At 62.4% G+C, this 49831-nt stretch carries 42 protein-coding genes, 1 tRNA gene and 1 pseudogene; 10 read left to right on the top strand and 34 right to left on the bottom strand.

Annotated features, from left to right (window positions below; all coding sequences use genetic code 11):
• The 3 genes and pseudogenes from VJ698_RS01150 to waaA form a co-directional block, all read left to right on the top strand.
• A pseudogene (locus VJ698_RS01150) lies at positions 1–571 on the top strand (phosphomannomutase/phosphoglucomutase); the annotation flags it as partial.
• A 19-nt stretch (positions 572–590) separates the two neighbouring features.
• Complete coding sequence (gene waaC / locus VJ698_RS01145; RefSeq protein ID WP_324100803.1) at positions 591–1610, top strand: lipopolysaccharide heptosyltransferase I; 1020 nt, start codon at positions 591–593, stop codon at positions 1608–1610.
• 33 nt (positions 1611–1643) lie between these two features.
• Positions 1644–2909 (top strand): lipid IV(A) 3-deoxy-D-manno-octulosonic acid transferase, encoded by a 1266-nt coding sequence (gene waaA / locus VJ698_RS01140; RefSeq protein WP_324100802.1) that lies wholly within the window; start codon positions 1644–1646, stop codon positions 2907–2909.
• Between the two features lie 260 nt (positions 2910–3169).
• On the opposite strand, the gene adeC is transcribed toward waaA, so the two are convergent.
• The 3 genes from adeC to VJ698_RS01125 are packed head-to-tail and all read right to left on the bottom strand — an operon-like array spanning position 3170 to position 8948.
• The gene (adeC, locus tag VJ698_RS01135) at positions 3170–4594 is read right to left on the bottom strand and encodes an AdeC/AdeK/OprM family multidrug efflux complex outer membrane factor (protein WP_324100801.1); all 1425 of its coding nucleotides are present in this window, start codon (positions 4592–4594) and stop codon (positions 3170–3172) included.
• On the bottom strand, positions 4587–7733 hold the full coding sequence (locus tag VJ698_RS01130; RefSeq protein ID WP_324100800.1) for an efflux RND transporter permease subunit: 3147 nt from the start codon (positions 7731–7733) through the stop codon (positions 4587–4589). Before VJ698_RS01130 ends, adeC begins: the two co-directional genes overlap by 8 nt.
• A gap of 15 nt (positions 7734–7748) precedes the next feature.
• Positions 7749–8948 carry an efflux RND transporter periplasmic adaptor subunit gene (locus VJ698_RS01125; protein ID WP_324100799.1) on the bottom strand — a complete coding sequence of 400 codons (1200 nt, stop codon included), beginning with the start codon at positions 8946–8948 and terminating at the stop codon, positions 7749–7751.
• A 367-nt stretch (positions 8949–9315) separates the two neighbouring features.
• On the opposite strand from VJ698_RS01125, the gene VJ698_RS01120 reads away from it, so the two are divergent.
• From VJ698_RS01120 to VJ698_RS01110, 3 genes are read left to right on the top strand one after another with little or no spacing between them, the layout of a single operon-like run.
• On the top strand, positions 9316–11340 hold the full coding sequence (locus VJ698_RS01120) for a TonB-dependent receptor (RefSeq protein WP_324100798.1): 2025 nt from the start codon (positions 9316–9318) through the stop codon (positions 11338–11340).
• Positions 11330–11908, top strand: a complete 579-nt coding sequence (locus tag VJ698_RS01115) for a YfiR family protein (RefSeq protein WP_324100797.1) — start codon at positions 11330–11332, stop codon at positions 11906–11908. The genes VJ698_RS01120 and VJ698_RS01115 overlap by 11 nt, the downstream gene beginning before the upstream one ends.
• Entirely contained in the window at positions 11905–13809 is a 1905-nt protein-coding gene (locus tag VJ698_RS01110; protein WP_324100796.1) for a putative bifunctional diguanylate cyclase/phosphodiesterase, read from the top strand. The genes VJ698_RS01115 and VJ698_RS01110 overlap by 4 nt, the downstream gene beginning before the upstream one ends.
• A 9-nt stretch (positions 13810–13818) precedes the next feature.
• On the opposite strand, the gene VJ698_RS01105 is transcribed toward VJ698_RS01110, so the two are convergent.
• From VJ698_RS01105 to VJ698_RS01075, 7 genes are all read right to left on the bottom strand, one after another.
• Positions 13819–15135, bottom strand: coding sequence for a TolC family outer membrane protein (locus VJ698_RS01105; protein ID WP_324100807.1), 1317 nt, complete (start codon positions 15133–15135; stop codon positions 13819–13821).
• A gap of 87 nt (positions 15136–15222) precedes the next feature.
• A complete protein-coding gene (locus VJ698_RS01100; RefSeq protein ID WP_324100795.1) occupies positions 15223–15366 on the bottom strand; it encodes a hypothetical protein in 144 nt (47 codons plus the stop codon).
• A 139-nt stretch (positions 15367–15505) separates the two neighbouring features.
• Complete coding sequence (locus VJ698_RS01095; protein ID WP_324100794.1) at positions 15506–15829, bottom strand: rhodanese-like domain-containing protein; 324 nt, start codon at positions 15827–15829, stop codon at positions 15506–15508.
• Positions 15830–15838: 9 nt separating this feature from the next.
• Positions 15839–16501 carry a protein-L-isoaspartate O-methyltransferase gene (locus VJ698_RS01090; protein WP_324100793.1) on the bottom strand — a complete coding sequence of 221 codons (663 nt, stop codon included), beginning with the start codon at positions 16499–16501 and terminating at the stop codon, positions 15839–15841.
• A 143-nt stretch (positions 16502–16644) separates the two neighbouring features.
• Positions 16645–19860 carry an efflux RND transporter permease subunit gene (locus VJ698_RS01085; RefSeq protein ID WP_324100792.1) on the bottom strand — a complete coding sequence of 1072 codons (3216 nt, stop codon included), beginning with the start codon at positions 19858–19860 and terminating at the stop codon, positions 16645–16647.
• Positions 19861–19903: 43 nt separating this feature from the next.
• Positions 19904–21070, bottom strand: coding sequence for an efflux RND transporter periplasmic adaptor subunit (locus VJ698_RS01080; protein WP_324100791.1), 1167 nt, complete (start codon positions 21068–21070; stop codon positions 19904–19906).
• 11 nt (positions 21071–21081) lie between these two features.
• Positions 21082–21729 (bottom strand): TetR/AcrR family transcriptional regulator, encoded by a 648-nt coding sequence (locus VJ698_RS01075; protein WP_324100790.1) that lies wholly within the window; start codon positions 21727–21729, stop codon positions 21082–21084.
• A 200-nt stretch (positions 21730–21929) separates the two neighbouring features.
• Here VJ698_RS01075 and VJ698_RS01070 point away from each other — a divergent pair, with 200 nt between their 5' ends.
• The 4 genes from VJ698_RS01070 (at position 21930) to recQ (ending at position 25609) form a co-directional block, all read left to right on the top strand.
• Complete coding sequence (locus VJ698_RS01070; RefSeq protein ID WP_324100789.1) at positions 21930–22196, top strand: YkgJ family cysteine cluster protein; 267 nt, start codon at positions 21930–21932, stop codon at positions 22194–22196.
• Between the two features lie 61 nt (positions 22197–22257).
• Complete coding sequence (locus tag VJ698_RS01065) at positions 22258–22806, top strand: DUF1439 domain-containing protein (RefSeq protein WP_324100788.1); 549 nt, start codon at positions 22258–22260, stop codon at positions 22804–22806.
• A gap of 139 nt (positions 22807–22945) precedes the next feature.
• On the top strand, positions 22946–23779 hold the full coding sequence (locus tag VJ698_RS01060; RefSeq protein ID WP_324100787.1) for an undecaprenyl-diphosphate phosphatase: 834 nt from the start codon (positions 22946–22948) through the stop codon (positions 23777–23779).
• Positions 23780–23788: 9 nt separating this feature from the next.
• Positions 23789–25609: a DNA helicase RecQ gene (gene recQ / locus VJ698_RS01055; protein WP_324100786.1), complete on the top strand. Its 1821-nt coding sequence runs from the start codon at positions 23789–23791 to the stop codon at positions 25607–25609.
• Between the two features lie 28 nt (positions 25610–25637).
• Here the strand turns inward: recQ and VJ698_RS01050 are convergent, their stop codons facing one another.
• From VJ698_RS01050 to leuS, 24 genes are all read right to left on the bottom strand, one after another.
• Complete coding sequence (locus VJ698_RS01050; protein ID WP_324100785.1) at positions 25638–26867, bottom strand: LytR C-terminal domain-containing protein; 1230 nt, start codon at positions 26865–26867, stop codon at positions 25638–25640.
• A 27-nt stretch (positions 26868–26894) separates the two neighbouring features.
• Positions 26895–27836, bottom strand: coding sequence for a type II secretion system F family protein (locus tag VJ698_RS01045; RefSeq protein ID WP_324100784.1), 942 nt, complete (start codon positions 27834–27836; stop codon positions 26895–26897).
• Between the two features lie 23 nt (positions 27837–27859).
• A complete protein-coding gene (locus VJ698_RS01040) occupies positions 27860–28834 on the bottom strand; it encodes a type II secretion system F family protein (RefSeq protein WP_324100783.1) in 975 nt (324 codons plus the stop codon).
• Between the two features lie 12 nt (positions 28835–28846).
• Positions 28847–30214: a CpaF family protein gene (locus tag VJ698_RS01035; protein ID WP_324100782.1), complete on the bottom strand. Its 1368-nt coding sequence runs from the start codon at positions 30212–30214 to the stop codon at positions 28847–28849.
• Positions 30215–30259: 45 nt separating this feature from the next.
• Positions 30260–31465: an AAA family ATPase gene (locus tag VJ698_RS01030; protein ID WP_324100781.1), complete on the bottom strand. Its 1206-nt coding sequence runs from the start codon at positions 31463–31465 to the stop codon at positions 30260–30262.
• A 36-nt stretch (positions 31466–31501) separates the two neighbouring features.
• Complete coding sequence (locus VJ698_RS01025; RefSeq protein WP_324100780.1) at positions 31502–32053, bottom strand: TadE family protein; 552 nt, start codon at positions 32051–32053, stop codon at positions 31502–31504.
• A 22-nt stretch (positions 32054–32075) separates the two neighbouring features.
• Positions 32076–32558: a TadE/TadG family type IV pilus assembly protein gene (locus VJ698_RS01020; protein ID WP_324100779.1), complete on the bottom strand. Its 483-nt coding sequence runs from the start codon at positions 32556–32558 to the stop codon at positions 32076–32078.
• A 6-nt stretch (positions 32559–32564) separates the two neighbouring features.
• Positions 32565–34082, bottom strand: coding sequence for a Tad domain-containing protein (locus tag VJ698_RS01015; protein ID WP_324100778.1), 1518 nt, complete (start codon positions 34080–34082; stop codon positions 32565–32567).
• Positions 34083–34127: 45 nt separating this feature from the next.
• Positions 34128–34430, bottom strand: a complete 303-nt coding sequence (locus tag VJ698_RS01010) for a hypothetical protein (protein ID WP_324100777.1) — start codon at positions 34428–34430, stop codon at positions 34128–34130.
• Positions 34431–34439: 9 nt separating this feature from the next.
• Complete coding sequence (locus VJ698_RS01005; RefSeq protein WP_324100776.1) at positions 34440–36053, bottom strand: type II and III secretion system protein family protein; 1614 nt, start codon at positions 36051–36053, stop codon at positions 34440–34442.
• A 10-nt stretch (positions 36054–36063) separates the two neighbouring features.
• Positions 36064–36948 (bottom strand): Flp pilus assembly protein CpaB, encoded by an 885-nt coding sequence (cpaB, locus tag VJ698_RS01000; RefSeq protein ID WP_324100775.1) that lies wholly within the window; start codon positions 36946–36948, stop codon positions 36064–36066.
• 140 nt (positions 36949–37088) lie between these two features.
• Positions 37089–37703: an A24 family peptidase gene (locus VJ698_RS00995; RefSeq protein WP_324100774.1), complete on the bottom strand. Its 615-nt coding sequence runs from the start codon at positions 37701–37703 to the stop codon at positions 37089–37091.
• 236 nt (positions 37704–37939) lie between these two features.
• On the bottom strand, positions 37940–38128 hold the full coding sequence (locus tag VJ698_RS00990) for a Flp family type IVb pilin (RefSeq protein WP_324100773.1): 189 nt from the start codon (positions 38126–38128) through the stop codon (positions 37940–37942).
• 430 nt (positions 38129–38558) lie between these two features.
• Entirely contained in the window at positions 38559–39275 is a 717-nt protein-coding gene (gene trmB / locus VJ698_RS00985; protein ID WP_324100772.1) for a tRNA (guanosine(46)-N7)-methyltransferase TrmB, read from the bottom strand.
• Between the two features lie 66 nt (positions 39276–39341).
• Positions 39342–39415 (bottom strand) — tRNA-Gly (locus VJ698_RS00980).
• A gap of 142 nt (positions 39416–39557) precedes the next feature.
• The gene (locus VJ698_RS00975) at positions 39558–39719 is read right to left on the bottom strand and encodes a hypothetical protein (RefSeq protein WP_324100771.1); all 162 of its coding nucleotides are present in this window, start codon (positions 39717–39719) and stop codon (positions 39558–39560) included.
• 25 nt (positions 39720–39744) lie between these two features.
• Positions 39745–41223 carry an NAD-dependent succinate-semialdehyde dehydrogenase gene (locus VJ698_RS00970; RefSeq protein WP_324100770.1) on the bottom strand — a complete coding sequence of 493 codons (1479 nt, stop codon included), beginning with the start codon at positions 41221–41223 and terminating at the stop codon, positions 39745–39747.
• Between the two features lie 123 nt (positions 41224–41346).
• Entirely contained in the window at positions 41347–42552 is a 1206-nt protein-coding gene (locus tag VJ698_RS00965) for a class I SAM-dependent RNA methyltransferase (RefSeq protein WP_324100769.1), read from the bottom strand.
• 173 nt (positions 42553–42725) lie between these two features.
• A complete protein-coding gene (locus tag VJ698_RS00960) occupies positions 42726–43334 on the bottom strand; it encodes a 2-hydroxychromene-2-carboxylate isomerase (RefSeq protein ID WP_324100768.1) in 609 nt (202 codons plus the stop codon).
• Positions 43335–43352: 18 nt separating this feature from the next.
• Entirely contained in the window at positions 43353–43778 is a 426-nt protein-coding gene (locus VJ698_RS00955; protein ID WP_324100767.1) for a CopD family protein, read from the bottom strand.
• A 24-nt stretch (positions 43779–43802) separates the two neighbouring features.
• Positions 43803–45068 carry a glutamate-5-semialdehyde dehydrogenase gene (locus tag VJ698_RS00950; RefSeq protein ID WP_324100766.1) on the bottom strand — a complete coding sequence of 422 codons (1266 nt, stop codon included), beginning with the start codon at positions 45066–45068 and terminating at the stop codon, positions 43803–43805.
• A gap of 511 nt (positions 45069–45579) precedes the next feature.
• Positions 45580–46596, bottom strand: a complete 1017-nt coding sequence (gene holA, locus VJ698_RS00945; RefSeq protein ID WP_324100765.1) for a DNA polymerase III subunit delta — start codon at positions 46594–46596, stop codon at positions 45580–45582.
• Between the two features lie 8 nt (positions 46597–46604).
• A complete protein-coding gene (gene lptE, locus VJ698_RS00940; protein ID WP_324100764.1) occupies positions 46605–47099 on the bottom strand; it encodes an LPS assembly lipoprotein LptE in 495 nt (164 codons plus the stop codon).
• 16 nt (positions 47100–47115) lie between these two features.
• The gene (gene leuS, locus VJ698_RS00935; RefSeq protein WP_324100763.1) at positions 47116–49764 is read right to left on the bottom strand and encodes a leucine--tRNA ligase; all 2649 of its coding nucleotides are present in this window, start codon (positions 49762–49764) and stop codon (positions 47116–47118) included.
• Positions 49765–49831 lie beyond the last annotated feature (67 nt).

Raw genomic sequence — 49831 nt, 5'->3', positions numbered from 1 at the left:
CCATCCAAGCGAGAACATTCTGTACGACGTGAAATGCACGCGGCACATCGCATCATGGGTCGAAAAGCATGGCGGCCGGCCGCTGATGTGGAAGACCGGGCATTCGCTGGTCAAGGCGAAGATGCGCGAGACGGGTGCGCCCCTGGGTGGCGAGATGAGCGGGCACATTTTCTTCAAGGACCGCTGGTACGGTTTCGACGATGGGCTGTACGCGGGGGCGCGGCTGCTGGAGCTGCTGAGCCGCGAGAAGGATCCGTCGGCGGTGCTCAATGCGCTGCCGCAGTCGACCAGCACGCCGGAGCTGCACCTGCAGATGCAGGAGGGGGAGAACGCCGCGCTGATCGGGCGGCTGCAGCAGGAGGCGAAGTTTCCCGGCGCGGAGCAGATCGTGACGATCGACGGCGTGCGGGTCGAGTATGCGGACGGTTTCGGGCTGGCGCGCTCGTCGAACACGACGCCCGTGGTGGTGCTGCGCTTCGAGGGTGAATCGCAACAGGCGCTGCAGCGCATCCAGGGCGAGTTCCGGCGCGCCATCCTCGCCGTCAAGCCGGATGCGGCATTGCCGTTCTGATGTTGGTGATCGATCGGCCGTGAATATCCTCCTCGTACGCGTCTCTTCACTCGGCGATGTGGTCCACAACATGCCGATGGTGGCGGACATCCTGCGCCACTTTCCGGATGCGCACATCGATTGGGTGGTCGAGGAATCCTACGTCAACCTGGTGAAGCTGAACAGCGGCGTGCGCGAGGTGATTCCGTTCGCATTGCGGCGCTGGCGCAAGAGCCTTCTGTCGGCGCCGACACGCGCCGAGATGCGCGCGTTTGTCCGGCGCCTGCGCGCGCAGGCCTACAACTACGTGTTCGATACCCAGGGCCTGCTCAAGACCGGCATCGTGATGCAGCTGGCGCGCCTTGCGCCTGGCGGCAAGCGCGTCGGCCTCGCCAACGGCACCGAAGGATCCGGTTATGAAGGTGCGTCGCGCATCTTTCACTCGATGAGCGTCCCGGTCGATCTGCGCACCCACGGGGTGCTGCGCGGACGGCTGGTCGCGGCAGCGGCGCTGGGTTATCCGGTCAATACGCCCGCTGACTTCATGCTGCGCGAGCCAGATTTTCCGCAAGCCCCGGCATGGCTGCCGGATGTGCCATATGCAGCGTTTTTCCACGCGACGGCGCGCGCCGCCAAGCAATGGGCGCCCGCCAACTGGATCGAGACGGCACGTCTGCTGCATGCGCGCGGCATGCCGGTCCTGCTGGCCTGGGGCAGCGATGCGGAACGGCAGGCGGCGCAGCAGCTCGCGGAGCAGATGCCAAATGCGCGTGTGCTGCCGAAGCTGTCGATGATGGAAGCAGTGCTGTTCGCCCGGCGAGCAGCGCTCGCGATCGGTGTGGATACCGGACTGACGCATATCGCCGCCGCTTACAACCGGCCGACGATCGAACTCTATTGCGACTCGCCGCGCTGGAAAACCGAGGGCGACTGGTCGCCGAACATCATCAACCTGGGCGACCAGGGATCGCCGCCGGACGTGGCGCAAGTGGAAGCAGCCATCATGACATTGCTCGGCGCGCCGGAGAATGCGCGCGCCACGCGGGCCGGTCCGGCATGATGCGCGCCATCCAGGCAGAAGAAGACTGAACCGATGCGTTTCCTCTATTCCCTCGCATGGTGGCTGGCCTTGCCGCTAGTCGTGGCAAGGCTGTGGTGGCGCGGCCGCAAGGAACTGGGCTATCGTCAGCATTGGGCTGAGCGCTTTGGTTTCTATCAAGGCAGCGCGCCCCGGCACAGGATGATCTGGGTGCATGCGGTTTCCGTGGGTGAAACGCGTGCAGCTGAACCGCTGGTGACAGCATTGCTGCAAGCCTATCCGGAGCGCGACATCCTGCTGACCCACATGACGCCTACCGGACGCGCGACCGGTCAGGCCCTGTTCGCGAAATACGGCGTGCGCGTGCGGCAATCCTATCTGCCCTACGATACCGGCTGGATGGTCGCGCGCTTCCTGCGCCACTTCACGCCGTGTGCTTGCGTTCTGATGGAAACCGAGGTCTGGCCGAATGTGATGGCACAATGCGCGCGTCACAAGGTGCCGGTGGCGCTGGTCAATGCGCGCCTGTCGGAGCGTTCGCTGGCCAAGGCGCAGCGGCTGTCGGCGCTGATGAAGGAAGCGGCGCAGGCATTCTCCTGTGTCGCCGCGCAGACCGATGCCGATGCGCGCCGCCTGCGAGACTTTGGTGCACCGCACGTGCATGTCACCGGAAGCATCAAGTTCGATGTCACGCCGGACGAAGCCATGCTTGCCAGGGGCGAGCGGCTCCGCGCGCAGATCGGCGCGCGGCCCGTCCTGCTCTGCGCCAGCACGCGTGAAGGCGAGGAGGCCTTGATCCTCGATGCCTTGCCGGCGGTCGATCTGACGGGGGCGCTTGTTGTGATCGTGCCGCGGCATCCGCAGCGTTTCGATGAAGTGGCGCGCATGATTGAATCGCACGACCTTTCCCTGTGCCGCAGATCGACCCTGGGCGATGCGCCCGTCCCGGCCGGTACTCGCGTGCTGCTGGGCGATTCCATGGGTGAAATGTTCGCGTATTACGCGGCATGCGACCTGGCGTTCATTGGCGGCAGCTTGCTTCCTCTTGGTGGACAGAACCTGATCGAGGCGTGCGCGCTCGGCAAGCCGGTACTTGTCGGGCCGCATACCTTCAATTTCGCCAGCGTGAGCGAAGACGCCATCGCCGCCAGTGCCGCTTTGCGCGTGGCGGATGCCGAGTCGATGCTGCGTGAAGCAGCACGCCTGCTGCTAGCCGAGCACGAACGCCTCGTCATGGGCGTCAATGCGGAAGCATTCGCGCGCCTGCATCGCGGCGCGACCCAGCGCACGTTAAGATTGCTGGAGCCTTTGCTGGATTAGCGCGGACAGTAAGAAACGTGCGCAGCGCCGATATGCCTGTTCCCGGAAATCCACAAAAAATTTTCGTGCTTTTCGTGGGGCACGCCGAGTGTTTTCCGTGGGCACTCAAAAATGCTTCGAGCACCGAAGTAGCGCGTCAAGACAAGGCCGATCAGTTCACCCTTGCCCAGAAAACCATGTCCACGAAAAACACTCGGCGTGCCCCACGAAAAGCACAAAGATTTTTGTGAATTTTTCGTGGACAGGTGTAAGGCTGCGTCCTACCTCGAGGCTTGAGGGCCGGCGTCGCTGATGCCGCCCCCGAGCGCGCGATACAAGTCGATCGCATTCGTCAGGCGCAGCAGCCGTGCCTGGACCAGCGATTGCTCGGCGGAGAACAGTTCGCGCTGGGCGTCGAGCACGTCGAGCGAACTTGCGATGCCGTTCTGGTAGCGCTGTTCGGCCAGCTTCAGGCGGTCCGCATCGGCATCCAGCACCGCGCGTTGCGCTGCGACCTGGTCTTCCAGCGTGGCGCGCGCGGCCAGGGTGTCGGCCACTTCGCGGAAGGCGGTCTGGATCGATTTCTCGTAATCCGCCACGGCCATGTTGTTGCGCACTTCCGCCAGCGACAGGCCGGCGCTGTTGCGGCCGGCGTCGAAGATCGGCAGCAATAACTGCGGTGCGAAGGACCAGGTGCGCGAACCGGCATCAAACAATCCGTCAAGCGCATTGCTGGCGGTACCGATGCCTGCGGTCAGCGAGATGCGTGGAAAGAACGCGGCACGTGCCGCACCGATGTTGGCATTGCTTGCCTTCAGGCGCTGCTCGGCGGCGCGGATATCCGGGCGGCGCGCGAGCAGGTCGGAAGGCAGGCCAGCGGGAATGTCGGTGACGATATTCTGCGCATCGAGCGATTGCTCCGGCGGCAGGCCGCCAGCCAAGGGCTTGCCGACCAGCAGAGTGAGCGCATTTGTTGCCTGCGCGCGCTGCCTGGTCAGCGTGGCGAGCGATGCGCGCGCTGTCTGCACCAGGACTTCGTTCTGGCGCAGGTCGAGCGCGGAGGATGCGCCGACGTCGAAACGCTGCTTCGCGAGCTTGTATGCCGTGTCGCGGCTCTCGAGCGTCTTGCGCGCAAGCTCGTATTGCTCGGCGAAGGCACGCTCCGCCAGGTAGGCTTTCGCCACTTCCGCAATCAGCGAGATTCTTGCGGCCTGCGCCGCTTCCTCAGAGGCCAGGTATTGCGCCAGCGCGGCATCGTTCAGGCTGCGCACGCGGCCGAAGAAATCCAGCTCGAACGATGTGATGCCCAGTCCGACCTGGTAGCTGCTGCCGACGGTCGCCCTACCGGTTGGTGACAGGTTGGCAGGCGTGCGTGCGCGCGAGCCGCCAGCGGTGGCGTTGAGCGTCGGAAGCAGGTCTGCGGACTGGATGTTGTACTGCGCGCGCGCTTCCTCGATGCGCAGTGCGGCAATCCGCAGGTCGCGGTTGTTGGCGAGCGCGGTCTCGATCAGTGCCTGCAGACGCTTGTCCGGGAAGAATTCGCGCCAGCCGATGGATGCGGCATTGGCGGCGTTGGCGGCACTCTCCGCGGTCGGAGTCGGGTAGGCATTGGCGACCGGCGCTTCCGGGCGGTGGTAGGTCGGTGCGAGCGAACACCCGGCCAGCAGGCCTGCTGCGGCCAGCGAAAGTGTCAGTCGCTTACTCATTGCTTTCCTCCTGTTGCATGTGCGCGGCATACATCTGGCGCTGCCGTTCGCTGCCCTTGAAAATGCGCCGCACCACGACGAAGAAGACCGGCACCATGATCACCGCGAGTACCGTTGCCGTGATCATGCCGCCCATCACGCCGGTACCGATGGCGCGCTGGCTGGCGGAACCGGCGCCGCTGGCAATTACAAGCGGCAGCACGCCAAGGATAAAGGCGAGCGAGGTCATGATGATCGGACGGAAACGCAGGTGCACGGCTTCCAGCGTGGCGTCGATCAGGCTGCGGCCCTGGGCCTGCAGGTCTTTCGCGAACTCGATGATCAGGATCGCGTTCTTCGACGACAGGCCGATGATCGCGATCAGGCCGACCTTGAAATACACGTCGTTCGGCATGCCGCGCAGTGTCGCGCCAAGCAGCGCGCCGAGCACGCCCAGCGGCACCACCAGCAATACCGACAGCGGGATCGAGGTGCTTTCATACAGCGCAGCCAGCACCAGGAACACCGCGATCAGCGACAGCGCGAACAGCGCCGGCGCCTGCGAGCCGGAAGTCTTTTCCTCGCGCGACCCGCCGGTCCATTCGTAGCCGAAACCGGCCGGCAATTGAGCCGCCAGCTTCTCCATTTCGTCCATCGCTTCGCCCGTACTGCGACCGGGCGCGGCATCGCCGGAAATCTTCATCGCCGGATAGCCGTTGTAGCGGACGAGTTGCACCGGGCCGGTGGCCCAGCGCGTGCTGGAGAACGACGAGAAGGGCACCATCGTGCCTTGCCCATTGCGCACATACAGGTTCAGCAGGTCCTGCGGCTGCATCCGCTCGGGCGCATCGGCCTGCAGGATCACGCGCTGCTGGCGGCCCGCGTTGGGGAAGTCGTTCAGGTAGGCGGAGCCGAAGGCATTCGACAAGGCGCTGTTGATGTCGGCAAAAGCGACGCCGAGCGCGTTGGCCTTGTCGCGATCGATGCGCAGTTCGAGCTGCGGCGTGTCTTCCAGTCCTTCCGGACGCACACCTTGCAGCACGGGGCTCTTTGCCGCCATGCCGAGCAGCTGGTTGCGCGCGGCGAGCAGCGCGTCATGGCCGCGGCCGCCGCGGTCCTGCAGGCGGAAGGTGAAGCCGGTGGCATTGCCCAGTTCGCGGATCGGCGGCGGGTTGACCGGGAAGATGATCGCATCGCGGATCTGCGACAGCGCGCCGAATGCGCGTCCGGCAATCTCGGTGGCCGACTCTCCCTTGCCGCGCTCTTTCCAGTCCTTCAATGGCGTAAACACCAGGCCGGCGTTCTGGCCGCTGCCCGAGAAGCTGAAGCCGAGCACGCCGACGGTATGCTGCACTGACGGCTGCTTCAGGTAATAGTCCTCGACCTGCTTTACCACGTCCAGCGTGCGGTTGACGCTGGCACCCGGCGGCAGCTGCACGTTGGTGATGAGGTAACCCTGGTCTTCGATCGGCAGGAAGGACGACGGCAACCTTGCATACAGGAAGGCGACGCAGGCGATGATGACGCCGTAGATCACCATGTAACGTCCGGTCCTGGTCAGGATGCGCCCGATGAAGCTCTGGTAGCCGGTTGCCGTGCGGTGGAAGAAGCGGTTGAACCAGCCGAAGAAACCTTTCTTTTCGTGATGGTGACCCGCTTCGACCGGCTTGAGCAGTGTCGCGCAAAGCGCCGGTGTCAGCGACAGCGCCATCAGCGCCGAGAACAGCATGGAGGACACCATCGACAGCGAGAACTGGCGGTAGATCGCGCCGACCGCGCCGCCGAAGAATGCCATCGGGATGAACACCGCGACCAGCACCAGGACGATACCGATGATCGCGCCGGTGATCTGTCCCATCGCCTTGCGCGTGGCCTGACGCGGCGGCAAACCTTCCTCGCTCATGATGCGCTCGACGTTCTCCACGACCACGATGGCATCGTCGACCAGGATGCCGACGGCCAGCACCAGGCCGAACATGGTCAACACGTTGATCGAGAAACCGAACGCCGACATGACACCAAAGGTTCCCATCAGCGCGACCGGCACCACGATGGTCGGGATCAGCGTGTAGCGGATGTTCTGCAGGAACAGCAGCATCACGAGGAACACGAGCACCACCGCTTCGAGCAGGGTCTTGACGACTTCTTCGATGGAAATCTGCACGAACAGGGACGTGTCGTACGGGATCTCGTATTTCACGCCGGCAGGGAAGTAGCGCGACAGTTCCTTCATCTTCGCATGCACTGCCTTGGCGGTTTCCAGCGCATTGGCGGTCGGCGACAGGAGCACGCCGATGGCCGAGCTGGGCTTGCCATCGAGTCGCGCTGCCGTTGCATAGGTCTGGCCGCCGAGCTCGATGCGCGCGACGTCACGCAGGCGTACGGTTGCGCCGTTCGGGGTGGCGCGCAGCACGATGTTGCCGAACTGCTCCGGAGAGGTCAGCTGGCCGGCGACGATCACCTGCGCCGTGATCTGCTGCGTATCCTGATTCGGCGTCTCACCCAGCGTGCCGGATGCCACTTGCGCGTTCTGGGCCCGGATCGCGGCTGCCACATCCGCGGCCGTCAGCTTGAAACCGACCAGCTTGGCCGGATCGATCCAGATCCGCATGGCGCGCTCAGTACCGAAGAGCGTGGCATCGCCGACGCCGGGAATGCGCTTGAGCTCGTTCAGCACGTTGCGCGACAGGTAGTCGCCCAGCGCCACCGGATCAAGGCTGTTGTCGGTGGAAGACAGCGTGGTGAACAGGAGGAAATTGCTGCGCGCTTTCGTCACCTGCACACCCTGTTGCGTCACCGCCTGCGGCAGGCGAGGCTCGACGCGCTTGAGGCGGTTCTGCACATCGACTGCGGCAAGGTCGGGATTCGTGCCTGGCGTGAAGGTAACGGTGATCTGCGCCTGGCCGTTCGCCTGGCTCTGCGACTCGATGTACTGCAAACCCTCCGCGCCGTTCATTTCCTGTTCGATCAGGCTGGTGACGCTTTCATCCAGCGTGCTGGCCGATGCGCCGGGATAGGTGGCGGTAATGACGACCGAGGGTGGTGCGATGGTCGGATACTGCGCGATCGGCAAGCGCGTGATCGAGATCGATCCTGCCAGCAGGATGAACAGCGCGATCACCCATGCGAATACCGGGCGGTCAATGAAAAACTTTGCCATCTGGCGATTCCTTGCTTAAGGTTTCTGGGCGGCTTGCGGGGCGGCATTCGGTGTTGCGCTCGCGGCAGGATTCTTCCACGGCACGGCTTTCACGGGCGCGCCCGGTTGGGCCTTCTGCAGGCCTTCAACGATGACGCGGTCGCCTGCTTTCAATCCATCCAGAATGATCCATTTGTCATCCTGCGCCGAACCGGTCTTGACCGTTTGCGCCTTGACCTTGCCGTCGGCGCCGACCAGCATCACGGAAGCAGTGTCCTGGTTGCGCACGACCGCCTGCTGCGGCACCGTGATGGCCTTTTCATCGACTGCCTGTTCCAGCCGAGCCCGCGCGTACATGCCGGGCAGCAGGAAACGGTCGGGATTGGGGAACTTGGCGCGCAGCGTGACGGCGCCGGTGTTTTCGTCGACGCTCACATCCGAGAACAGCAGCTTGCCGGCATGGGGATAGGCGGTGCCGTCTTCCATGACGAGCGTCACCTTTGCCTGGTCGCGGCCGACGCGCTTGAGCTTGCCGCTCTCCATCGCGCGTTTCAATTGCAGGAGTTCGGATGCGGATTGCGTCATGTTGACGTAGATCGGATCGAGCTGCTGGATCATCGCCAGCGGTGTCGCCTCGCCCTGGCCGACGAGAGCGCCCTCGGTCACGAGTGCGCGGCCGATGCGGCCGGAGATGGGGGCATTGACGGTGGCATAGCCGAGGTTGAGCTTCGCTGTTTCCACCGCCGCTTTTGCCGCTGCCACGTCGGCAGCAGTCTGTTTCTGCGCCGTGAGCGCATCGTCATATTCCTGCTTGCTGATCGCGTTGGTCTCGACCAGCGGCTTGTAGCGTTGTACCTTCAGGTTGGCCTGGGCCTGGTTGGCCTCCGCGCGCGCCAGCGTTGCCTGCGCGCTGTTGTAGGTGGCCTGGAAAGGCGCCGCATCGATGCGGAAAAGTACTTCTCCGGCCTTGACGTCGCTGCCTTCCTCGAAAGTGCGTTTGAGCACGATGCCCGGCACACGTGCGCGCACTTGCGCGACACGCGTGGCCTCCAGCCTGCCGGGCAACTCGGTCGTCATGACGATGCGCTCCGGCTGGACGGTCACGACTGCCACCTCGGGCGGCGGCATGCCGCCGCCGGGTGTCTGGGCGGCGGCATTCTTTTCCCCGCATCCAGCCAGGCTGAATAACATCGATGCAATTACGGCAATTACTGTAAGGCGGCAAACTGAAGTCATAAATAACTCGCAGAACAAAAAGAAGGCCTCTGTCGACAGGACAGGCGGATGGCAAGACCAGGGAAAATTCCGGAGGGGAGGGCAGTCGGCCGGAAGACTCCGCACATTTCAAATAAACAAACGCTTATTTTATCGATATCCTTGATTTCCTGTTCATACCTTTGAGAGTGGACAAAATGCCATCGGGCCGCATCTCGCAAGCGCGCGAGCATGAAAAAACCTATGCGGTCTGGGTAAACCTGAGCAGGGTAGTCGGGTAAAATATTGATAAACGGCATCTTTTGCAAGCCCTGTCGCGTTGCAGGAGCGGCCGGACAGCGAAGTCCCTTGCCGGGCGCTTTCGCCAATACAAGCAAGGGTGTTGAAGATGCCGATTCAGTTTGCCTGTTTCCCCTCGTCGCCTCCTCTGCGACGCATCGGGCTGTGTTGCGCGTGTGCCGTGACGATGGCGGGCACCACGACAGCAAGGGCAGCATCGAGCGAGTTCGATCTCGCCGCATTGCCGATCGAACAACTCCTCACCCTCGAAGTCTACAGCGCGTCCAAGTTCGTGCAAAAGCTCAGCGACGCACCCTCGGCGGTGGAGGTCGTCACCGCGGCGGACATCAAGACATTCGGCTGGCGCACCCTGGCCGACATCCTGCGCAGCATGCGCGGCCTGTATGTCACCAATGACCGCAATTACAGCTATCTCGGCGCGCGCGGCTTCCTGCGGCCGGGCGACTACAACACGCGCTTCCTGCTGCTGGTCGATGGCGTGCGCAACAATGACGCCGTATATGACCAGGCATCGATCGGCAGCGAATTCATGCTGGATGTCGATCTGATCGAACGCGTGGAATTCGTGCCTGGCCCGGGATCGTCGATCTACGGCGCCAATGCCTTCTTCGGCGTGATCAACATCATCACCAAGCGCGGCCGCGACCTGGACGGTGCACAGGCAGCGGTGCAGGGCGGCACCCACGGCGCCGGCAAGCTGCGAGCCAGCTACGGCAAGCGCAGCGAGAACGGTGCGGAATGGCTGCTCTCCGCCAGCACATTCAATGACCCCGGCGCCGACCTGTATTTCCGGGAATTCGATACGCCGGCCACCCATAACGGCATCGCGCATCGCCTCGACTACGATCGCGGCAATAGCGTCTTCGTGAAAGGCACGATGGGACCGTTCAGTCTATCGGCCTCGCATGCGGAGCGCACCAAGGGTGTTCCGACCGCCTCCTTCAGCCAGGTGTTCAACGATCCGCGCTCGCATACCGTCGATGCGCAGAGTGTCGCCGACATAGGCTACCGCGCGACGCTTGCGGATGCCACGGAAGTGTCGTCGCGCGTGTACGCCGGTCGATACGATTACACCGGCGACTACATTTACGACTATCCGCCGCTGACCGTGAACCGCGATGGCGGGCGCGCGCGCTGGTGGGGCGCCGAAGCGAAGATGATGGTCACCCGTTACACCGGCCACAAGCTGGTGGCCGGCGCCGAGTATCAGCGCGACTACCGGCGCGACCAGTTCAACACTAACGTCGATCCTTACGCGATGTATCTGGATGACCACCGCCACGGCACGCGGTCGGGCATCTACCTGCAGGACGAGGTCACGCTGCGCGAGAACCTGCTGCTGAATGCGGGCTTGCGCTACGATCGCATGTCCAGCACCGGCGGCACCGTGAATCCCCGGCTTGCGCTGATTTTCAGGCCGTTGCCGGCCACCACCTTCAAGGCCCTGTACGGCACCGCGTTCCGCGCGCCGAATGCCTATGAAATGTATTACCAGGTGCTGAACACCGGCGGGCAGAAACCGAATCCCGACCTGAAGGCGGAACACATCCGCACCTATGAGCTGGTCGCCGAGCAACAGCTCGCCGCCGACGCCCGCGTGACGGCATCGGTATTCCGCAACATCGTTTCCAACCTGATCACGCAGACCATGGATCCTGCCGACGGCCTGCTGGTGTTCCGCAACCTGTCGCGCGCCACGGCGCGCGGCATCGAGTTCGGCGTGGAGAAAGCGTGGAGCGGCGGGATGCGGCTGCGCAGCAGCTACAGCTGGCAGCAGACCCGCGACGACCTGACCGGCGCACCGCTGGTCAATTCGCCTCACCATCTCGCGAAGCTCAACCTGTCCGCGCCTGTGTTCTCTTCCGGCTGGCGCGCCGGGGTCGAAGGCCAGTATGTCGGCCGGCGCAAGACCTTGCAGAGCGAAACCGGCGGCTACTGGCTGGCGAACCTTACTCTGTCCTCCGTGCGGCTTGCGCCGGGGTTGGAAATGTCAGCCAGCATCTACAACCTGTTCGACCGTGCCTATGCCGATCCCGGCGCGGAGGAACATGTACAGGATGTACTGCGCCAGGACGGACGCAGCTTCCGCCTGAAAATGACCTATGCTTTCTGACATGCGACACGGCGCGAGAAACAGTCCGACAAGGCGTGCTGCGCAGGCGCTTCCGGTGTGGCTCGCGTTGTTTGCATGGCTCTCGCTGCTGTCGCCGAGGCTGTCTGCCGAACCGGTGCCGGAGTATGATCTGAAGGCCGCGTTCGTCTACAACTTCGCCCTGTTCACCGAATGGCCGGCGAACGTCGTTTTTGAAGGTGGAAACTTGAACATCTGCGTCAATCCGGGCAATCCGCTGCACCAGTCGCTGAGCGCTCTGGGCGAGAAACGGATCAAGGGCAAGCGCATCGTCGTGCGTCAGACGGTTGCACCGGACAACCTGGCCGGCTGCCACGTGCTTCTTCTCGACAGCAACGACCGCGAACGCTGGATGCAGATCAGGAAGGCGCTGGATGGCACCAGCGTGCTCACGATTGCCGATGACGACGACATCGGACATGACGGCAGCATCATCACGCTGGTGCCGGACAATCATCGCATGGTGTTCGACATCGACCTGCGGGCGGCGCGGCAGGCGCGCCTGGTGCTGAGTTCAAAATTGCTGCGCCTTGCGCGTACTGTCCAATGAACAGTCAGCCTGACATCGGTTCTCCGCGCATCGGCCACTGGATGACGCTGGCCAACCTGGCGACCGCTGCCGCCGCGCTGCTGGTGGCGAGCGTCCTGCTGATCCTGTTCCAGTATCTGTCGCTGCGCAGCGCCTTGATCGAAGACGTTGGCGTCCAGGCGCGCATCATCAGCGAGAACAGCACGGCGGCGCTCATGTTCGGCGACAGCCGCGCCAGCAATGAAACGCTGGCCGTGCTCGATGCCGCGCCGGCGATCCAGGCAGCCGGAATCTTCACCGCGCAGGGGCAGCTGCTGGCTTCGTACCGCCGCCGCAATGCAGCAGAGGTGGTCATGCCGCCGGCATCGCTGATCGAGTCGGGTTACGCATTCAGCCTCGATCATCTGGACATGACGAGGCGCGTCAACATCGATGGCCGCCATATCGGTATCGTGGTGCTGCGCGCCAGCCTCGGCCAGCTCTATACGCGCCTTGCAAGCTACGCCGGCCTGACGCTGATGATTGCACTGGGCTCGCTGGCCGTCGGTTTCCTGCTCGTGGCGCGCATGCGCCGGGTGGTCAGGAGCGCCGAGGCGCACCTGCACTACCTCGCCCACATGGATTCGGTCACCGGTCTGCCAAACCGCCATGCCTTCAACGAGAGGCTGTCATTGGCCATATCAAAGGTGAACCAGTTCGGCGGCAGCGTCGGATTGTTGCTGATCGACCTCGACAACTTCAAGATCGTCAACGATACACTCGGCCATCATAGTGGCGACCTGCTGCTGAAACTGGTGGCACAGCGCCTGCTTGAATGCATGCGCAGCGGGGACGTCATCTGCCGTATTGGTGGCGACGAGTTCGCCATCATTCTCGAGTCCGATTCGGGGCGCAACGGTGGCTGGGTCGCGGAAAAGATACTCGCGACGCTGGCTTCGCCCTTTGACGTGGACGTGCACGAAATCTACGTCACGGCCAGCATCGGCATCAGCGTATTGCCGGACGATGCGGTCGACCTTGAAACCCTCACGCGCAATGCCGACACGGCGATGTACCAGGCCAAGGGGAAGGGCAAGAATGCATTCGAGATGTTCCATCCGGAACTCGACCAGCGCGTGCAGAAGAGGCTGTCCCTGGAAACCAAGCTGCGCAAGGCGCTGGAGCGCGGTGAACTCATGCTGCATTACCAGCCGCAGGTCAGGCTGCGCGACGGCAAGCTGGTCGGTCTGGAGGCCTTGCTGAGGTGGAATCATCCGGAACTCGGCACGATCAGCCCGAGCGAGTTCATACCCGTCGCCGAGGACAGCGGCCTGATCGTGCCGATCGGGCGCTGGACGCTGCGAGCGGCATGCCGCCAGGTCGCCGAATGGAAGCAGGCCGGGCTGGGCGATATCCATGTATCGGTCAACCTCTCCGCGCGCCAGACCAAGGACCCGCTCCTGGTGCATGACATCATCGGCGCGCTGCGCGAGTTCGGGGTGTCGCCGGGGCAGCTCGAACTGGAAATCACCGAAACCGTGCTGATGGAGAACGTGCATGCCAACGTGGACCTGCTTAATCGCTTGCAGACCGAAGGCATCCGCTTTTCCATCGACGACTTCGGCACCGGCTATTCATCCATGGCCTACCTGAAGCGCTTTCCTATCGATCAGGTCAAGATCGACCGCACCTTCGTGCGTGACATCCCCGGCGACCGCGACGACGAGGCGATTACCACGGCGATCATCGCCATGGCGCATCGGCTGGGCCTGTCGGTCGTGGCGGAAGGCGTCGAAAACGAGCGGCAGCTCGAATTCCTGCGCTCGGCCGGTTGCGACATCATGCAGGGCTTTCATTTCTCCGAGCCGCTGCCACCGGAGAAGGTCCTCGATCTGGCGAGGAAGCACTCCGTCCTGCTGGAGCAGGCCACGTTCTCGCCCTGAGACGAGGGCTTACGGATTCAGCAGCGCGTTGACCTGCACGAGGTCATCTTCCTTCAGCGTGCCGGCCGCCGACTTCAGGCGCAGACCATTGACGATGGTGTCATAGCGCGCCTTGGCAAGATCGCGTTGAGTGGAATACAGTTGCTGCTGCGCGTTCAGCACGTCGATGTTGATGCGCACGCCGACCTGGTAACCGAGGCGGTTGGATTCGAGCGCGGACTTGCTGGAGACTTCCGCGGCTTCGAGTGCCTTGACTTGTGCAAGGCCGGAGTTCACGCCGAGAAAGGCCTGGCGCGCGCCCTGTGCGGCGACGCGGCGCGCGTTTTCAAGGTCGGAACGAGCCTTGTCTTCCAGCGCGATCGATTCGCGCACCTTGCTGTCGACGGCGAAACCGGCGAACAGGGGAATTGCCCATTGCACGCCGACGGTATTCGTATCGGCGATGCTGCCCACCGGACTGATCGCGCTGCCGGTCTGGTTGGTATGGTTGCGGCTCGCCACCAGGTCGAGCGTGGGGTAGTGGCCGGCGCGATTGCGCTTGATCTCGTGCTGCGCGATCTGGAGGCCCAGTTGCTGGCCGAGAACGCCGTAGTTCTGCTGTTCCGCGCTCTGCACCCACTTGTCGACATCGGCCGGTTCGGGCGGTGTCAGCTGTACGCCGGGGCGCAGCCTGGCAAGGCCGCCTGCGGGCTTGCCGATGATCTGCTGCAGCGCGGTGCGCTTGATCTCCAGGTCGTTCTGCGCCGCAAATTCCTGCGCCACGGCCAGGTCGTAGCGCGCCTGTGCTTCGTGGGTATCGGTAATGGTCGCCGTGCCGACCTCGAAGTTGCGTTTTGCCGAGGCGAGCTGCTCGGTGATCGCGACCTTTTGTGCCTGTACCGATGCCAGCGCATCCTGAGCGGCCAGCACGTCGAAATAGGCCTGCGCCACGCGCACCACCAGGTCCTGCTGGGCCTGCCCGAATTGCGCTTCGCTCAACGCGACGGAAAGCTTGCCCTGCTGGTACTGTTCCCAGTTCGCGAGGCGGAACAGCGGCTGCGACAGCGAGATGGTGTAGGTATTCGTATTGAAATCGCGGTTGGCGGGGATGCCGCCGACCGTGGCATCCATGTTGGAGCGGCTGTAGCCGCCGCCCACGCCGACCGTGGGCAGGAGGCCGGAGCGGCCCTGCGTCGACTTCTCCTGGCCGGCGGTCAGTGCCGCGCGCGCGCTCGCGTAGGGCGCATCATTGGCAAGCGCTTCCTGATACACCTGCAGCAGATTGATGGCATGCGCATTCAATGAAAGGGCACCTAACAAAATACCGCTTGCAGCGTACCTTGCCATCGGCATTTTGTTAAACGCTCTAGGGAAGGAGCAGGCAATCAGCGTGGCGATATCGTGTTTCGGCATTCAGTTCTCCGGTGGGCTCAGTCAGATCAGACAAGGGTTGGGACTCATTTCACAATCAATCGGGTTCACGTTCACAACAGGACCGATGCCGACAAGGCGCACGATGCGATAAAGACCGTTGCCCGGTTGCGAGAAGCGCGACGCGGCCTGTGCCGGCTGTGGCATGAACCTTCCGGGAAGCGCTCCGGACGAGCCTTGTGGCGCTGCGGCATCAGCACAGGCACCCAGCCTGCGCGTCCTGTCGCGCCTTGCACGCCATTCGTCCGGTCCATCTTCGCGAGCCCTCCTGCCGATGAAATGAGTACTAATAGGTTGGCATTGAGTTATCGACCTGCAGCGCCCATGCATGGACGCCGCCGGCCAGGTTGATAACCTGGTCGAAACCGTTGCGTTCGAGGAAGGACGCAACCTGCATGCTGCGTCCGCCGTGGTGGCAGATGCACACGATCGGCGCATCCCTGTCGAGATCCTGAAGACGTGCCGGCACCGTGTTCATCGGCATCGGCACGGAGCCCGCGATGTGGCAAGTCTGGAATTCCCAGGGCTCGCGCACATCGAGCAGCACCGGGCTGGCGCGTGATGCGTCAGCGAGCCATGTGGCCAATTCCGGTGCGGTGATGTTTTGCATGAATGATCCTTAGAACACGAAATGCGACGGCACCAGTGCATCGCGCAGCGGCTTCTCGTCGGTTTCAAAAACCTTGATGGTGTTCCACGCCGTGTCCGACACGCGCGTGATGATCTGCGCCGACATGACGGGGGATTCGCCGATGATGGCGAAGATGCGTCCACCGACCTTGACCTGCTTCAGGAAGGTGTCGGGCAGCACTGGCAGCGAGCCGGAAATCACGATCACGTCGTACGGCGCTTCGGAACCCGCATTGGACCAGCCCTGCGCGCCGTTGCCGAGCGCGACTTCCACATTGGCCACGCCGTAATTGGCGAGGTTCTTCTGCGCCATGGCCTTGAGTTCCGGATCGATGTCGACTGTGGTCACGAAGCGGCCCTTGTAGGCCAGCAGCGCGGCCATGTAGCCTGAACCTGCGCCGATTTCAAGGATCGTCTCGTGCTTCTTGATGGCGAGTTCCTGCAGGATGCGTGCTTCGACTTTCGGTGCGAACATGTGCTCGCCGTTCGGCAGCGGGATCTGCGTGTCGAAGAATGCCAGGTCCTTGTAGGCGGGCGGGACAAAGGCTTCGCGCTTGACGACCGTCAGCAGTTCGAGGACGTCCGGCGCGAGGACGTCCCATGGGCGGATCTGCTGTTCAATCATGTTGAAACGGGCTTGTTCGATATTCATGTCGGCACTCGGGGAGTTGGGAATAAAGTAATGAAACGCATGTTACCAGTGATGGCGCGCGAAAAGAGTTTTGTGCTGGCACTGCACCCCGCCCAAACCCTTGTCACCCGCGCTGTCACTGATGAAATGAGGTCCATATTTTATCAAACAGCATCCTCGTTTTTGCTCTGCAGCACCGATGTTGCCGGCGCGCCTTGATGCCGGTCAGGTTCGCTGTGGCGCCATCTGCGACGCACCCATGTTGCAAAATCATCCAGATAGGTATAAATCACCGGCACCACCACCAGGGTTAGTATTGACGAGGTGATAATGCCGCCGATCACCGCCTGTCCCATCGGCGCGCGCTGCTCCGAACCTTCGCCGAGACCAAAGGCCAGCGGCACCATGCCGAACACCATGGCCAGCGTGGTCATCAGGATCGGGCGCAGGCGGACGTGCGCGGCTTCCAGCAGGGCAGCGGTGCGCTCGGCACCTGCCTTGCGTGCCTGGTTGGCGAAGTCCACCAGCAGGATCGCGTTCTTGGTCACCAGGCCCATCAGCATGATGAAGCCAATGATGGAGAACATGTTCAGCGTCGAGCGGAAGAACATCAGTGCCAGGAACACGCCGATCAGCGTCAGCGGGAGCGCCGACATGATCGCTACCGGCTGCAGGAAGCTGGCGAACTGCGAGGCGAGGATCATGTAGATGAAGATCACCGCCAGCGCGAGCGCAGACATCGCATAGCCGAAGGATTCCTGCATGTTCTTGGTGGAGCCACCCATCTGGTAGCGGTAGCCGGGCTGCCAGTTCAGGCCGTCCAGCACGCGCTTGACGTCGGCACTGACTTCACCGGCGGAGCGCCCGACGACGTTGGCCGAGAGCTCGACCTCGCGGTTGAGGTCGCGACGGTTGATCTGGTTGGCGCCGGTCGAGGGCGTGATTGTTGCGACTTGGCGCAGTGCGACCATCTTCGGCGTGCCATCGGGATTGGTCTGCGAGCTGGCCAGCATCAGGCGCGAGAGGTCGTCGGTGTTGTTGCGGTCGGACGGCGCGAGGCGAACCTTGACGTTGTAGTTTTCGTCGTCCGGTGCGCGCCAGGTCGTGGTTTCGTCGCCGGCGAGCAGGGGACGCAGAGCGCCGCTGATCTGCGCCACGCCCACGCCGAGGTCGGAGCCGATGTCACGTTTCGGTTCGACGGAAATGGTCGGCTTCTCCGCCTTCAAGCTGGAATCGAGGTCGACCAGGCCGGGAATCGCGCGCATCCGGTTCATGGCTTCCACGCTCAGCCTGTCGAGCTCCTTCAGGTCGGTGCCTTGCAGGCTCAAGCGGATCTGCTTGTTGTCGCCGCCCACGCCGTCGAGCGAACCGATGTGCGTGACTGTGATGCCGGCGACCTGCAGCAGTCGGTTACGCAGCGGCACAGCCATCTGCGTGGTGCTGCGCTGGCGCTCGTTGCGCGGCACGAGGCGGATGAAGGTGGTGACGTAGTTCTTGCCCTGCGCCGAACCGGTGTTGATCGTGGTGTAGATGTCGCGCACTTCCGGGAATTCGCGCAGCACGGATTCCACCTGGCGCGCCTTGGTCTCCGTCAGTTCGAGCGAGGAGCCAACAGGCGTGTAGTAGGTGACGCCGGTTTCCGAGTAATCCGCCTGCGGCACGAACTCGGTGCCGATCAGGCCCCCGGCGGGGATCGCGAAGCCAAGGAAGAAGGTCGCCACAGCGATCAGCAGCGTCATCTTGCGATGCTTCAGCGACCAGTCGAGCATGGTCTGGTAGGTGCGCGAGAGCCATTTCACGAAACGGTCGAACTGGCCCAGCACGCGGCCGATGGTGCGGTAGTACAGGCCCTTGTGCTCGCCGTGCGCCGCCGGATCAGGCCACACAGAGGAAAGCATCGGATCGAGCGTGAAGGAGACGAACATCGAAATCATCACCGCTGCGACCACGGTGACGCCGAACTGGTGGAAGAATCGCCCGATGATGCCGCCCATGAAGCCGACCGGCAGGAACACCGCAACGATCGAGAAGGTGGTCGCCAGCACTGCCAGGCCGATCTCGGCGGTGCCGTCGAGCGCGGCGGTCTTGTGGTCCTTGAACCTGCCATGCACTTTCATGCCGGCGTGTCGCACGATGTTTTCGCGCACCACGATTGCATCGTCGATCAGCAGGCCGACGCACAGCGACAGCGCCATCAGCGTGATCATGTTGATGGTGAAGCCGAAGATGTACATGAACAGGAAGGTGCCGATGATCGCGACCGGCAGCGTCAGGCCGGTGATGATGGTGGAACGCCAGGAATTGAGGAACAGGAACACGATCAGGATGGTCAGCATCGCACCCTCGATCAGGGTGCGGCGCACGTTGTCCACGCCGACACGGATCTGGCGCGAGCTATCCTGGATCACATCGATCCTGATACCGGGATAGAGCGCATTGAGGCGCGGCTCGAGTTCCTTCAGCGCCTCCTTGATGCCATCGACCACGTCGATGGTGTTCTCACCCTGCGCCTTCAGCACCGACAGCGCGAGCGTGCGCTGGCCGTTGTACAGCGCGAGGCTTTCCTGTTCTTCCTGGCCGTCGACCACGGTCGCGACCTGCGACAGCGTCACCGGTTGGCCGCCGCGGCGGGCGACGATGATGCGGCCGAAGTCCTGCGGATCCTTGATCCTGCCCTGGATCTGCACCACTTTTTCATCCGCGCTCGAACGGATCGCGCCGGCCGGCAGTTCCTGGTTCTCATTGCGCACCGCGTTCATCAACTGGTCGATCCCGACGCCGAGCGCTTCCATCTCGCTCGGCTTGACATAGATCTGGATCTCCCGGAGGACGCCGCCGACCAGCGACACGGAGCCGACGCCGCGCACATTTTCCAGGCGCTTCTTCACTACCTGGTCGGCGACCGTGGTCAGGTCGCGCATGTCGCGCCGCTTGACCTTGTCATCGTTGGTGACGGAGATGGCGATGATGGGGCGATCGGCCGGGTCGTAGCGCATCACGCGCGGTTCCTTGACCTCCTTGCGGAAACCGGTCTTCACCATCGCGATCTTCTCGCGCACGTCCTGCGCGGCCATGGCCGGGTCGATGGTCAGGTCGAATTCGATGATGACGACCGAACTGCCTTCATACGAGCGGGAATAGAGGTTCTTTATGCCGTTGATGGTGTTGACCGATTCTTCCACCTTGCGGGTGATGTCGGATTCCACCGTCTCCGGCGAGGCGCCGGGATAGTCGGTCTGCACCACGACCACCGGGAAGGTGACGTCGGGGAACTGGTCGACTCGCAGGCGCTGGTAGGAGAACAAGCCCAGCACGATGAACGCGGCCATCATCATGGTCGCGAGAACCGGGTTGCCGATACTGATGCGGGTGAACCACATGCCTGATGTTTCCTATTGTCTGATGCCGCGCGTTGATGCGCGCTTACTGTGCCGCCGTCCTGGCGTCGGCTGCCGGCGCAGCGGCGCCGGTCTGCGCCAGCCTGACCGTCGTGCCGACGCGCAGGCTGCCGAGGTTGGTCTTCACGATCTGCGCGCCGCGCTCCAGCCCGGACACGATTTCCACCGCCGGACCCTGGCCGTCGTCACCACGCATGCCGAGCGTGACCGGCTTGCGCGCCAACTTGCCGTTTTCGATGGCGTACACGTAGGTGTTGCCGGCGTCGTTCTGGATCGCCGTTTGCGGCACGCTCAGCACACCGGATTTCTTTGCAATCGTCAGTTGCGCTTCGCCGAACATGCCGACGCGCAGTGCGCCCTGCGGGTTGTCGATCTGCACGTAGGCCATGATCGAACGCGAGCCCGCCTGCGTGGCGGGATTGATGCGTACCACCTTGCCGGCAAACGGCTGCGGCATGCCTTCCACCTTCACCTTGACCTCCTGTCCGAGCGCGACATGCATGATGTCGGCGGCGGGCACGGGCGCTTCCATTTCCATCTGGCTGAGGTCGACTACGTCGAGCAGGCGATTGTCGGCGGAAACCTTCTCGCCCGGCTGGATGGTGCGGCTGCTGATCAGGCCGCTGATCGGCGCGCGGATCACCGTGTCGGCCAGCGCCTTCTGCGCCACGTCGAGCGCGCCGCGCGCGGATTCGACGTTGGCGCGCGCGATGTCGTACTGGCTCTCCGCGTTGTCAAACGCCGTTTTCGAAATGAATCCCTTGTCGAGCAGGGCCTTGTTGTTGTCGCGCGTCTTGGTCGCGATCTCCAGTTGGCCGCGCGCCGCTGCCAGCGCGCCTTTTGCCTGGTCGAGACGTCCCTGGTAGTCGCTGACATCCATTTTGATCAGCACCTGGCCGGCCTTCACGGCCTCGCCCTCGCGCACCAGCACTTCGCGCACATCGCCTGGCACCTTGGCCTTCACGCTGGCCTGATTGAATGCGCGCAATGAGCCGGAAATCGGCAGGATCTGGCGCAGCTCGCGCTCGGTCGCCTGCGTGATGTCGGACGGCAGGAATTCCATGAAGGTGACCGCCTGCTGCGAAGTCGGGGCGGCCGGCGCCGGGCCCTGCTTCTTCAGCATGGCCGCAGCGACACCGCCCGCCAGCAGGCAGACAAGAAGAATGATCCAGAAGGAACGGCGTTTCAACATGGCAGGTCCACTCATTGCGCGCTTGCCGAAGGGGCGCTCAGCAAGCCATTCAGGAACAGGTCGATAAAGTTATTCAGATAGGCTTCCGGCTGGATCGGCTCCATGCGGCAGGCATTGAAGGAATGTTTCCACATCATCAGCATGACCATCGGTGCGCATACCACGTTCATTGCCTGCGTCACATCAATGGAACGGAATTCGCCGCTCTTGATGCCGCGTTCCAGCATGCGGGCGATCATCGCGTTGCCGCGGGAAATCACTTCTTCGTAATAGAACTGCGCCACTTCCGGAAAATTGCTCGATTCGGCCATCATCAGCTTGGCAATGCCCGACAGCTTGGTGCCGCCGATACGATCCCACCAACCGTGGATGATTTCGCGAAACAGGTCGGCAGTGGAACCTTCGAAATTCTCGACGATGTCTTCCGCCTCGCCAAGCACTGGCACCACGTTCTCGCGCACGACGGCCTTGAACAGCTCTTCCTTGTTCGTGAAATAGAGGTAGAGCGTCCCTTTGGACACGCCGGCCATCGATGCGACATCGTCCAGGCGGGTCGCGGAGTAGCCGCGTTCGACAAAGAGGTCCAGCGCGGCGGCAAGCAATTCTTGCGGTCGCGCTTCCTTGCGCCGTTCCCAGCGCTTCTTGAAAGGACAGTTCATGGCGGGTTGGCAGGAGCCAAATAACTTACTGACGAGTCAGTAATATACGGGCGCCTGCATCTTCCGTCAAGTCAAGCTGCACGGCTTTTTTTCCGGAGTTCATGGGGAAGAGGCCTACCGGCTCCCGGAGGTAGAATCCGGTCTTGTCCCACGGCGTTCACATTGCCGATCCGGCAACGTGTTAATTGAGCGAGCCATTCTTGAAACCATCCTGTCGCCCCGGTTGCGGCGCCTGTTGCATCGCGCCGTCGATCTCGTCCCCCATTCCCGGCATGCCGAACGGCAAGCCTGCCGGCGTGCGCTGTGTTCAGTTGAATGCCTTGAACCAGTGCATGATCTTCGGCAAACCGGAACGTCCTGCGGTGTGCGAAAGTCTACAGCCGTCGATGGAGATGTGCGGCGACACGCGCGAGCATGCGCTGCAGTATCTGTCGCTGCTCGACAGGCTCACCTCGGTGCAGGATTGAGAACGCGCAGGCGCTGCCCGCTGCAATCCCGCACGGCATTCAATACCACGAAGGAGAACCCATGAAACTGCGCCCTGTGTGGCTGGCAATGCTTGTTATTGCCATCCTGACATCCTGCGCGAGCATGCTCGGACCGCGCAATGTCGAAATCCCGCTGGCGCGTCTGCAGGAAGCGGTGGCAAGCCGCTTTCCTTTCAATAACCGTTATCTCGACCTGCTCGATATTCATCTCACCAATCCGCGCGTGAGCCTGCAGCCGGATTCCAATCGCATCCTGACCAGCATGGACGCGTCGATTGCGCCGCCGCTGACCAACAGGACATGGAATGGCAATTTCTCGGTATCCGGACAGCTGAAATTCGATCCGTCGCGCAACGCGCTGGTGCTTGGTGAGCCGCGTGTTGAAACTTTCAACGTGAACGGGCTCGACCCCTTGTATGCAAACCGCATCGCTGCGCTCGGCAGCATCCTTGCCGAGCAGTTGCTGAAAGACGTGCCGATCTACACTCTCCGTCCGCAGGACCTGCGCTACGCGGGAACGGCATTCAGCCTCGCAAAAATCACGACCACGCCCAACGCGCTCGTGGTAACCTTTGAGCCCGCCAGATAAGGCCCACAGGCTCTTGCTACTGCGTCAAACAATGCTCCGCCGCCTTCAGGGAAGGGGCGCTCCATGATGGCGCAGAACGAGCCACGAACCTCTACGGCGTCCCTCCAGCAGATTTCCACTGATTCAACAAAGCACCAACATGGACTTAGTATTCGCGCTCAAGGCGCTCATCATGGGCATTGTCGAAGGCTTGACGGAGTTCCTTCCGATTTCCTCGACAGGCCATCTCATCCTCGCGGGCAGCCTGCTCAACTTCACCGGCGAAAAGGTCAAGGTATTTGAAATTGCCATCCAGGCAGGCGCGATGCTGGCGGTCTGCTGGGAATACCGTGTGCGCATTGCCAGCGTGCTGGCAGGATTGACCAGTGATGCCAAGGCACAGCGCTTCGCCATCAATCTCGTGGTTGCGTTCCTGCCTGCCGCCGTGCTGGGTTTGCTCTTCAACAAGATGATCAAGGCGGTGCTGTTCGCGCCCGTGCCGGTGGCGCTGGCCTTCATTATCGGCGGCTTCGTCATCCTGTGGGTCGAGCGTAAACATGCCGCCAAGCCGGTGGTCAGCCGCATCCAGTCGGTCGATGACATGAGCGTGCTCGATGCGTTCAAGGTAGGTTGCGCGCAAGCCTTCGCGCTCATTCCCGGCACCAGCCGTTCCGGCGCTACGATCATCGGCGGCATGCTGTTCGGCCTGTCGCGCAAGGCGGCCACCGAGTTCTCGTTCTATCTTGCCATTCCGACCCTGTTCGCCGCGACCATCTACTCGGTGTACAAGGAACGCGCGCTGCTGTCGGCCGCCGATCTGCCGTGGTTCGGCATTGGCGCGATCTCGGCATTCGTCTCGGCCTTCCTGTGCGTGCGCTGGCTGCTGCGCTACATCAGTTCGCACGACTTCACCGCGTTTGCGTGGTACCGGATCGTGTTCGGCGTCCTGATCATTGGCACGGCATACACGGGCATGGTCGCCTGGGTGGATTAAAATCACGGGATGTTTGAGCATGACAACAACCGCGCCTTGCACATCCTGCAAAGCGTTTTCGGCTATCCCTCGTTCCGCGGCCAGCAGGCCGACATCGTGAACCATGTCGCCGGTGGCGGCGACGCCCTCGTGCTGATGCCCACCGGCGGCGGCAAATCCCTGTGCTACCAGATCCCGGCGCTGCTGCGCGACGGCGTCGGTGTGGTGGTCTCGCCGCTGATCGCGCTGATGCAGGACCAGGTCGATGCGCTGGCGGAAGTCGGCGTGAAGGCAGCCTTCCTCAACTCCACACAAAGTTTCGACGAGGCGATGCGTACCGAGCGCAAGGTGCGCAACGGCGAGCTCGACCTCGTGTACGTCGCGCCCGAGCGGCTGATGACGCCGCGTTGCCTGGAGTTGCTGGAGGCGTCGAAGATTGCCTTGTTCGCCATCGACGAGGCGCATTGCGTGTCGCAGTGGGGGCACGACTTCCGTCCGGAATACATCAGGCTCTCGGTGCTGCACGAGCGTTTCCCGCAGGTGCCGCGCATCGCACTGACCGCAACGGCGGACTCGCAGACGCGCGCCGAGATCGCGCACCGTCTGCAGCTCGAAGACGCGATGCAATTCGTGTCCTCCTTCGACCGCCCCAATATCCGCTACCAGATCGTCGAAAAATCCAATGGCCGCAAGCAAGTGCTGGATTTCATACACGAAGAACATCCCGGCGATGCGGGCATTGTGTATTGCCTTTCACGCAAGAAGGTCGAAGAGACGGCGGAATTTCTGAATGCGCATGGTGTGACGGCGCTGCCTTACCACGCTGGCATGGACATGGCGAAGCGTACCGCGAACCAGGCGCGTTTCCTGCGCGAAGATGCGATCGTGATGGTGGCGACGATCGCGTTCGGTATGGGCATCGACAAGCCGGATGTGCGCTTCGTCGCGCACCTCGACCTACCGAAGAGCATCGAGGGTTATTACCAGGAAACCGGTCGCGCCGGCCGCGACGGTGCACCAGCGGATGCATGGATGGCCTACGGCCTGCAGGACGTGGTGCAGCAGCGCCGCATGATCGACGAGTCGGAGGCCGATGAGAACTTCAAGCGCGTGCAGACGGCCAAGCTCGATGCGATGCTCGGCCTGTGCGAGACGCTGAATTGCCGCCGCGTGCGACTGCTGGATTACTTTGGCCAGCCATCCGGGCCCTGCGGTAATTGCGATACCTGCCTTACCCCGCCAGTGTCCTTCGACGGCACGGTGCAGGTGCAAAAACTGTTGTCAGCCATCTATCGTGTCGAGCAGCGCTTCGGCGCAGGCCATGTGATTGACGTGCTGCGCGGCGTCGATTCCGAGAAGGTGAAACAATGGCGGCATGACAAGCTGTCCACCTTCGGTATCGGCAGCGAGACCAGTGAAGCGGAATGGCGCGCGATCCTGCGCCAGGCCATCGCGCTCGGGCTGGTCGTGGTTGACCATGATGCCTATGGTTCCCTCAAGCTGACCGCTGAAGCGCGGCCCGTGTTGCGCAGCGAACGTTCCGTGCAACTGCGACAGTACCAGAAGCCCGCGAAGAAGAAGCGCGAAACGACAAAGCCGAAAGGCTACGCGGAAAGCGAACTTTCAGCAGTGGAACAGACGATTTTCGAGAAACTGCGCTGGTGGCGCGTGGAAACTGCGCGCAAGCACAACGTGCCGGCCTACGTGATTTTCCACGACGCTACGATGCGCGAGATCGCCAAGGCGAAACCCGGTTCGCTGGGCGACCTGCGCAATATTTCCGGCGTGGGCGAGAAGAAGCTCGAAACCTACGGGGAAGAAATCATTTCCCTGATTGCCGACATCAGCTGACCGCGGCCGGGGCGCCGCGGCCCCTCCCTCATTTCACGTCAGGTCCGCGCGGCGATTCCATCGCCAGCGTTGCGGCGGGCTTGTCCGACACGAACACGGCCTTGTGGCTTCCGCGCAGGTCCCATCCGAGCACCAGGCGCACATCGGCATTGCCACGTAACTTCGCGTTCGCCGCAAGGGCTGGCGGGTTCACGAACTTATGGCTCAGGCTCGCGGCCTGTTCGCGGAATCCCTCGCGATACTGGATCACCGTTTCGAGCTGACGGTATGGCTTCTGGTTGGTCAGGTGTGCCGTGGCGACGCCTTCCTGCGCGAGGAAGGTCGCGGTCTTCTTTGCCATGCCGTTGACGCCATTGCCATTCGCGATTTCGAGGCGTGCCGGCTTGAGCGGGGCTGGCTCAAGGTGCGACGGCGGGGCGGCAGCAAGCATGACCTGCACGGCTTGCGGCGCCGGCTTCGTTTCGACCGGCATCGATTCCACCGGCGCTGCCTGCGCAATCACTGGCGCTGCCGGGGCATTCACTGCTACTGCCGGGAGATTCACTGGTGCCGCCGCCGATTCTGCTGCAGGCACTGCGGCAATGGCCGATGCCGGGGCCGACACTGGGGCTGGGGCCGGAGCCGCCGTTGATTCTGTTGCCGCTGCGGCCGGAATCGCGTGCTCTTCGATGACGACAGCAGGCACCGGTTGAGTGACTGACGGCGCGCTTTCCGCCGAAGGTGCTGGCGAACGCATCGCCGCCACGCGCGATTTCTCATCCTCGTTCAGTTGCGCAAAGGCCTGCGCGAGATTGTTCGAGGTGCGCGCATTCTTCGGGTCCAGCGCCAGCGCCTTGTCATAGGCCGCGACCGCACTGACGTAATTCTTCTGCAGGAAATAGGTGTAGCCGAGGTTGTTGTAGATGTGCGCGGCCTGCGGCGCGGTCGCCAGCACGGACAGGAACTCCGCGATCGCCTTGTCGTACTCGCCTTGCGCCGCGTAGCTCGTGGCGATCGCATTGTGCGCCTCGACGAAATCCTTGTTGAGTTCGAGCGCCTTGCGATAGGCATCGATCGCCAGCTCGTAGCGCTGCTGTCCCTGATAGTAACGTCCGAGCTGATAATAATCCTGCACGTTGCCGCCCGAATTGCGAATGCTGAACACGGGCTCGATGCGCAATGCCGTTTTCTCCTTCTGATCCGCCTGGTTGAGCGTGCTGCAGCTCAGCAGCAAGGGGATCGTGGATGCGAGGGGCAGGAGGCGCAGTATTTTTTTCATGATGGTCGTTCCTCTCATGCAAAAGGTTCAGTGTCCGGCCATTGCCGGCAGCAGGGCGCGCGAAATCTGGATGAAGGCAGGCCCCATGAGCACACCCAGCAGGGCCGGGAAGAAGCAGAAGATCAGGGGGAACAATAGTTTCAGTGACACCTTTGCGGCAGCTTCCTCGGCGCGCTGGCGGCGCTTGATGCGCAGGCTTTCGGCATGGACGCGCAAGGAATCGGCCACGCTCGTGCCGAAACGCTCGGCCTGGATCAGCATCGCGACCAGCGAGTCGATATCCTCGACGCCGGTACGCATTGCCAGGTTGCGCAATGCCTTTTCCTTTGCGCTGCCGGCCCGCAGCTCCAGCGTGACGAGATGCAGCTCCTCGCTCAAGATCTGCGAGGTCGCTGCCATTTCCTGCGCGATGCGTGCGATCGCGGCGTCGATGGCAAGACCGGCCTCGATGCAGATCGTGAGCAGGTCGAGTGCTTCCGGAAAGCGCTCGAAAATCTCGCGCTTGCGGACATTCACGATGTACGTCAGCCCGAAGTTGGGCAGGAAGAAGCCGATCGCGGACGCGAGGACGAGGATGAAGAGGATGCGGTTCGCGGGTACCGCACTTGCGCTTGCCATCAGGCCGAGCCACAAGACAGACGGGATGGCGATGGCCAGCACGGTCTTTGCGGCAAAGTAAACCGTCGGCGCGCTGTCGCCGCGAAAGCCGGCGTTCATGAAGCGCGTGCGCAGCGCGGACTTCTCCCAGCCTTCGGAGGGGACCGACAGTTTTGCCAGAGGGCCGCTCAGCCTGGCCAGACGCGCGACCCACTGCGTGCCGGGATCGGCGCCTGCCGGCGCGACTTCGTTCAAGTGGCGCCGCAGGCGCTGCTGGACCGGGCTGGGCGCGACGAGCGATATGACGAACATCACGCCTGCGAACGCCGAAATGAATACGGCGCCGAGGAAGAGAAACTGGACGATGGACATGATCGTGGCTCCTTGTCTTTGCGTCACACCTTGATCCGGATGATCTTGCGCATCCAGAAGGCGCCGAAAACCATCATCACCGAGATCACAGTGATGATCTTTTCACCCGCCGGGTCGGTCCAGAGAACCCGCATGAAGCGCGGATTGACGATATTCAGGAACAGGACGAGAACGATCGGCAGCAGGCCGAGGATCCATGCCGACAGGCGCGCTTCCGCGGAATACACGCGGATCTGGCCGAACAGGCGCAGGCGTTCGCGCACCAGTGTTGCGATCTTGCCGAGCAGCTCCGCAAGGTTGCCGCCGGTTTCGCGCTGGATCAGCACGGCGACGACGAAGTAGCCGACGTCGGTGCCGGGCACGCGTGCCGACAGATGCTTGAGCGCGTCCTGCATCGGTATGCCGTAGTTCACTTCGTCGAACACCAGTTTGAATTCGGATGCCAGCGGATCGGCCAGCTCCTGCCCGACCATCTGTATGGCGGAGGAAAACGAATGCCCCGCCCGCAGTGCGCGGCTGACGAGATCGAGCGCGTCGGGAAGCTGCTCCTCGATGGCGTGCAGGCGCTTGCGCTTGGCCGCGGTGACGTACGCGAACGGAATGCCCCCCGCCGCAAGGCCGCAGGCCGCAGCCACGGCGACAGGAAGCTTCAAGATCCAGAGCAGCGCGAACACGGCAGCGAAACATCCGAGCGAGGCGGCGCAAAGCCGGGCCACGCTCATGTTCAGCCCGGACTGCTCGAGCCAGCCGTCGAGCAGGTCGATGCGCGGGATCCGTTCGAGCAAACGCTGCACGCCCGGGAATTTGCTCAGCAGGCGCTGCTTGAGAATGGAGGAATTCTCCGGGCTGCGACCCTGCTCGGACATCAGCTTGAGGCGTTGTGCGATCCGTTTGGCGACCGGCCCGCGCGACGCATTCCATGACATGTACAGGCCTTCAAGCAGAAACACCACTGCGATGAAGAGCGCGATCACAAAAAGTATGTAGGCATATTCCATGCTGGCCCCCGGTCAGGTCGTCACTTCGTACAGCCGGTTCGGATCGAACATCGTTTCGGGCAGATCGATGCCGCGCACGTGCAGCCGCTCCAGGAAACGCGGACGCACGCCGAGTGCATGGAAATAACCCTGCACCGCGCCGGCTTTCGTCACGCCGGTTTGCCGGAAGCCGAAGATTTCCTGCATGGTCACGACATCGCCTTCCATGCCGGTGATTTCCTGGATGCTCACGACCTTGCGCTTGCCGTCCAGCAGCCGCGCGACCTGCACGACGACGCTGATCGCCGAGCTGATCTGGTAGCGCGCCACTTTCGTCGGCTGGTTCAGGCCGGCCATGCCGATCATGTTTTCCAGCCGCGTCAGCGCATCGCGTGGCGTGTTGGCGTGGATGGTGGTCAGCGAGCCTTCGTGGCCGGTGTTCATGGCCTGCAGCATGTCGATCACTTCCGGGCCGCGCACTTCGCCTACCACGATGCGGTCCGGGCGCATGCGCAGCGAATTGCGCACCAACATGCGCTGCGTGATCTCGCCCTTGCCCTCGATGTTGGGCGGGCGCGATTCCAGCCTGACCACGTGCGGCTGCTGCAGCTGCAGCTCGGCCGCATCTTCGATGGTAACGATGCGTTCGCTGGGATCGATATAGCCGGACATGATGTTGAGCAGCGTGGTCTTGCCGCTGCCCGTGCCGCCGGAAATGATCATGTTGATCTTGGATTTCGCCAGGGCTTCGAGCATCAGCGCCATGTCCGGGATCAGGCTCTGCAGGCGAACGAAATCATCCATCGCCAGTGCCTTCGCGGAGAAACGGCGGATCGAGACGATCGGGCCATCCACCGCCAGCGGCGGAATGATCGCGTTGACGCGCGAGCCGTCGGGCAGGCGCGCATCGACCATCGGGCTCGATTCATCGACGCGGCGGCCGACGCCCGACACGATCTTGTCGATGATCTTCATCAGGTGCGCTTCATCGTTGAACTTCACGTCTGTCAGCTGCAGTTTGCCGAAGCGCTCGACGTACACCTGCCTGCTGGTATTGACCAGGATATCGGTCACGGTCGGGTCCGCCAGCAGCGGTTCCAGCGGTCCGAAACCTGTCATCTCGTACTGGATATCGCGCACCACGGCGCGGCGTTCCGCGTCGTTGAGCACCACGTTTTCGGATTTGAGCAGCTCCTGCACCAGTCGCTTGAGCTCTTCCTTGAGCTGTTGTTCGCCCAGGTTTTCCATGGCCTTCAGGTTGACTCGGTCGAGCAGTGTCTGGTGCAGGCGCGCCTTCAGTTCGCGGTAGGCCTGGTTGTCGATGGTGCGTACGCTGCCGGGCACAAGGCCGGGAGCGACGCTTTCCGTTTCGCCGATGTTGAACTGCGATCTCAATGACATGGAGCCGCTCCTTCTGTTGATGTTTTGTGGTGTCGTTCGGGCCTGCTATCGGCCGCTGCGCGCGCTGGTATCGCGCTCGGATTCGTAACGCTTCAGCATGCGCCGGAACCAGGGAATCTCTTCCTGTTTTTCCCCTTGCACCAGCGAGGCGCTCCACTGGGCGAGCGCCTTGGCGACCGGGCTGGCCTTGCTCAGCAGGCCGATCGGAACGCCCTGGTTGATCGACGCCGTCACTGCGTCGTAATGGTTCGGCACGATGCGTGCGAGCTTCATGCCGAGCGATTTCTCCAGGTCGGAAAGCTGGATGTCGCCGCCCTTGGCATAGCGGTTGACCACCGGATGGATCTTGCTGGGCGGGTAGTCCAGCGTGTGGAAGACATCCAGCAGGCGGCGCGCGTCGCGGATCACGGGCAGGGAGACCTGCATCACCGCATAGATGGAGTCGGACTGGTCGAGCGCCTTGATGGTTTGCGCGTCGAAATTACAGCCGACATCCAGCACGACGAAATCGTATTGTTCGCGCGCTACGCCGACGATGCGGTCGATATGCTCGGGCCGCACTTCCATGCCCTCGACCGGATTGTTCGGCGCCGCCAGTACATCCAGTCCCGGCCCGGCCTGCGTCATGCTGGCAGTGAGGAAGGCGGCATCGAGGCGCTGGATATTGCGCGCGACGTCGGTCAGCGTGGTGGCGGGCGTCTGGTCCGAGAGGAACATCAGGGCGTCGCCGAACTGGCGGTTCAGGTCGAGCAGCGCGACCTTCCTGTTCTGTTCCACCGCCAGCATGTAGGCGAGGTTGGTGGCGAGGAACGTGGTACCCGCGCCCGACTTGGCGGAGATGAAGGAAAGCACCTGGCAGTCGCCGTGCTTCGAAGGCTTTCTGGCGAGCGTATGCTCGATGCGGCCGATGGCGGCGCGCAGGGTGTCTGCGGTCACCGGGAGCTGCAGCACATCCTTGACGCCGGCGCGCATGGCGCCGATGACGAATTCCGGCGACACGCTTTCGCACAGGATGATCAGCTTCGCGTCGAGATGGGCGACATCCGCGTTTTCCAGCCTGCTGATGCCGTCATCCGTGACGTTCCGGTAATCGACGATGATCAGGTCGGGGCGCGTCCATTTCGCGACGCGCTCCAGCTGCTCCAGGCCGCCTTCATGCATCGTCACGTTGTGCTGGTCGCCTCCCGCCTGCAGCATGTAACGGATGCCGTCTATCGTGTTGGTATTCGACGAAATGATTGCAATCTTCATGTTATCCCCTGAACTGGTTTTCGGCTGGCGGAGTCTCTACAAGAGGCCGAGGCTTTCTGCCGGCATGACGACGGTCGAACCCGGTATGTCGACGGCGAACAAAGAGAACGGCCACATGTCGAACAGCGGCACGTACTGTACGGGTGTGCATGCGCCGTTCTGCATCGTGCATACCGACGCTTCCACAAAATTGATGCAGCCCGGCAGCTTGCTGACGCAGGCAGTGATGTTGTCGACCGGGTCCGCGGGCAGCGGGTCAGCCACCACGCCGGCTCCGGACGCATCGACGTTGTTCAGGTAACGGATGCTGACCGCGAGATTGCTGATTTCGCCCGCTGCCGGCAGTTTCACGTCGCCGGTGGTGCCGGGCTGGAACACGGCGTAACGCTGTATGGCCGGCGCATCCCAGACATACCGCACCACGGCTTCGCGCGCGGCGCGTCGCGTCACCTCCTGCACGGTATTCCAGAGATAGAACAGACGGCCCATTTCGATGATGCCGAAGATGACGGTCAGGAAGGCAACGGCCACCAGTGCGAATTCGACGGTGGCAGCGCCGCGCTGGGGAGATGTCTGTGTACGGGACATGATTGGCATCCTTCAGGCGATATCACATGCGGCGCATTGTTGTGCCCGGATCGAGCGTGATGGGCAGAGGCGTCAGGCGGCCGGTCGGGAAAATCACCGGGAACAGGTCGCCGATCGTCAGGGTGTAGCTGACATCGACACGCAGGTAGTGGGGCGGGTTGCCATCCTCACAGTTCGCCTGCTGGTAATTGCTGTCATAGCAGATCACGGTGACATCGTCGGTGCCCAGGTCGGCCGGAATGCCGGCCGCGCGCGAAGCATTCACGACGAGCGCGGCAGCGCTCGGGATACCGCTGCTGGCGAATGTTTCGGGCGCAGTGATGGAGAGCAGGCGCGCGGCGTCGCGCGTGGATTTGGCGAGCGCATCGTAATACCAGAAGGCGCGGCCCAGCTCGACGATCACACCCGTCATGAGCAGCAGCGGAATCAGCAGGATCGCGAATTCCACCGCGGCCGAACCGGATTGCCTGCGTACTGAGGTGCGTTTTGCGATGAAAGGAAACATGGTCGCTCACCGGAATAGGGTAATTTGCGCCGAGGGCAACGGCGGCGTGGCCAGTCCCACGAACTCGCCAACCAGTTCTTTCGGCAGGTTCGCCTGCTTTTGCATGAAGAAGCGGCCGACGCCGAGCAAGGGCAGCTTCTGGCTGCAACTCTGGCCGGCCATGCCCGTGATGCCGGAACAATTGATGATGGCAAGGTTGAGAACGCGGCGGCCTGCGCGCGGCGTGTAACTGCCCGGAGGCGGTGCGCGGAAATAGGTGCCGCTGGTCTGCAGGTAGGGTGGCGGATCCGGGTAATTCGCATTGGCGCTGCCGCCGTAGAGCGCGGGCCAGTCGGCGGTCGTGCGATCTTCGCCGGTGCTTGCATTCATCTCATGAACGGCCGACCACAAGACACCGTAGTTCGCGAAATCGGCGGCGGTTGGTGCGGGCGGTCGCGTTCCGGAGGAGGCCGGGTCGACGGCCACGTCATGCGGGAAATAGAAGGGCTTGCCGGGGTTCGCGCCGCCGGACCAGATCCCGATGGTTTGTCCAGCCGGCGTGGGGTTCATCCAGTCCACCGTGGTGGCAGACAGGCCGCCCGGCAGGTTCTTGTCACAGGGCACTTGCGCCAGGTCAACCGGGAGGGTCACCTTGGGACCGACGCAGTCGTACTGCTGGACGTTCACATCCGGCGGCGCGGAGGAGGGGTCGCATGCCTGGCCACCCGTGTAGGCCTTCGGGTCGGCGAAGCGTGAATTGAGCGGGCCGTTCATTACCGCTTGCGAACCGGTATTGACCCACACGTAACCGCCGGGAATCTTGACGTCGATGGCGGAACGCCCGGTACAAACGTAGGGTGCAAGGACTGGGGTGTTGCCGTTCTTCGGATCGCAGGTGCCGCTGCCTGGTGTGTCGACCGGATTGATCCAGATCGGGACGCCGTTCGACAGCGGGTTGAGGTCCGGCACATTGTAGGCAACGCCGCGGATGAAGCCGAATTCCGTCGTCACGTCAGTCGACACCGCGCACACGCCGATGGACGCGCTTTTGATGACATAGCGTCCGGCGACGGCGCGCGCGGAGACGTCGAAATTCAGGATGTTCCAGATGCCGGCGAACCAGGAATCGAGCGAGCGGTTGCCGGTCGAGACCTCCATGTAGGACAGGCCGAAGGCGGCGGCGTCCGAGGTGACGGTATCGAGCGTACGCATGCAGCCGTCATCGGGGCAGTCGCCTACGCGAATGGTCAAGCCCGCGTCCGATGCGTCCGTTCCCACCGCCTTGGTAAAGTCGTATTCATTGTGCCGCGCAATGCCGATCGCATCGGCCACGCCCGCGTTGATCCCGGCAAGCGAGTCGTTGAGTTGTCTCGCTCCGGCCAGCGCGGCGGCATCCGCGCCATTCTGCAGGCCGGTCCTGGCGATGTAGACATGGCCAAGATCGACTGCGAGCGCGAGCATGCCGACCAGCACGAACAGGAGGATGCCTGCCATGATGGCGATGGCGCCCTCCTGGCGTTTCATGAGGCTGAAATTGCGAATCATCCTGATCTCCATGACACGGTGCCGCTTGATGCCGGCGAACGAAGCTCAGCGCGAACCCGATCCCGCTCCGGAGCCGGAGCTCGATCCGGCGCCGATGTTGATGCTGAAGGTGTTGGCCGGTGTCTTCGGATGGCTGAACGACTTCTTGTACTGCCCGATCGCTTCCTTCGCGGCCAGGCCGTCAACCTGGATCGCTTCGGTGCTGGAGGACGCCGACGGGTCGAGCGTTTGCTGTGCCTTGAGCATGTTGACGCTGTCGCCGAAGCGGCTGTCCAGGTTGGGCGTGGACTCGCATCCGGCGAAGGTTGCGCAGGCGATGAGTGTGGACACGGTCAGTGCGGTTTTCATGCGCATCTCCTATTTGAGTTCGAAGCCGGACGGCTTGCCGGAAGACGACGAGGCTGGCGCGGAAGACTGCTGCGCCGGTTTCGCGGGCGCGTTGCCTTCCATCTTCCCGCCGAGGAAGAACTCGCCGCGGGTCGGCGGCACGAAGCCATCCGTGGGCAGCGGGTAATTCGGCGCCAGCGGCTTGACCAGGCGCGGCGTCACGACAAAGACCAGCTCGGTGCGATCGCTCTGGAATTCGCTGCTGCGGAACAGCGCACCGAGCACGGGCACTTCGCCGAGGAAGGGGAAGGCCTTGATGTTTTCGGTGACGTTGTTCTTGATCAGGCCGCCGATGGCGAAGCTCTGTCCGTCATGCAGCTGCACCGTGGTTGCGGCGCGGCGTGTCGTGAACAGCGGCAGAACTGCGCTGGTGCCGAGCGAGGAAATGCCGGCACCTTCGCGCGACAGCTCAGACACTTCCGGCGCCACCTTCAGATTGATGCGTCCGCCGTCGAGCACTGTCGGTGTGAAGCGCAGGCTCACGCCGAACTCGCGCTCTTCCAGCGTGATGGTGTTGGTCGGAGTGATGCCGGTTGTGGTCGAATAGACCGGAATGAAGATCTTGCCGCCGGCGAGGAAGCTGCCCTCCTGTCCGCTCACCGCCATCACGGTCGGCTCGGCGAGAATCTTCACCAGGCCATCCTTCTTCTCAGCATCGACGGTGATCGAGTCGCCGTTAGGCGCCTTCACGATGTTCAGCTTGCCGGCGCCGTCCGAGAGAAAATTCGACAGCAGCGCAGCGGTCCAGTCACCGCGATGCAGGGTGCCGGCGAGGTTCACGCCCAGCTTGTCGAGCAGGGTCTTGGAAATTTCCGCCACTTTCACTTCCAGCATGACCTGTTGCGGCGCGGCCACTGCCAGCATGTTGACGATGCGCTCATCGCCCGTTCCACCTGCACCACCTCTGCCGCCGCCCTTGCGCACGAAGGCGCTGGCGATGGAGATCGCATTTTCGACCGCGAGCGCATCGGACACTGTGCCGCTCAGGACCAGCGAATCTGCCACCGCGCCGACCTTGATGTTCTTCTCGCCGGGAAGCAGTTGACGCAGTTTGGACTCGACGGAAGCGGTGTCAACGCCGACCGCGACTTCCACCATCGCGCAGCGGCCTTCCTTGTTCTGGAACATCAGGTTGGTCGAGCCGATCTGCTTGCCGAACAGGAAGAACATGGAGCGCGGCGTCGGCGAGGTCATCGGTTCAACCTGGACGATGTCCGGGTCGCCCACCGTGCGCAGCCACGCCGGGCCGGGTATGTTCAGCTGGCGCAGGTCGAGCAGTGCCGATTTCGCGGCGGGTACGTTCATGTAGGCTGTCGGTGCGAATTCGTCGACGCAGGTCGGTGTTGCCAGCGGAGCGGGCGCGGTGCCCGATTTCACGGCTTTCTTGTCGCCGGGTTTGGCCACTGCCTTTGTCACCACTTCCTTCGATGCAGCAGGCGCCTCATTTTTTTTGCTTTGCGCTTGTGCGCCGGGAGGCAGTCCGAGCGCGAGGATGGCGGCGACCGTCAGGAGGCAAGGAGAGAAGCGCTTGATAGTATGGGTAGCACGGGTAGCACGTGATGCCGGTTTGGTATTCTTCTTCATGGCTCTTCCCCTATTCCTGCAGTTGGTAGCATTGGCTGATGCGTCCGTCGCCCGTGATCACTTCCTGGCATTGCTCCTTGTGCGCGGCCGGTTTCGCGGCGGGGGCGGATGCCTTTTTCACTGCGCGGACTTTCTTTGCCGGTGCCGGCTTGGCTTCAGGCTTACTTGCCTCGAGCACATAGGCCACCGGGTTCAGCAGGCTGTGCTTGGTTGCGCCGTCGGTCAGGGCCGGCTTGGGATCGACCTGGTTGCGTAGCGCGAGCGACAGTTGTCCGACGCTGCGCGCCAGGTCCAACTTCTCCGCTTCCTCTGGCGTCACTTCGAGCGTCACCGCATTCACCACCTTCGGCTTGGTTTCATCGCGGCTCGCTTCCTGCGCCACCGCGAGCACCAGGATGTGTTCGAGCACGATCTTGGAGATGTTGTTGTCGCGGCCGACGCCCTTTTCCTTGTTCTCCGCCTGCGTGCTGACCAGGATGTCGACGTAATTGCCCGGCAGCGCGAAGCCCGCTACGCCCACCACGTCATTGACGCGCACCGTCATCGCGCGCTTGCCTTCGGCCACCACCGCGGACAGGCCGCCCTTTGTTCCTATGGGCGCGAGCTTTGATTCGAGCACCGGCTCGCCACGCAGCAGGCTCACGCGCGCGACACGCGTGTCGAGCGCCTTCACGTCGTTAGTGCTGCCCGCCGGCAGGCTGCCCGCCGGCCAGTCGACCAGCCGGATCATGTCGGGCGACAAGCGCGTGCCGAGGTTGATGTCGGTTGCAGCCACCACCACCTTGTTGGTGGAGAGGCCGGCCTTTGCGGTGATCCACTGGGATGCAAACAGAACCGCAGCAATCGCCGCGAGTATGGACACGCCGATCATGATGACTGCTCTGGTGTTTTTCATAGGACCTTCTGCGTGGTGATGTGGACAACTTGATGTCCATGTCTCGCATGCCGCCGCACAGACCGGGCGGCATGCGGCATGGAATCCTCCCTTGCGAAACGAAACCGGTCATGAAGTGTCGATATCCTGGATGTGCATCGTCAGCTCCATGCATAGAAATAGAAGACGTCCCGGTGGCCGAGTGCGGCCAGGCCGAGGTAGATGAAGGTGCCCAGCGCGATGGCGATCGCATACGGCAGCCGTCCGGCGGAATCGGGGACCGCGTCAAGGACGGGCGCTTCGTGCAAGGCCGCCTTGAAATAGGTGGCCAGCATCATGGTCTGCAGGTTGCGCCACATGCGCCGGAATGATCCGGTGCGCAGCGTATAGACGATGGCGAGCAGGCCGCCGGCCAGCATCATGAAGGCAATCACATACACGATCGCATGTGGGCCGAGGAAGGCGCCGATCATGGCGACCAGCTTGACGTCGCCGGCACCCATTGCATGGAGCATATACAGGGGCAGCATGATGGCCAGGCCGAGGCCAAGGCCGTATAGCGCCATGCGCCACCCAAGCGCGCCCGGCAGCGCGCTGGCGAATCCGTTGCCTTCCGGGAGGAAGGTATTGAGAGCGAGGCCCAGGAGCGCGCCGCCGTACACCAGTGCATTGGGTATGCGATAGCGCCGGATGTCCGACCACGTCGCAGCGACCAGCAGGGCGCACAATAAGGCGCTCACGGCTGCGGCCATGCTTGCGGGGGTCAGGAATTCCATGGAGTCTCCTCGTTCAGTCTGCCAGTCAAAGGGCGACTGCCGGACCGGCAGTCGCCATCTGCGTTTTCAAGGAACGAACGACACCCACGGCGGGAAACAGCCGTACCGTCTCTCAGGCCTGCTGTTGCTGGGCCTGTTCAGCGTTATTGGAAAATGTCGATCGTCCAGCGTGTCATGCGTCTATGCGGATGCCGTGCGCGCAAGGTTCTGCGAACGGCATCGTTTCGGCGACGATGTCAGGCGCAGTCGGCTGTGTTCGTCGGATTCGGAAGTGCTTGCAGCACGGTGCAGAATGCCGTGTGCAGAGTCGTGCCCAACGAGGCGACCACAGCAACGATCACCGCAGCAATCAATGCAACGAGCAAACCATATTCGACACCAGCCGCACCGCTTTCGTCGCGGAAGAACTTCTTGAGTGCATTCATCGTGAACTCCCTTGAGGTTGAATTAAAGGTACTACGCGCTTGTTCTGACCGGCACCGCTGATGATCAATGAAGCCGCTGACCCAACGTTTCCGATCGGAGAACTCGTGATAACTGGGAAACAGTTTCTCGCAAGCTTCAACGCGGGAGTTGACGAGAAACAAACAGCAGAACGCTGCAAGGGGGAAAGTTCCGGGTCGGAGGCAAGTTCTCTGACTGATGTCAAACGAAGTTGCAAACTGTCACGATATTTCGTTTGCGTGAGGAAATTTATCGCGCTCCGGGAGGCAAATAATCTCCTGCTGGAGAAAATATGCGGCTGAAATGCGGGAAGTGAGGATGGAGTTATTGCCTCGCTGAATTGTGTCGAACAGAAAAGCGAGGCAATATTTGACGCGCCTCAGTGCAGAGGCGCAATGATGCGGCAGGGAATCAGCGCTTCACGAAGACGAGGTCCCATACGCCGTGCCCGAGCCGCAGGCCGCGATTCTCGAATTTCGTTACCGGGCGATAGGCGGGGCGTGGCGCGTATCCGTCGGCCGTGTTGCGCAGTGCCGGTTCATCACCCAGCACCTGCAGCATCTGTTCCGCATAGTCCTGCCAGTCGGTGGCGCAATGCACGTAGGCGCCGGGCTTGAGGCGCGAGACAAGCAGCTTCACGAACGGCGGCTGGATCAGGCGCCGCTTGTTGTGCCGCGCCTTGTGCCACGGATCGGGGAAGAAGATGTGCACGCCGTCGAGCGAGTCCGGCGCGATCATGTGCGTGATGACCTCGACGGCATCATGCTGGATGATGCGCAGGTTGCCGAGATTCTGTTCACCGATCAGCTTGAGCAGGCTGCCCACGCCGGGTGTATGCACTTCAACGCCGATGAAATTCTTCTCCGGCATGCCGGCGGCAATTTTCGCCGTGGTATCGCCCATGCCGAAGCCGATTTCGAGGATCGTCGGCGCGGCACGCCCGAACGCCTGATCGAAATCGAAGGGTGCCTTGACGTAAGGAATGCAGAACGTCGGCCCGAGCGTGTCGAGTGCTTTCGCCTGTGCGGTGGAAAGACGCCCGGCGCGCGTCACGAAACTGCGGATGCGGCGTTCCGTCGGGTCGTAAAGCATCGGCTTGCTGGCGTCGTCGGAATGGTTGTCGGACATGCGCGATCGGAGGTGGGAGTGTCAATAAAAAAGGCACCGTGCGGTGCCCGTTGTACCTGTTTGACCTGGAGCGGGTGAAGGGAATCGAACCCTCGTCGTAAGCTTGGGAAGCTTCTGCTCTACCATTGAGCTACACCCGCGAGAACCCGCATTTTACGCGGGATTGCGGTTGGTGTGCAAACGGCGAGTGCAAAGGACAAGGTCCCGGTCCGCTTTCCGCCCATAGGCCGCCGCAAGATGCAGGAATCGCAACATGGGGCGGCCACCTCGAACCATGATCGATCAGGGATAGGCGTAGGGCGCTGGCGGCGTCACCCTCTCGCGGTAGTTCGAGGAATTGAGCCGCTGTGAAATTTCCTGCAGTTGTCTTTGCTGAATTTCCTGGGCCTGCATCAGCTTTTCCTGCTGATCGGCCACCGCTTCAAGCTTTCGGCTGGCCGGCATGCCGCCGGCCAGCAGGGAAAAGCGGTCAGATGCCGCCCATGCAGAGGTACTTGATTTCCAGGTACTCGTCCATGCCGTACTTGGAGCCCTCGCGCCCCAGTCCGGATTGCTTGACGCCGCCGAACGGCGCCACCTCGTTGGAGATGATGCCGGTGTTGATGCCGACCATGCCGTACTCCAGCTTTTCCGACACGCGCCAGATGCGACCGATGTCGCGCGAATAGAAGTAGCTGGCGAGGCCGAATTCGGTGTTGTTGGCGGCTGCGATCGCTTCATCCTCGGTCTTGAACTTCGAGACCGCGGCGACCGGGCCGAAGGTTTCTTCGCGCATGATCTTCATGTCGGCGGTCACGTTGGACAGCACCGTCGGCTCATAGAAATGTCCGCCGAGCGCATGCGGCTTGCCGCCGGTGAGCACCTTCGCGCCCTTCGAAACGGCATCGGCCACGTGGTCCTGCACCTTGGCGACGGCCTGGTCGTCGATCAGCGGGCCTTGCACCACGCCCGGTTCGAAGCCGCTGCCGACTTTCATCTTCGCCGCGCCGGCCGCGAGCTTTTCGACGAACGCATCGTAGATCGATTCATGCGCATAGAAGCGGTTGGTGCAGACGCAGGTCTGGCCGGCATTGCGGTACTTCGATGCGAGCGCGCCCTCTACGGCGGCATCCAGATCGGCATCGTCGAACACGATGAAGGGCGCGTGGCCGCCGAGCTCCAGGCCGAGTTTTTTCACCGTGGGCGCGCTTTGCTGCATCAGGATGCGGCCGACCGGCGTCGATCCGGTGAAGGACAGGTGGCGCACGATCGGACTGTCGCACAGCACCTTGCCGACCTCGATGGAGCGCTGTGCATCCGCGGTGACGATGTTCATCACGCCTGGCGGCAGGCCGGCGCGATGTGCCAGTTCAGCCATCGCCAGTGCCGACAGCGGCGTCTGTTCCGCCGGCTTGATGACAATGGTGCAGCCTGCCGCGATGGCCGGTGCGACCTTGCGCGTGATCATCGCAATCGGAAAATTCCACGGCGTGATCGCGGCACACACGCCGATCGGCTGCTTGAGCACCACCATGCGCTTGTCGCTCCAGGTCGAGGCGAGCACATCGCCGCACACGCGCTTGGCTTCTTCCGCGAACCATTCGACGAAGCTCGCGCCGTAGAGGACTTCGCCCTTCGCCTCGGCCAGCGGCTTGCCTTGCTCCGCGGTCATGAGGGCAGCGAGGTCATTCGCATGCAGCAGCAGCAGCTCGAACCACTTGCGCATGACCGCCGAGCGTTCCTTGGCGGTTTTCGCGGACCAGGACGGGAAGGCCGCATTGGCGGCATCGATCGCGTCGCGCGCTTCTTCCGCACCCATGTTGGGCACCGAGGCAATGGTCTTGCCGTCGGCCGGATTGATGACCGGGAACGTCGACTCCGCGCTGATCCACACGCCGTTCAGATACGCCTGGGTGCGGAGCAGGGAAGCGTCACTGAGTTGGGGTATGCCTTTGGCCTGTTGTTGCATGACTCGTCTCCGTACGAAGTGGGGTGATGGGCAAAAAATAAAGCATAACCCAATCGTCGAAGCCTTGCTCAGCGGCCCCGGCTTCACACCTGCCGGCGCGCGAAGCCGGGGAGCCAGCAGCGATCAGGCCGGCTTCGGCTTCGCTTCCTCGCGCCGGTTGAACCCCGCCACCATGTCGAAGCGGAACAGGCGGCATTCCAGCGCGCCGTTGAAGAATGGTGTCTTGCGCGATTCTTTCAGGCGCAGCATCTTCGGCAGGCTCAAATCGGCGGTGAACAGGAACACCTGCCAGCCGGCAAAGCGCTGCTTCAGGGTGCCGCTGAACTCACGATAGAAAGTGGCTGCCATCTCATCCGGCTCCTGCGAGCGGTCGCCGCGCACACCGATGCGCTCGCCATAGGGAGGATTGGTCAGGATGATGCCGGGCGTCTCGCTCGGCGCCTTTACTTCCTGTGCCTCGATCTGCTTTAGCGGTACCTCGAACTGGATACCCGCGTTGCGCAGGTTATTGCGCGTCATGACGATCATGTCGCCGGAAATGTCGCTGCCGAAAATGCTCGGCGCGGTCGGCATCGGATTCGGCCGGAAGCTCCCCTTGATGGCAAGCCACTCATCCTTGTCGAACCCGAGGAATTTTTCAAACGCGAAACTGCGGCGCGCACCAGGGGGAATGCCGGCGAGGATCTGTGCCGCTTCCACAATGATGGTGCCCGAGCCGCACATCGGGTCGAACAGCACCGTTCCCGGCTTCCAGCCCGCCACCCGCAGCAGCCCGGCAGCGAGGTTCTCGCGCAACGGCGCATCGCCTGTTTCCTGGCGCCAGCCGCGCTTGAACAGCGCTTCGCCGGACGTATCGAGATACACGGTATAGGTATTCGCGTCGAGGAAACCAACGATGCGCATGTCCGGCGTGCGTGTATTCACCGACGGGCGCTTCGCATACAGATCGCGGAAGCGGTCGCACACGGCGTCCTTGATCTTCAGCGTCGTGAACTCCAGGCTCTTCAGCGGCGACTTGATCGCAGTGAGGTCCACGCGGATCGTGTGGTCGACGTCGAACCATTCCTCCCACGGCTGCGCCAGCGTCAAATCGTAGATATCGTTTTCGTTCTTGTAGCTGCCGTTGGCCATGCGCAGCAGGACGCGCGAAGCGATGCGCGAGTGCAGGTTGATGCGATAACTGTCCGCCAGCGCCCCCGAGCAATGCACGCCGCCCGGCACCTGGTTATGCACCTTCAGCGTGCGGCTCTGTTGCGCAATCTCGTTGATCTCTTCCGCCAGCGCCGCCTCCAGCCCGCGCGGGCAGGGACAGAAAAATGAATAAGTCATGGGGTACCCTTTATCCGTAAGTAAAAATCATGTGTCCACGGAAAACACGAAAAACACGGAAAAAGGCTTTTCACGTCGATACCTGCAAACCGCGAGTGCCACAAAAAGTTTTCCGTGTCTTTCGTGTTTTCCGTGGACAAGAAAGCCGTCCGTGGAAAAGCCGACAGTGCGCGTCAAGCCATCCCGGCAAACGCGCGCTCGACGAAGTCCAGCCGGTCCTGGCCCCAGAAGCCTTCGCCGTTGACGACATACCAGGGCGAGCCGAAGACGTTGGCGGCGATGGCGTCGTCGGTGTAGCGGTCGTATTCGCTTTGCACGCTGGCAGTCTCGGACGACTTCAGCAGGGCCTTGCCGTCGTGGCCGCATTCGAGCGCAAGTGCGGCCAGGGTGTCGGCGTCGTTGATGTTCCGTTCTTCCACCCACACCGCGCGCATAATCGCGCCGGTGAGCTTGAGCGCGGCGTCCGTCCCGTGCGCGAGGCGGGTGGCGATAATCAATTTCGCTGCCGCGTCGGGAGGTACCGGAAAGAACTTCGGCTGCAGATTGAGCGGGATGTTCAGGTACTCGCTCCAGCGCTTCAGCTCGACAAGGCGGTATGCCTGCCGTTGCGGCGGCCGTTTCGCCAGCGGCAGCCCGCCGGAGACGCTGAACACCCTGCCGAGGTCGCAGGGCTTGATGTCGATCTGCACGCCGTATTTTTTTGCCAGCGTGATGAATCGCTCGTGACCGAGATAGGCCCACGGCGATTGCGGTGCAAAGAAGTATTCGCAGGTCTTCGCCATGACGGCCTCCAGCGCAGTTTAGAAAGGTTTGACGACCACGAAGATCACCACCAGCAGCAGGGCGATGGTCGGCAGTTCATTGAACCAGCGGAACCAGACATGGCTGCGCTTGTTCGCGCCGCGTTCGAATGCCTTCAGCAGCGCACCGCACCAGTGCTGATAGCCGACCAGCAGCACGACGATCGCGAGCTTCGCATGCATCCAGCCGTTGCCCGGGCCGACCTTGCCGATGCCGTAGTAGAGCCACAGCACCAGGCCGAGGACGAGCGCGGGTACTTCCAGCATGAACATGAAGCGGTACAGCTTGCGCGACATCATCAGCAAACGCTGCGTGGCAGCCGGTTCGGTTTCCATCGCCATGTTCACGAAGATGCGCGGCAAGTAGAACAGGCCCGCGAACCAGGAGGCGACGAAGAAGATGTGGAATGCCTTTACCCAGAGCATCAGCAGGTTTCCCTTGTGGAGTGATTATTCACGAACTTCGCCGTGGCCGAAGACGACGTATTTGAGCGACGTCAGTCCTTCCAGTCCTACCGGGCCGCGCGCATGCAACTTGTCGTTCGAAATGCCGATCTCGGCACCCAACCCGTATTCGAAGCCATCTGCAAAGCGTGTCGATGCATTCACCATCACCGACGCAGAATCGACTTCGCGCAGGAAACGCATGGCCCGGCTGTAGTCCTCGGTCACGATCGCATCGGTATGCTGCGAGGAGTAAGTGTTGATGTGCTCGATGGCCTGGCCGACGTCATCCACGATCTTCACTGCAAGGATGGCAGCGAGGTACTCAGTGCGCCAGTCTTCCTCGCTGGCGGCCGCGAGGTGCGGATAGCCGGCGAGGATCGCGCGCGCCTCGTCATCGGCGCGTAGTTCCACATCCTTGGTACCGTACAGTTCCGCCAGCTTTGGCAGGATCTGCGGCGCAATGCCGCGCGCCACCAGCAGCGTTTCCATGGTGTTGCAGGTGCCGTAGCGATGGCATTTGGCGTTGAAGGCAATCTTCAGCGCCTTCTCGATGTCCGCCTTGTCATCGATGTACACGTGGCAGATGCCGTCGAGATGCTTGATCATCGGCACCTTCGATTCCTTCATCAGGCGCTCGATCAGTCCCTTGCCGCCGCGCGGCACGATCACGTCCACATACTGCGGCATGGTGATCAGTTCGCCCACGGCAGCACGGTCAGTCGTCTCGACGATCTGCACGGCATCTTCCGGCAGTCCTGCGCCGGCGAGGCCTTCCTTCACCAGCTTTGCCAGCGCCTGGTTGCAATGGATCGCTTCCGAGCCGCCGCGCAGGATGGTGGCATTGCCGCTCTTGATGCACAGCCCGGCGGCATCGACCGTTACGTTCGGACGCGCTTCGTAGATGATGCCGATTACGCCCAGAGGCACACGCATCTGGCCGACCTGGATGCCGGTCGGCCGGTACTTCATGTTCGAGATTTCACCGATCGGATCGGGCAGGGCGACGATCTGCTCCAAGCCTTCGGCCATGGTCGCGATCGCCCTGTCCGAGAGCGTCAGGCGGTCAAGCATCGCATCCGCCAGGCCGTTGGCGCGGGCCGCCTCCAGGTCCTTCTGGTTGGCAGCGCGCAGCGCCGGCGCATCGCGGCGGATGGCAGCGGCGATCAGCGACAGCGCCTGGTTCTTCGCGCGGGTATCGGCCTTGGCCATCGCGCGCGATGCCTTGCGGGCGCGCTGGCCGACGTCGTTCATGTAATGCTTGATGTCCATGTGTTGACTCTGATTCAACTATTCAAAATCCGTAAAGCGATGATCGGTGATTTCGCTGCCGCATTGACGTGCCGGCGCAATAATTTTTATCCACGGAAAACACGGAAAGCACAGAAATTTCTTTCTTTTCCGTGACTTCCGTGTTTTCCGTGGACATCTATAACGCAACGGTCACGACAACGGTGCGCATAGCTCACACCAGGATGCTGTCCGCGTTGGTGTGTACTGCACACTCCGCCTGTGATCCATGGTGCAATTTTTTGTCCACGAAAAGCACGAAAAACACAAAAAAGAAATTTCGTGTCTTTCGTGTTTTTCGTGGACATTCATAACGCTGCAGCCACGACCACGGTACGCGTGGTGCACCCTACGATACTGCAGCATCGGTGCGCCTGGCACATTCTGCGAGTGGTTCACGCCGTAATAATCTCTGTCCATGGAACATACGAAAAACACGAAAATTTGTTTCTTTTCTGTGTTTTCAGTGTTTTCCGTGGACATCCATCATGCACTAGCCGCGCGCCACCTTCAATCCGAGCTGCAGCAACGCATCCCATGCATCGCCGGCAAACGCCTTCGTCCGCAATCCCTTAACCATCTTATCGATTTGCGCCGCTTCCTGCAGTGCACCTTGCAGCGTCGACAGCTTCAGCCTGCGCAGCGCTGGCTCCACCAGGCGTTCGCGCTGTCCCCAGACGCGGTTTTCCTTGAACAGCATGCCGATGGCTTTGCCCTGCGCGGTGCCGGCCTTGATCTTCAGCAGCGTGCGGATTTCTTCGGCCATCGCCCACAGTACCAGCGGCAGGGCTTCGCCTTCGCCTTTCAGACCTTCGATCATGCGAACCAGTCGCGTCGCATCGCCGGACAGCATCGCTTCGTTCAGCTTGAAGACATCGTAGCGGGCGACGTTCAGCACCGCGTCCTGGACCTGTTCGAAGCTCAGCTTGCCTTCCGGATGCAGCAGCGCGAGTTTCTGGATTTCCTGGTGCGCCGCCAGCAGGTTGCCTTCGACACGATCCGCGATGAAGTCGATGCTCTGCCTGTCGGCGCTCTGTCCTTGCGCGGCCAGTCGCGCGCCTATCCACGCTGGCAACTGGGGGCGCTCGACCAGCGGAATGTCGATATACACGGCGGCCTGCTGCAGGGCAGCGACCCATGCGCTCTTTTGCGTCTGCCAGTCGAGCTTCGGCAGTGCGATCAGCGTCACGTTGTCGGGATTCAGCGATGCTGCGTAATTCTGCAGCGCCTGCCCGCCATCCTTGCCCGGCTTGCCGGTCGGAATGCGCAACTCGATCAGCTTGCGTTCGCCAAACAGCGATTGCGACTGGTTTGCCGCGAGCAGTTCGCCCCACTTGAAGCTGCGCTCGACCACCAGTACCTCGCGCTCCGAAAGGCCTTGCGCGCGCGCCGCCTTGCGGATCTTGTCGGCGGCTTCGAGCGCCAGCAGGTGTTCATCGCTGGTGATCACATACAGGGGCCCGAGCGATTTCGCCAGGTGCGCGTCAAGGGCGTCGAGCCGCAGCTGCATGCTGGTCCTCAGGCGCGCTTGAGCACGGCCATCCGGCGCAGGATCTGCTGCACCAGGTCGGACTGCATGTCGCGGTAGAGCATTTCCTCTTCCTTCTCTTTCGCGATGGCTTGCGCTTCGTTGAAGCTGAGGTCGCGCTTGAGCGTGATCTCGGTCGGCGGCAGCAGCTCGACACCCTTCGGATCGGTCACCCGAAAGCGCACCTTGTAGTACAGCGTGTGTTCGCGCGGACGGCCCTGCGTGTTCAGCAGGACGGTCGTGTTCCTTGTCTCGGACAGCACCTCGAGGATCGCCTCGGCCGCTTTCGGATCGGGCACGATGGTCGTCTCTCCGCTGGCGCGGATATTGCGACGCAGCTCGACGCCGAGCGGCGAGGTTTCCGGAACGCCAATGTAGATCGTCTTGAACGGCAGGTTGGCCTCGCCGTTTGCCCCGCGCAGCTGGAAGCCGCATGCGGACAGCGCAAGGACGGAAGTCAGGGCAAGGACGGCTCGGCGTTTCATGCGGGCTCCGGAAAGATCAGGCGACAATGTTGACCAGCTTGCCGGGCACGACGATCACCTTCTTCGGCGTGCCTTCGACAAACTTCTTCACGTTCTCGTTGGCCAGTGCGGCCGCTTCGATCGCCGCCTTGTCCGCATCCTTCGGCACCTTCACGCTGCCGCGCAGCTTGCCGTTGACCTGCACCACCAGCTCGATCTCTGCCTGCTCCAGCGCGGCCGGATCGACCTTTGGCCACGGCGCATCGAGAATGTCGCCGAATGCCGTTGCGAAGCCGAGTTCCTGCCACAGCACGTGGGTGATGTGCGGCGCAACGGGGTACAGCACGCGCAGGAAGATTGACAGGCACTCCGCGGTCACCGCATTGGTCTGCGCGGAATCTTCCAGCTTCGCGCCTTCCATCGTGTTCAGCATCTTCATGCAGGCGGACACGACGGTGTTGTACTGCAGGCGATGGAAGTCATGGTCGGCCTGCTGCAGGATCTTGTGGATCTCGCGGCGCAGCGCCTTGTGCGGCTCGGGCAGCGCGCTGAAGTCGATCTCGGAAGATGCCTTCACACGATCTGCCTGCGCAAAGGCGAAAGCCCACACGCGGCGCAGGAAGCGGTTTGCGCCTTCGACACCGGCGTCGTTCCACTCCAGCGTTTGCTCCGGCGGTGCGGCGAACATGACGAACAGGCGGGCGGTGTCCGCGCCGAACTGGTTGATCAGTTCCTGCGGGTCGACGCCGTTGTTCTTCGACTTCGACATCGTGCCCACGCCTTCGTAGTTCACCGCCGAACCGTCGCTCTTGAGCTTCGCACCGATGATGCGGCCGCCGTCGTCGTACACGTTTTCGACATCCTGCGGCCAGAAGTATTCGATGCCGCCCTGCGGCGTGCGACGCGAGTAGATGTGGTTCAGCACCATGCCTTGCGTCAGCAGGTTGACGAAGGGTTCGTCGACTTTGACCAGGCCCAGGTCGCGCATGACTTTGGTCCAGAAGCGCGCGTACAGCAGGTGCAGGATGGCGTGTTCGATGCCGCCGATGTACTGGTCCATCGGCATCCAGTAGTTCGCACCTTCGGCCACCATCTTTTCGTCGTTCTTCGGGTCGCAATAGCGCATGAAGTACCAGGACGAATCGACGAAGGTGTCCATCGTGTCCGTCTCGCGGCGCGCCGGCTTGCCGCACTGAGGGCAGTCGCAGCGCAGGAAATCCTCGCGCTTGTTAAGCGGATTGCCGGTGCCGTCCGGCACGCAATCCTGCGGCAGCACGACCGGCAGATCCTTCTCTGGAACGGGGACCGAACCGCAGCTTTCGCAGTGGATGATCGGGATCGGCGTACCCCAGTAGCGCTGGCGGCTGATGCCCCAGTCGCGCAGGCGCCAGGTCGTTTTCTTTTCGCCGATGCCCTTGCCGGCGAGGTCGGCCGCTACCTTGTCAACGGCTGCCTTGTAGCTCAGGCCATCATAGGCGCCGGAATGTACGGTCACGCCGCGCTGCTTGTCGGCATACCATTCCTGCCATGCGTCGGTGGAGTAGGTCTCGTCCTTGACGGCAATCACCTGCTTGATCGGCAGCGAATACTTCTTCGCGAAGGCGAAGTCGCGTTCGTCATGCGCCGGCACGCCCATCACGGCGCCGTCGCCGTAGCTCATCAGCACATAGTTGCCGACCCATACCTCGACTTGTTCGCCGGTCAGCGGATGGGTGACAAACAAGCCGGTCGGCAGGCCTTCCTTTTCCTTCAGCGCGAGCTCGGCTTCTGTCGTGCCGCCTTTCTTGCATTCTTCGATGAAGGCGGCGAGCTTCGGATTCGACGCAGCCGCGTGCGTGGCCAGCGGATGTTCCGGCGCCACCGCGCAGAAGGTCACGCCCATGATGGTGTCGGCGCGCGTGGTGAACACGAACATCTTGCCGTCCTGGATCAGGTTGCCCTGCGCGTCACGGATGTCGTGCGGGAAGGCGAAACGCACGCCTTCGCTCTTGCCGATCCAGTTTTCCTGCATGATGCGCACGCGCTCCGGCCAGCCCGGCAGCTTGTTGACGACGCAGTCGAGGAGTTCTTCCGCGTATTCGGTGATCTTCAGGTAGTAACCCGGAATTTCGCGCTTCTCGACCAGCGCGCCGGTACGCCAGCCGCGGCCGTCGATCACCTGCTCGTTGGCCAGCACCGTCTGGTCGACCGGGTCCCAGTTCACGACCTGGGTCTTGCGGTAGGCGATACCTTTTTCCAGCATCTTGAGGAACAGCCATTGATTCCACTTGTAGTAGCTCGGATCGCAGGTCGCCACTTCGCGCGACCAGTCGATCGCCAGACCCATCGCCTGCATCTGCTTCTTCATGTAGGCGATGTTCTCGTAGGTCCATTTCGCGGGCGGCACGCCGTTCTTCAGCGCCGCGTTTTCCGCCGGCAGGCCGAAGGCGTCCCAGCCCATCGGCATCAGCACGTTGTAGCCGTTCATGCGCAGGTGGCGCGCCAGCATGTCGTTGATGGTGTAGTTGCGCACATGGCCCATGTGCAGCTTGCCAGACGGGTAGGGCAGCATCGAGCAGGCGTAGAACTTCTGCTTGTCCTTGCCGTTCTTGTCTTTCGCATGATCGACGGTCTTGTACGCGTCGATCGCGTGCCAATGGTCTTGCGCCGCCTTTTCGACATCGGCGGGGAGATATTTTTCTTGCATGACGAATGGAGCTGGAAGTGGATGGATGTAAACCAGTCATTATACTGGTTCAGCGCCTTGCATAGCG

The organism is Noviherbaspirillum sp. (assembly GCF_035254685.1).
Taxonomy (GTDB): domain Bacteria; phylum Pseudomonadota; class Gammaproteobacteria; order Burkholderiales; family Burkholderiaceae_D; genus Noviherbaspirillum.
Note: the sequence above shows the minus strand (reverse complement) of the source record. Positions and strands in the feature narration are given on the sequence as shown.

What these genes read in the sequence shown, in the direction of transcription:
- VJ698_RS01010 (WP_324100777.1), bottom strand. Translation starts at nt 34,430, where the DNA reads ATGAAAACCGCACTGACCGTGTCCACACTCATCGCCTGCGCAACCTTC.
- VJ698_RS01065 (WP_324100788.1), top strand. Translation starts at nt 22,258, where the DNA reads ATGAAACTGCGCCCTGTGTGGCTGGCAATGCTTGTTATTGCCATCCTG.
- VJ698_RS01115 (WP_324100797.1), top strand. Translation starts at nt 11,330, where the DNA reads ATGCTTTCTGACATGCGACACGGCGCGAGAAACAGTCCGACAAGGCGT.
- VJ698_RS01110 (WP_324100796.1), top strand. Translation starts at nt 11,905, where the DNA reads ATGAACAGTCAGCCTGACATCGGTTCTCCGCGCATCGGCCACTGGATG.
- VJ698_RS00970 (WP_324100770.1), bottom strand. Translation starts at nt 41,223, where the DNA reads ATGCAACAACAGGCCAAAGGCATACCCCAACTCAGTGACGCTTCCCTG.
- VJ698_RS01030 (WP_324100781.1), bottom strand. Translation starts at nt 31,465, where the DNA reads ATGAAGATTGCAATCATTTCGTCGAATACCAACACGATAGACGGCATC.
- VJ698_RS00965 (WP_324100769.1), bottom strand. Translation starts at nt 42,552, where the DNA reads ATGACTTATTCATTTTTCTGTCCCTGCCCGCGCGGGCTGGAGGCGGCG.
- VJ698_RS01035 (WP_324100782.1), bottom strand. Translation starts at nt 30,214, where the DNA reads ATGTCATTGAGATCGCAGTTCAACATCGGCGAAACGGAAAGCGTCGCT.
- VJ698_RS01125 (WP_324100799.1), bottom strand. Translation starts at nt 8,948, where the DNA reads ATGACTTCAGTTTGCCGCCTTACAGTAATTGCCGTAATTGCATCGATG.
- VJ698_RS01040 (WP_324100783.1), bottom strand. Translation starts at nt 28,834, where the DNA reads ATGGAATATGCCTACATACTTTTTGTGATCGCGCTCTTCATCGCAGTG.
- VJ698_RS00995 (WP_324100774.1), bottom strand. Translation starts at nt 37,703, where the DNA reads ATGGAATTCCTGACCCCCGCAAGCATGGCCGCAGCCGTGAGCGCCTTA.
- VJ698_RS01005 (WP_324100776.1), bottom strand. Translation starts at nt 36,053, where the DNA reads ATGAAGAAGAATACCAAACCGGCATCACGTGCTACCCGTGCTACCCAT.
- VJ698_RS01015 (WP_324100778.1), bottom strand. Translation starts at nt 34,082, where the DNA reads ATGATTCGCAATTTCAGCCTCATGAAACGCCAGGAGGGCGCCATCGCC.
- VJ698_RS01045 (WP_324100784.1), bottom strand. Translation starts at nt 27,836, where the DNA reads ATGTCCATCGTCCAGTTTCTCTTCCTCGGCGCCGTATTCATTTCGGCG.
- VJ698_RS01025 (WP_324100780.1), bottom strand. Translation starts at nt 32,053, where the DNA reads ATGTCCCGTACACAGACATCTCCCCAGCGCGGCGCTGCCACCGTCGAA.
- adeC (WP_324100801.1), bottom strand. Translation starts at nt 4,594, where the DNA reads ATGAGTAAGCGACTGACACTTTCGCTGGCCGCAGCAGGCCTGCTGGCC.
- waaA (WP_324100802.1), top strand. Translation starts at nt 1,644, where the DNA reads ATGCGTTTCCTCTATTCCCTCGCATGGTGGCTGGCCTTGCCGCTAGTC.
- VJ698_RS00975 (WP_324100771.1), bottom strand. Translation starts at nt 39,719, where the DNA reads ATGCCGGCCAGCCGAAAGCTTGAAGCGGTGGCCGATCAGCAGGAAAAG.
- VJ698_RS00960 (WP_324100768.1), bottom strand. Translation starts at nt 43,334, where the DNA reads ATGGCGAAGACCTGCGAATACTTCTTTGCACCGCAATCGCCGTGGGCC.
- holA (WP_324100765.1), bottom strand. Translation starts at nt 46,596, where the DNA reads ATGCAGCTGCGGCTCGACGCCCTTGACGCGCACCTGGCGAAATCGCTC.
- VJ698_RS01130 (WP_324100800.1), bottom strand. Translation starts at nt 7,733, where the DNA reads ATGGCAAAGTTTTTCATTGACCGCCCGGTATTCGCATGGGTGATCGCG.
- VJ698_RS01060 (WP_324100787.1), top strand. Translation starts at nt 22,946, where the DNA reads ATGGACTTAGTATTCGCGCTCAAGGCGCTCATCATGGGCATTGTCGAA.
- leuS (WP_324100763.1), bottom strand. Translation starts at nt 49,764, where the DNA reads ATGCAAGAAAAATATCTCCCCGCCGATGTCGAAAAGGCGGCGCAAGAC.
- VJ698_RS01105 (WP_324100807.1), bottom strand. Translation starts at nt 15,135, where the DNA reads ATGGCAAGGTACGCTGCAAGCGGTATTTTGTTAGGTGCCCTTTCATTG.
- VJ698_RS01120 (WP_324100798.1), top strand. Translation starts at nt 9,316, where the DNA reads ATGCCGATTCAGTTTGCCTGTTTCCCCTCGTCGCCTCCTCTGCGACGC.
- VJ698_RS01020 (WP_324100779.1), bottom strand. Translation starts at nt 32,558, where the DNA reads ATGTTTCCTTTCATCGCAAAACGCACCTCAGTACGCAGGCAATCCGGT.
- VJ698_RS01095 (WP_324100794.1), bottom strand. Translation starts at nt 15,829, where the DNA reads ATGCAAAACATCACCGCACCGGAATTGGCCACATGGCTCGCTGACGCA.
- VJ698_RS00955 (WP_324100767.1), bottom strand. Translation starts at nt 43,778, where the DNA reads ATGCTCTGGGTAAAGGCATTCCACATCTTCTTCGTCGCCTCCTGGTTC.
- VJ698_RS01100 (WP_324100795.1), bottom strand. Translation starts at nt 15,366, where the DNA reads ATGCCACAGCCGGCACAGGCCGCGTCGCGCTTCTCGCAACCGGGCAAC.
- VJ698_RS00990 (WP_324100773.1), bottom strand. Translation starts at nt 38,128, where the DNA reads ATGAATGCACTCAAGAAGTTCTTCCGCGACGAAAGCGGTGCGGCTGGT.
- cpaB (WP_324100775.1), bottom strand. Translation starts at nt 36,948, where the DNA reads ATGAAAAACACCAGAGCAGTCATCATGATCGGCGTGTCCATACTCGCG.
- VJ698_RS01090 (WP_324100793.1), bottom strand. Translation starts at nt 16,501, where the DNA reads ATGAATATCGAACAAGCCCGTTTCAACATGATTGAACAGCAGATCCGC.
- VJ698_RS01085 (WP_324100792.1), bottom strand. Translation starts at nt 19,860, where the DNA reads ATGTGGTTCACCCGCATCAGTATCGGCAACCCGGTTCTCGCGACCATG.
- VJ698_RS01075 (WP_324100790.1), bottom strand. Translation starts at nt 21,729, where the DNA reads ATGAACTGTCCTTTCAAGAAGCGCTGGGAACGGCGCAAGGAAGCGCGA.
- recQ (WP_324100786.1), top strand. Translation starts at nt 23,789, where the DNA reads ATGTTTGAGCATGACAACAACCGCGCCTTGCACATCCTGCAAAGCGTT.
- VJ698_RS00950 (WP_324100766.1), bottom strand. Translation starts at nt 45,068, where the DNA reads ATGGACATCAAGCATTACATGAACGACGTCGGCCAGCGCGCCCGCAAG.
- lptE (WP_324100764.1), bottom strand. Translation starts at nt 47,099, where the DNA reads ATGAAACGCCGAGCCGTCCTTGCCCTGACTTCCGTCCTTGCGCTGTCC.
- VJ698_RS01050 (WP_324100785.1), bottom strand. Translation starts at nt 26,867, where the DNA reads ATGAAAAAAATACTGCGCCTCCTGCCCCTCGCATCCACGATCCCCTTG.
- trmB (WP_324100772.1), bottom strand. Translation starts at nt 39,275, where the DNA reads ATGTCCGACAACCATTCCGACGACGCCAGCAAGCCGATGCTTTACGAC.
- VJ698_RS01080 (WP_324100791.1), bottom strand. Translation starts at nt 21,070, where the DNA reads ATGTTGAAACGCCGTTCCTTCTGGATCATTCTTCTTGTCTGCCTGCTG.